General features: G+C 72.2%; 43 protein-coding genes. 23 read left to right on the plus strand and 20 right to left on the minus strand.

The genetic code is table 11. The annotated features are described in order from the left end of the window. A partial coding sequence (locus ACIQ7D_RS14920) for a polymorphic toxin-type HINT domain-containing protein (RefSeq protein ID WP_403937493.1) occupies nt 1-6,505 on the minus strand: 6,505 nt, incomplete at its 3' end. A gap of 3 nt (nt 6,506-6,508) precedes the next feature. Here ACIQ7D_RS14920 and ACIQ7D_RS14925 point away from each other — a divergent pair. The 6 genes from ACIQ7D_RS14925 (at nt 6,509) to ACIQ7D_RS14950 (ending at nt 12,349) form a co-directional block, all read left to right on the plus strand. After that, nucleotides 6,509-6,673, plus strand: a complete 165-nt coding sequence (locus ACIQ7D_RS14925) for a hypothetical protein (RefSeq protein WP_403937495.1) — start codon at nt 6,509-6,511, stop codon at nt 6,671-6,673. Between the two features lie 142 nt (nt 6,674-6,815). Continuing rightward, on the plus strand, nt 6,816-7,271 hold the full coding sequence (locus tag ACIQ7D_RS14930; RefSeq protein ID WP_403937497.1) for an RlpA-like double-psi beta-barrel domain-containing protein: 456 nt from the start codon (nt 6,816-6,818) through the stop codon (nt 7,269-7,271). 111 nt (nt 7,272-7,382) lie between these two features. Further along, nucleotides 7,383-8,120: a class I SAM-dependent methyltransferase gene (locus ACIQ7D_RS14935; RefSeq protein WP_403937500.1), complete on the plus strand. Its 738-nt coding sequence runs from the start codon at nt 7,383-7,385 to the stop codon at nt 8,118-8,120. After that, complete coding sequence (locus ACIQ7D_RS14940) at nt 8,117-8,611, plus strand: GNAT family N-acetyltransferase (RefSeq protein ID WP_403937502.1); 495 nt, start codon at nt 8,117-8,119, stop codon at nt 8,609-8,611. Before ACIQ7D_RS14935 ends, ACIQ7D_RS14940 begins: the two co-directional genes overlap by 4 nt. A 191-nt stretch (nt 8,612-8,802) precedes the next feature. After that, nucleotides 8,803-9,960, plus strand: coding sequence for a DegT/DnrJ/EryC1/StrS family aminotransferase (locus ACIQ7D_RS14945; RefSeq protein WP_403937871.1), 1,158 nt, complete (start codon nt 8,803-8,805; stop codon nt 9,958-9,960). Further along, a complete protein-coding gene (locus tag ACIQ7D_RS14950; protein ID WP_403937504.1) occupies nt 9,953-12,349 on the plus strand; it encodes a lipopolysaccharide biosynthesis protein in 2,397 nt (798 codons plus the stop codon). The genes ACIQ7D_RS14945 and ACIQ7D_RS14950 overlap by 8 nt, the downstream gene beginning before the upstream one ends. Here ACIQ7D_RS14950 and ACIQ7D_RS14955 read toward each other — a convergent pair. The 6 genes from ACIQ7D_RS14955 to ACIQ7D_RS14980 form a co-directional block, all read right to left on the minus strand. After that, a complete protein-coding gene (locus ACIQ7D_RS14955; RefSeq protein ID WP_403937506.1) occupies nt 12,319-13,437 on the minus strand; it encodes a glycoside hydrolase family 26 protein in 1,119 nt (372 codons plus the stop codon). The two genes, ACIQ7D_RS14950 and ACIQ7D_RS14955, sit on opposite strands and share 31 nt — an antisense overlap. Further along, nucleotides 13,434-13,895: a hypothetical protein gene (locus tag ACIQ7D_RS14960; RefSeq protein WP_403937508.1), complete on the minus strand. Its 462-nt coding sequence runs from the start codon at nt 13,893-13,895 to the stop codon at nt 13,434-13,436. The genes ACIQ7D_RS14955 and ACIQ7D_RS14960 overlap by 4 nt, the downstream gene beginning before the upstream one ends. 20 nt (nt 13,896-13,915) lie before the next feature. Continuing rightward, nucleotides 13,916-15,973, minus strand: coding sequence for a hypothetical protein (locus ACIQ7D_RS14965; RefSeq protein ID WP_403937510.1), 2,058 nt, complete (start codon nt 15,971-15,973; stop codon nt 13,916-13,918). Between the two features lie 62 nt (nt 15,974-16,035). Further along, the gene (locus ACIQ7D_RS14970; RefSeq protein ID WP_403937873.1) at nt 16,036-16,806 is read right to left on the minus strand and encodes a polysaccharide deacetylase family protein; all 771 of its coding nucleotides are present in this window, start codon (nt 16,804-16,806) and stop codon (nt 16,036-16,038) included. A gap of 80 nt (nt 16,807-16,886) precedes the next feature. Then, nucleotides 16,887-18,233 carry a glycosyltransferase family 2 protein gene (locus ACIQ7D_RS14975; RefSeq protein WP_403937875.1) on the minus strand — a complete coding sequence of 449 codons (1,347 nt, stop codon included), beginning with the start codon at nt 18,231-18,233 and terminating at the stop codon, nt 16,887-16,889. 172 nt (nt 18,234-18,405) lie between these two features. After that, nucleotides 18,406-19,563: a GNAT family N-acetyltransferase gene (locus ACIQ7D_RS14980; RefSeq protein WP_403937512.1), complete on the minus strand. Its 1,158-nt coding sequence runs from the start codon at nt 19,561-19,563 to the stop codon at nt 18,406-18,408. A gap of 352 nt (nt 19,564-19,915) precedes the next feature. Here ACIQ7D_RS14980 and ACIQ7D_RS14985 point away from each other — a divergent pair, with 352 nt between their 5' ends. Then, on the plus strand, nt 19,916-21,133 hold the full coding sequence (locus tag ACIQ7D_RS14985) for a cytochrome P450 (protein ID WP_403937877.1): 1,218 nt from the start codon (nt 19,916-19,918) through the stop codon (nt 21,131-21,133). Between the two features lie 188 nt (nt 21,134-21,321). Here the strand turns inward: ACIQ7D_RS14985 and ACIQ7D_RS14990 are convergent, their stop codons facing one another. Further along, a complete protein-coding gene (locus ACIQ7D_RS14990; RefSeq protein ID WP_403937514.1) occupies nt 21,322-21,768 on the minus strand; it encodes a DUF6415 family natural product biosynthesis protein in 447 nt (148 codons plus the stop codon). A gap of 138 nt (nt 21,769-21,906) precedes the next feature. On the opposite strand from ACIQ7D_RS14990, the gene ACIQ7D_RS14995 reads away from it, so the two are divergent. Continuing rightward, complete coding sequence (locus ACIQ7D_RS14995; protein WP_403937516.1) at nt 21,907-23,409, plus strand: hypothetical protein; 1,503 nt, start codon at nt 21,907-21,909, stop codon at nt 23,407-23,409. 50 nt (nt 23,410-23,459) lie between these two features. Here the strand turns inward: ACIQ7D_RS14995 and hutI are convergent, their stop codons facing one another. The 4 genes from hutI to hutU all read right to left on the minus strand — a co-directional run bounded on the left by hutI (nt 23,460) and on the right by hutU (nt 29,288). Then, a complete protein-coding gene (gene hutI / locus ACIQ7D_RS15000; protein ID WP_403937518.1) occupies nt 23,460-24,638 on the minus strand; it encodes an imidazolonepropionase in 1,179 nt (392 codons plus the stop codon). Nucleotides 24,639-24,736: 98 nt separating this feature from the next. Then, the gene (locus ACIQ7D_RS15005) at nt 24,737-26,089 is read right to left on the minus strand and encodes a formimidoylglutamate deiminase (protein ID WP_403937879.1); all 1,353 of its coding nucleotides are present in this window, start codon (nt 26,087-26,089) and stop codon (nt 24,737-24,739) included. 107 nt (nt 26,090-26,196) lie between these two features. Further along, entirely contained in the window at nt 26,197-27,552 is a 1,356-nt protein-coding gene (locus tag ACIQ7D_RS15010; protein WP_403937520.1) for an allantoate amidohydrolase, read from the minus strand. Next, nucleotides 27,549-29,288, minus strand: a complete 1,740-nt coding sequence (gene hutU / locus ACIQ7D_RS15015) for a urocanate hydratase (protein WP_403937522.1) — start codon at nt 29,286-29,288, stop codon at nt 27,549-27,551. The genes ACIQ7D_RS15010 and hutU overlap by 4 nt, the downstream gene beginning before the upstream one ends. 173 nt (nt 29,289-29,461) lie before the next feature. Between hutU and ACIQ7D_RS15020 the strand changes: the two genes are divergently transcribed. The 4 genes from ACIQ7D_RS15020 (at nt 29,462) to ACIQ7D_RS15035 (ending at nt 32,934) form a co-directional block, all read left to right on the plus strand. Then, on the plus strand, nt 29,462-30,856 hold the full coding sequence (locus ACIQ7D_RS15020) for a diaminopimelate decarboxylase (protein WP_403937524.1): 1,395 nt from the start codon (nt 29,462-29,464) through the stop codon (nt 30,854-30,856). Nucleotides 30,857-31,047: 191 nt separating this feature from the next. Beyond that, entirely contained in the window at nt 31,048-31,575 is a 528-nt protein-coding gene (locus ACIQ7D_RS15025) for a hypothetical protein (protein WP_403937526.1), read from the plus strand. A 92-nt stretch (nt 31,576-31,667) separates the two neighbouring features. Further along, complete coding sequence (locus ACIQ7D_RS15030) at nt 31,668-32,411, plus strand: transcriptional regulator (RefSeq protein WP_403937881.1); 744 nt, start codon at nt 31,668-31,670, stop codon at nt 32,409-32,411. 88 nt (nt 32,412-32,499) lie between these two features. Further along, the gene (locus ACIQ7D_RS15035) at nt 32,500-32,934 is read left to right on the plus strand and encodes a roadblock/LC7 domain-containing protein (protein WP_403937528.1); all 435 of its coding nucleotides are present in this window, start codon (nt 32,500-32,502) and stop codon (nt 32,932-32,934) included. Nucleotides 32,935-32,954: 20 nt separating this feature from the next. On the opposite strand, the gene ACIQ7D_RS15040 is transcribed toward ACIQ7D_RS15035, so the two are convergent. Further along, nucleotides 32,955-33,107, minus strand: a complete 153-nt coding sequence (locus tag ACIQ7D_RS15040; protein WP_403937530.1) for a hypothetical protein — start codon at nt 33,105-33,107, stop codon at nt 32,955-32,957. Between ACIQ7D_RS15040 and ACIQ7D_RS15045 the strand changes: the two genes are divergently transcribed. Further along, nucleotides 33,106-33,480 (plus strand): hypothetical protein, encoded by a 375-nt coding sequence (locus tag ACIQ7D_RS15045; protein WP_403937532.1) that lies wholly within the window; start codon nt 33,106-33,108, stop codon nt 33,478-33,480. The genes ACIQ7D_RS15040 and ACIQ7D_RS15045 overlap by 2 nt on opposite strands. Before the next feature lie 102 nt (nt 33,481-33,582). Here the strand turns inward: ACIQ7D_RS15045 and ACIQ7D_RS15050 are convergent, their stop codons facing one another. The 3 genes from ACIQ7D_RS15050 to ACIQ7D_RS15060 all read right to left on the minus strand — a co-directional run bounded on the left by ACIQ7D_RS15050 (nt 33,583) and on the right by ACIQ7D_RS15060 (nt 36,823). Continuing rightward, nucleotides 33,583-34,149: a hypothetical protein gene (locus ACIQ7D_RS15050; protein ID WP_403937534.1), complete on the minus strand. Its 567-nt coding sequence runs from the start codon at nt 34,147-34,149 to the stop codon at nt 33,583-33,585. A gap of 119 nt (nt 34,150-34,268) precedes the next feature. After that, nucleotides 34,269-35,105 (minus strand): MurR/RpiR family transcriptional regulator, encoded by an 837-nt coding sequence (locus ACIQ7D_RS15055; RefSeq protein WP_403937536.1) that lies wholly within the window; start codon nt 35,103-35,105, stop codon nt 34,269-34,271. Between the two features lie 11 nt (nt 35,106-35,116). Beyond that, nucleotides 35,117-36,823 (minus strand): aromatic amino acid ammonia-lyase, encoded by a 1,707-nt coding sequence (locus ACIQ7D_RS15060; RefSeq protein WP_403937883.1) that lies wholly within the window; start codon nt 36,821-36,823, stop codon nt 35,117-35,119. A 174-nt stretch (nt 36,824-36,997) separates the two neighbouring features. Between ACIQ7D_RS15060 and ACIQ7D_RS15065 the strand changes: the two genes are divergently transcribed. The 4 genes from ACIQ7D_RS15065 (at nt 36,998) to ACIQ7D_RS15080 (ending at nt 40,562) form a co-directional block, all read left to right on the plus strand. Further along, the gene (locus tag ACIQ7D_RS15065) at nt 36,998-38,206 is read left to right on the plus strand and encodes an ABC transporter ATP-binding protein (protein WP_403937539.1); all 1,209 of its coding nucleotides are present in this window, start codon (nt 36,998-37,000) and stop codon (nt 38,204-38,206) included. Beyond that, nucleotides 38,203-38,868 carry an ABC transporter permease gene (locus ACIQ7D_RS15070; protein ID WP_403937541.1) on the plus strand — a complete coding sequence of 222 codons (666 nt, stop codon included), beginning with the start codon at nt 38,203-38,205 and terminating at the stop codon, nt 38,866-38,868. The genes ACIQ7D_RS15065 and ACIQ7D_RS15070 overlap by 4 nt, the downstream gene beginning before the upstream one ends. Nucleotides 38,869-38,875: 7 nt before the next feature. Further along, a complete protein-coding gene (locus tag ACIQ7D_RS15075) occupies nt 38,876-39,541 on the plus strand; it encodes an ABC transporter permease (protein WP_403937543.1) in 666 nt (221 codons plus the stop codon). A gap of 79 nt (nt 39,542-39,620) precedes the next feature. Continuing rightward, entirely contained in the window at nt 39,621-40,562 is a 942-nt protein-coding gene (locus ACIQ7D_RS15080) for an ABC transporter substrate-binding protein (protein WP_403937885.1), read from the plus strand. 49 nt (nt 40,563-40,611) lie between these two features. Here the strand turns inward: ACIQ7D_RS15080 and ACIQ7D_RS15085 are convergent, their stop codons facing one another. Then, nucleotides 40,612-42,180 carry an AbgT family transporter gene (locus ACIQ7D_RS15085; protein ID WP_403937545.1) on the minus strand — a complete coding sequence of 523 codons (1,569 nt, stop codon included), beginning with the start codon at nt 42,178-42,180 and terminating at the stop codon, nt 40,612-40,614. Beyond that, complete coding sequence (locus ACIQ7D_RS15090) at nt 42,180-43,502, minus strand: amidohydrolase family protein (protein WP_403937547.1); 1,323 nt, start codon at nt 43,500-43,502, stop codon at nt 42,180-42,182. The genes ACIQ7D_RS15085 and ACIQ7D_RS15090 overlap by 1 nt, the downstream gene beginning before the upstream one ends. An 89-nt stretch (nt 43,503-43,591) precedes the next feature. Here ACIQ7D_RS15090 and ACIQ7D_RS15095 point away from each other — a divergent pair, with 89 nt between their 5' ends. Then, nucleotides 43,592-44,758: an Lrp/AsnC family transcriptional regulator gene (locus ACIQ7D_RS15095; protein WP_403937549.1), complete on the plus strand. Its 1,167-nt coding sequence runs from the start codon at nt 43,592-43,594 to the stop codon at nt 44,756-44,758. A 119-nt stretch (nt 44,759-44,877) separates the two neighbouring features. Continuing rightward, on the plus strand, nt 44,878-45,288 hold the full coding sequence (locus ACIQ7D_RS15100) for a hypothetical protein (protein ID WP_403937551.1): 411 nt from the start codon (nt 44,878-44,880) through the stop codon (nt 45,286-45,288). A 304-nt stretch (nt 45,289-45,592) separates the two neighbouring features. On the opposite strand, the gene ACIQ7D_RS15105 is transcribed toward ACIQ7D_RS15100, so the two are convergent. After that, entirely contained in the window at nt 45,593-47,017 is a 1,425-nt protein-coding gene (locus ACIQ7D_RS15105) for a cystathionine beta-synthase (RefSeq protein WP_403937553.1), read from the minus strand. A 144-nt stretch (nt 47,018-47,161) separates the two neighbouring features. Here ACIQ7D_RS15105 and ACIQ7D_RS15110 point away from each other — a divergent pair, with 144 nt between their 5' ends. The 3 genes from ACIQ7D_RS15110 (at nt 47,162) to ACIQ7D_RS15120 (ending at nt 51,071) form a co-directional block, all read left to right on the plus strand. After that, nucleotides 47,162-48,253 (plus strand): SGNH/GDSL hydrolase family protein, encoded by a 1,092-nt coding sequence (locus tag ACIQ7D_RS15110; protein ID WP_403937887.1) that lies wholly within the window; start codon nt 47,162-47,164, stop codon nt 48,251-48,253. A 169-nt stretch (nt 48,254-48,422) separates the two neighbouring features. Beyond that, nucleotides 48,423-49,643: an acetyl-CoA C-acetyltransferase gene (locus tag ACIQ7D_RS15115; protein ID WP_403937555.1), complete on the plus strand. Its 1,221-nt coding sequence runs from the start codon at nt 48,423-48,425 to the stop codon at nt 49,641-49,643. 474 nt (nt 49,644-50,117) lie between these two features. After that, on the plus strand, nt 50,118-51,071 hold the full coding sequence (locus ACIQ7D_RS15120; protein ID WP_403937889.1) for a hypothetical protein: 954 nt from the start codon (nt 50,118-50,120) through the stop codon (nt 51,069-51,071). A 12-nt stretch (nt 51,072-51,083) separates the two neighbouring features. On the opposite strand, the gene ACIQ7D_RS15125 is transcribed toward ACIQ7D_RS15120, so the two are convergent. Next, a complete protein-coding gene (locus ACIQ7D_RS15125) occupies nt 51,084-51,404 on the minus strand; it encodes a hypothetical protein (protein ID WP_403937558.1) in 321 nt (106 codons plus the stop codon). 162 nt (nt 51,405-51,566) lie between these two features. Here ACIQ7D_RS15125 and ACIQ7D_RS15130 point away from each other — a divergent pair, with 162 nt between their 5' ends. Continuing rightward, on the plus strand, nt 51,567-51,797 hold the full coding sequence (locus ACIQ7D_RS15130) for a DUF4287 domain-containing protein (RefSeq protein WP_329823452.1): 231 nt from the start codon (nt 51,567-51,569) through the stop codon (nt 51,795-51,797). The last annotated feature ends 168 nt before the right edge of the window (nt 51,798-51,965 follow it).

The raw sequence follows: 51,965 nt of genomic DNA on the forward strand, positions 1-51,965 counted from the left end.
CCCCAGCACGACGCCTCGTACGACTAGGTTCACTGGCGAGGAAGGCGAAACGACTGGGTTCGCTGTCAAACGCCCCGATTGGATGACAGCGGACACCGGCGCGCTGGGCCCGGTAGACCGTAACGTTGCAATTGTGCACGAGGACCGGAGTCGCGCCCGCCAGTACATAGTACGTGTGGATATCGGCGACGGTGAGGTTGTGGACCGTGGCCCGTTGGGTCCAGGTTTTGATGGCGGTGATCTGGATGTGGGTGCCGCTGCTGGTGCGGAGCCACTGGCCCGGGTGGAGGTCCCTGGCGTTGATCCACTCGTCCAGTTCCGGGACCCAGAAGGGGTGTTTGCCCGTTGCCGTGACGGAGGCGGTTTTGTCGCCCTTCTTTCCGTCCAGGTCGATGGTGACCCTGACCAGGTTCTTGGTGCCCTTGCCGATGATTTCCGCCGTCACCGGCTTCGCGACCGTCTCGCCCGTCTTCGGGTCCGTCGCCAGAACCCGGTCGCCGACCCTTACATCGGCGATCTTCTTACGGGTGCCGTCCGCCAGCAGGACCTCCGTCCTCGGGAGGAAGCTGTTCGGCGTCTTGCAGCTGCTGCCGCCGCCGCTCTTCGCGCCGCCCCCGCCGCTGCCCTTCGGGCTGCCGGCTCCGCTTCCCCGTTTGACGACCTTGGAGGCGACCGCCTTGACGCCCTTGGCGATGGCCTTGCCTAGCACTGCGCCTGCGGCTCCGGTGACGCCTCCGACCACAGCTCCCTTGCCGACCGCTTTCGCGAAGCCGCCCAGGCTCTTGTCCGCCTCGGAGTCCAGCGCGTTGCCGACCGCTCCCGCGACCCCGCCCGCGATAGCTCCGCAGGACGCTCCCACCGCCACGGCGCCGACGCCGCCCGTCACCACACCCGCGCCGACCGCTACCGAGCCGCAAGCCGCGCCCACCACGACCTCGGTGGTGATGGTGATGATCTCGGTCTTGTACTTCTTCCAGAAGCCCTTGGCCTTGCAGCGCCAGTCGCAGGGGGCGGGCTTGGTCACCGTGACCGTTTTGGTGATCGTGTACGTGATCGTCTTCGTGGTACCCGAACTGACGCTCCCTGAGCCGGCATTGCCACCACCGCCTCCGCCACCGCCACCGCTCTTCTCCGGCGGGCCGCCGCCGTAGTGCGGGGACGGATTCTGCTTCCCGTGGCCGCAGACGTCCGCCGGGCACAGCCCCGTAGGGTCGCTGGAGCTGACCGGGCTGTTGCCCGCGTACGCGTAGCCGTTCATCTGGAGCGGCTCGGTGACGTCGATGACCGGGTCCGCCGAGAGGAAGCGGCCCGCCGCCTGGTCGTACTCGCGGGCGCCGAGGTGGGTCAGGCCCGTGGCCGTGTCGTCGATGCCGGTGCCCAGGTAGCCGCGTTTGTTCGGCCAGACCGTCGGCTTCGGGCCGCGGGCCTCGCCGTACGGCTTGAAGGCGCGGCGGGTGACCGTCTGGGACGCGCCCAGTTCGACCGTGGTGTTGGCCGTGCCGAGGTGGTCGCTGATCAGGGCGTTGAGGGTGTGGCCCGTGCTCGAACCGTTGGTCGTGGTGCGGACGACCGTCGGGGCGCCCGGCTGGGAGTACGCGCGGGAGGCCCGGGTGATCTTGCCGGTGGCGTCCGTGGTCAGCTCGGTCTCGCCGAGGTAGAGCGTGGAGCCGGTGGGTGAGTTCTCCAGGATGCGGTTGCCCGCCGCGTCGTACACGTACCGCGTCTTGACCCCGTCGTCGGTGATCGTGTCGAGCTTGTTCTCCGCCGTCCAGGTGAGGTTCTGGGTGGTGGCGGGGAGGTCGCGGACGGTGGTGTTGCCGACGTCGTCGTAGGTGTACGCGCTGCCCTTGCCGCCCGCCGTCGCGGACACCGAGGTGAGGGTGTGCGGCTGGACCAGGCCCTTGCCGGAGACCTGGCGGCCGTATCGGGAGGTGTTCGTGACGCTCGATGCCGTGTCGGCCGGGTCGTGGTCCGTGAGCGTGGCCCGGTTGCCCAGCCAGTCGTAGGTGAAGGACTGGCGGTAGGCCGTGGTACCCGTCGAGACCGTGGTCGACGCGGGCGCCGCCGCGGCCAGTGAGGTGGTCAGGCCCGCGCTCGGGGTCGTGGTGTCGGTCGCCAGGGTCGGGGCGTCGGCGACCGGGCCGCCGGAGGGCTCGCCGTCCGCGCGATAGCCCCAGTTGGCGCCGCCGGACGAGCGGCAGCCGGTGCCCGAGGTGCCGGGGGTGAGGCTCGACGTCCAGGCGTGGACCAGTTCACCGAGCGCGTCGTACGTGTAGCACTGGTTGTCCCAGGTGGAGCCGGACGCGTCGGTGAGCTTGCGGGCGTTGGAGGTGATCGTGCCCGAGGCGTCGTACGAGTAGTAGCTGTCAGCAACCCGATGGGTGCCCGCGGTCTCCCGGTCGGTGACCGTGCGCTGGAGGCCTCCGGTGTGCTGGTCCACGAAGTTGGTGGTCCAGACCCTCGACGGCTGCGACCCGCTGACCGAACGCAGCGGCTCACCGTACGGGGAGTAGGTGACGTCGGAGGTGTACCAGGAGATGCCCGAGGTGGATTCCGGCAGACCGTCGTCGTCGTACCGCGTGACGAGCTTCTCGGCTGCCAGCCCGCCCTTCGCCGGGAGCGTGACCGACAGCGGTTTTCCGGTGGGGGTGTAGGCGTAGGAGTAGGCGTACGTGCCGGACAGTCCGGCGGTCGTCGCGTGGGTCGGGACGACCGTCTCGCGGCCGGTGGGCTGGTAGTCCGTGTCGTAGCCGGTGACCCGGTCGATGTAGTCGCCGGTGGTGTCGTGCCGGATCGAGGCGACGGGCAGCCCGGTCGCGCCGGGCAGGGTGTCGTACGTGAACTCCTTGACCGGGGCGGAGGTCGCCGAGCCCTCGCGGACGGCGACCACGCGGTCCAGTTCGTCGTACTGGGTGTGGACGCTCTTGCCGAGCACGTCGGTGGCCCGTGTCCGGCGGTCCGCGTCGTCGTACGCGAACGTGGAGGTGCCGGTGTCGGGGTCGGTGGAGCTGGTCAGGCGCCCGCGGACGTCGTAGGTGTACTCCCAGGCGTTGCCGGCCGGGTCGGTGACCTTGGCGTGGTTGCCCCGCGCGTCGTACGCGTATGTCGTCGTCCGCTTGGTGCTCGTGGAGCCGGCGGTCGTGTGGTGCTGGACCGAGGTGACCCGGCCCTGCGCGTCGGTGAAGCTCTGGGTGGTCGGGGCGGTCTGGCCGGGCGGGTCGACGTAGACGTAGTCGTCGCCGTAGGTGGTGTAGGTCGCGTACTTGAAGTCGGCGCCGTGGTAGACGGAGGAACGCACCGGGCGTTCGAGGCCGTCGTAGCGCGTCTTGGTCTTGTTGGGTACGAGGGATTCCGAGACGCGAGCGAAGAGCTTGGTCTCGGGCTCGCCGCGGGCGAGGTAGCCGCCGGTCTGCTCTCCGACCAGGCCGTGGTCGTTGTACTTGGTGTCGGTGATGATCCGGCCGGCGCCGTGGGCTTCGCCCTGTGTCTGCACCGGGCGGCCCAGGCCGTCGTAGAGCGTGACCTCGCTCGCGTAACTTCCGTCGTCCTTGAGGGACTTGACGGTGACGGCGGCCGGACGTGTCTCGTCGGGCGTCGCGACGGCGCCGCGGTACGAGATCTGGGTGTCCGGTGACTTTCCGCCCGCGGAGCGCCCCGCGGACCAGCCCTTGACCAAGCGGCCGAGCGCGTCGTACTCGGTTCTGGTGACCCGGCCGTTCGGGTCGGTGACGGTCAGGGCCAGGGCGCGCCCGGGGTCATAGGCCGTGGTGGAGGCGTGCCCCTTGGCGTTGATGGTCTTCACGGCGGTGACGGGGCCGCCGCCGTCGCCCGGGGTGTAGACCGTCTCCGACGTGCCGGTCAGCGGCGTGCTGACCTTTCTGACGCGGCCGAGCGGGTCGTACGACGTGGTGGTGGTCACCGAGTGCGCCGAGCCCGCGCCGTTGAGCTCCGCGATCGATGTCTCCAGGCCCTTGGTCGGGGCGGCTCCCCATGCCTGGCCGTCGAAGGAGGTACGCGCCGAACTCAGCAGCTCCGTAGCGGGGTTGGCGGTCTCGAAGCCGGAGCAGGGCGTAGCGGTGGAGCGGGTCTCCTTGGCTTTGCCGATGATCCAGTCGGCCGTGTTGTGGACGTAGGAGGTCCGCAGGCAGACCTGGTCGCTGAGGGTCTCGCCGGTGCCGTTCGGCTTGACGACGGACATCTCCAGTTGGGTGGGCAGCCCGTAGGCGTCGTCGACGGTCGTCTCGGTCCGTACCGCCCGCCAGCTCGTGCGGACCGTCTGGATCGCGTCGGTGCGTGCCACCCAGGTGCGGTGGGCGAGCAGCGGGTCGAGATCGGTGCCGTCCTCGGCCTGGCGGGTCCGGGAGGCAGTCTCCTTCGACTTGGGGAAGGTCAGGGCACGGGTGAGGACGCGGCCTTCGGAGTGGTCGTACGTCAGCGTCTCGGCGGTCATTCCGGCGAACTGCGGTGCGTCGTCGGCGACCAGGACGACGGCGTCCTCGGAGTCCTTCAGCTGGCCGCCCGTGCCCTGGAAGAAGCGCGTGACGGTGTACGACTGCGACTGCGGATCGCCCTGCTGGGAGCTGGACTTGCTGCCCTTGGTGACGGCGACCTGCCGGTAGCCGCGCCACACGCTGTAGGTGCGCAGCGCGGGTCTGAGGAATTCGTTGTCGGCCTTCTGCCAGGCGGGAGAGGTGTACTTGTACGCGGTCACGACGGGCTTGCCGTGCGTGGTGACCCGGTCGGTCTCGGTGACGGAGGCGACGACGTACTTGTTGAACCACGCCTTGGCCGGGGTCTTCTCCTCGCCGTCCGGCGACCAGCGCACGGGGTAGCAGGTGGTGTTGGCCTTGCCCTTGTCGGTGGCGGGATCCGCGGCACAGCCGCCGGTGTACTCGACCTGGATGTCGCCGCCGTTCTCGGTGGCGACCGTTCCGATACGGGGTCGGGTGAAGCCGGGGCGCTGGTCCCCGGGCCCGGACGGCACGAGGTTGGGGAGCTGCCGGTCACGGAGGCGGGCGCGCAGCGGGGAGGAGGAGCCCACCCGGTATTCGCCGAAGCTGACGCCGTCCTTGGACTGGAGGGTGCCGATGGTGTCGCCGGGGGCATGTCCCCTGCGGGTGATCGAGTTGAGCCAGAGCCCGGGGGACGTGTCGTACCAGTCGGAGGGGAAGGACTGGCGGAGCGTGTACGTGTCGACCTTGCCGAGTCCGGTCCGGATGCCGTTCTGGTCGGCCCGGACGGCCTTCGTCGTCACCGTGTCCAGCCGGAGCTGGGTCCAGAAGGACGGGAAGGCCGGGCAGAGTTTGGACGTCGACTTGCAGTTCAGATTGCCGGGCGTGTCCCACCAGGGCCGGTAGGCGCCGGGATCGTCGGTCTTGGCGAAGTTCGCCGGGTCGCACGCGGCGGCCGACTTCAGGCAGCGCTGCTGGACACCGAACTCGACGGTGGCCGACGGCTTGGTCAGGTCGGCGGTGCGCATCCCGTACTCGATGGAGACGGGATAGGCGGCCCGGTCGTACTTCTCCGGGGACTTGAACTTCTTGTTGACCGAGTAGTGGTTGGTCTCCTGCTTCCAGTTGACGACCATCGCGTTGCCGTGGACGTCGACGACCTTGTCCATGCCCCACTGCCAGGCTTGCTGTACGCCCACTCCGCAGCGGGAGTTCGCGAAGGCGGCGGCGTAGCAGGGCTCGTCGGGATGGTTGCCGTACACGGGCACGGTGGAGACGGAGTTGGTGGTGGCGTGGCCGCCGCCGACGGTGTTCAGCCCGTAGTGGTACGTCGTGCCGTCCGGGGTGGTGACCACCCAGTACTCGCCTTTGTAGGCGCCGTTGGCGGCGCCGGTCTTCAGTTCGACACGCGTGCCGTCGTCGTTCTGCGGACTGTACGTGTTGGTGTCACCCTCCCTGACCAGCTCGGTGGTGCGGCCGTTCAGCGACATCACCGCGTTGTGCGACACCCAGCACAGGTCCGAGGTCTGGTCCTTCTTGGCCGAGTTGTTGGGCGTGCCGGTTTTGAGCTTCTTGGTGTCGTCCTTGCAGGAGCGGTAGCGCCGCTCGATATGGCCGGGTTCGTACTCCCAGCCTTCACCGATCCAGGAGGTCTGCGGCGAGGAGACGGCCGTCTTGCCGTCGACCTCCTGCGAGTCGTACGTGAGGGAGATGTTGGGCGAGGGGCCGGCCGGGGTCGGCGGCACGGTCAGCGGGTACGACCAGGAGAAGGAGCCGGAGGAACCCCCGGCCGCCCATGTTCCGCTGGAGGCGAGCGGTGTCGCCTTGAAGGAACCGCCCGCGCCCGCACCGGAGTCGGTGACGCCGAGTACGGGGACGGCGTCACGGACCTCGTTTATCGTTCCGACGCGAGCGGCCGACTGCTGCTCCGTACGGGTGTCAAGTCGGCGTCCGGCGGCGTCGACCTCAACTCGCTCGCCGCAGCCGCGAGTTCGGGGGCGGGCAAGGACACCGAGTACGCCGCGTCCGGCTGGTCGAGCACCGCTGTCCCCCATCTCATGGGCACCCTGGACGTCACGGGCGACGGCATCCCCGACATCTGGGCTGTCCACTCCAACGGCTCCGTACGCCTCCACACCGGCGGCAGGGCGGCACTCAGCGGCACGGGGACCGACGTCATCGTGCCCTCCTCCTGGTGGAAGACCCGCCAGAGGGTCGGCTGAGCGGAGCGAGTCGCCGGGCGGGGCGGGCGAGGTGGGTTGGCCGGAAGGTGTAGCAGGTGAGCCGGAAAGGCTCTGGGAAAGCGGTGCACTGCCGAGGAATCTTGGTCTAGACCAAGTTGCCTACGTTCGAAGGGTTGATCGCATGTCCCCCACCACAGCCACGACCCGGAACAACGCCCCCGCCCGCCCCCGTACCGCCCGCACCGCCGCGGCGCTGACCGCGGCCTCGTCCCTGCTCGCGCTCGGTGTGGTCGGCGCCACGGCCGCCCCGGCCGCCGCCGCGCCCAGTGGTGCTCAGGCCACCGGCCAGGCCACCTGGTACAACACCGGGCTGGGCGCGTGTGGTTGGTACAACAACGACAGTGAGCTGGTCGTCGCGATCTCGGTCGCGCAGTACGGCAACTACCCCAACCCCAACAACTCGCCCCAGTGCGGACGGCAGATCCGGGTCAACGGTCCGCTCGGCTCCGTCGTCGTGAGAGTCGTGGACAAGTGCATGGGCTGTGCCACCAACGACGTGGACCTCAGCCCCACCGCGTTCTCCCGGATCGGCGACCTCAACGCCGGACGGATCAATGTGAGCTGGGACTGGGTCTGACCGCGGGCGCGACGCGCGACGGGGCCGGGGTGTGCGCGCCCCGGTCCCTCCGTCGGGCGGCGGAGGGAAAATCGGTGGACACCGGGCCCGGCGGCGGCGACCGTGTGCCGCATGGGTCAGCAGGAGATCTGGGACACCGAGACCGCCCGACGCTACGACACACCCGGGACGGGCATGTTCGCGCCCGATGTCGTGACGCCCACCGTGGACCGGCTCGCCGCGCTCGCGGGTGACGGGGCCGCGCTCGAATTCGCCATCGGAACGGGCCGGGTGGCGGTTCCGCTGGCCGCGCGCGGGGTGCCCGTCACCGGCATCGAGCTGTCGCCCCCGATGGTCGAACGGCTGCGTACCAAGGCCGACGAGGCGGCGATCCCCGTGGTGGTCGGTGATATGGCGACCGCCACGGCCCCCGGCGCGTACACGCTCGTCTATCTCGTCTTCAACACCATCTCCAACCTGCTCACCCAGGCCGAGCAGGTCGCGTGCTTCCGTAACGCCGCCCGCCATCTCGCGCCCGGCGGCCGGTTCGTGATCGAGCTGTGGGTCCCCGAGCTGCGCAAGCTGCCGCCGGGCCAGGAGGCCACCGTCTGGCATGCGGAGCCCGGTTACATCGGGCTGGACACGTACGACACCCTGCGCCAGCACGTCGTCTCACACCACTTCCGCTTCGGGGAGAGCAAGGAAGCCGAGCTGTTCCGCAGCCCGCACCGTTACATCTGGCCGGCCGAACTCGACCTGATGGCCCAGCTCGCCGGGTTCGAGCGCGAGAGCAGGCACGCGGACTGGTCAGGGGCCGAGTTCACCGCCGATGCGCGTTCCCACGTGTCCGTCTACCGCCTCGCGCCATGAGGCCCGTGCTCAGGGTCGAGCGTCTGCGTGCCGGTCATGCCTCCGCCCTGCTCGCGTTCGAGCGGGAGAACCGGGCCTACTTCGCGGCGTCCGTTCCCGACCGGGGCGACGCCTACTTCGCCCGGTTCGAGGAGCGGCACCGTGCGCTGCTCGCCGAGCAGGAGGCCGGGGCGTGCCGGTTCCATCTGCTGGTGGCCGGGGACGGCGCGGTGTGGGGGCGGGTCAATCTGGTGGATGTCGCCGACGGGGCCGCCGAGCTGGGGTTCCGGGTCGCCGAGCGGGCGGCCGGGCGCGGGGTGGCGAACGCGGGGGTGCGGCGGGTGTGCGCGCTGGCCGGTTCGGAGTACGGGCTCGCCTCGCTGCGGGCCTCGGCGGCCGTGGACAACGCCGGTTCGCGTGCCGTGCTCACCCGTACCGGGTTCACGCAGGTCGGCGAGGTGGAGCTGAGCGGGCGGCCCGGACTGCGGTTCGTACGCGATCTGACGGGGTGACGGACCCGCCCCTCCCAGGATCCATCGCCTTATTGACGGGGCGTCCGGTATGGGACACATTGAGCCGGGGGCAGGGGGGATACGGAATGGCTCGTGGGGAGGGCCCGGCGCGTCCGGTGGGCTCGGCTGAATCGGTGGACCCGGCGTACGCGGTGCCGTTGGCGGGCCCGTACGCGGCGCTGGAGTCGCTGATGCGCCGGCGCCTCGGCAGGGAGTGTCTGTACATGCCGTCGTGCCGGCTCGCGCTGTATGTGGCGCTGCGCCACTGGTGTCCGCCCGGCGGGCGGGTGCTGATGTCGCCCGTCAACGACGATGTGATCTTCTTCGTGGTGCTCGCCGCCGGACTGCGCCCCGTCCAGGCGCCGTTGGACCCGCGTGACGGGTCCCTCGACGTCGCCGCCGTACCGGAGTCCGTCTGGCGGGGGCTCTCCGCCGTACTCACCACCAATCTGTACGGGAATCCCGACCCCGCACCCGAACTCCGCGCCCGCTGCGACGCGTTGGGCATTCCGCTGATCGAGGACGGCGCACACGCCATCGGCAGCGCGATCGGGGGCCGACCGGTCGGCGGGTTCGGGGACGCTGCCGTGTTCAGCCTCTCCAAGCATGTGGGGGCCAAGACCGGCGGCTTCCTCGCGGTCGCGGACCCCGGGTCGCGTACGGAGCTGGTGCGGGCCCGCGACGCGCTGCTCGGGCCCGCCCGGCTCATCGCCGAACTGGCCTACGCCGTACGCCCGTACGCCGAGGCCGGGGTGCGCGGGCTGCGGCTGGTGGGGGCCGCGCGGGCCGCGCTGCGGCTGCTCGGGCAGGAGGAACGGGAGGCGATCCGGATGCCCCTGCGGGCCGCGGAGTTACGCAAGGCCCTCGGTACGGCGCCGGGGCTCGACGGATTTCACTCCTGGGTCCGGGTCGACCTGCACGACTACCGGCTCCGCCCCGGCCGCCCGCGCCTCGGGCGCACCGAACGGCTGTTGCGCGGGCTCGACGGAACGCTGGCCGCGCACCGCGACGGTACGCGGCGGCTGCTGGCCAGTCCCTGGGCCGCGCCGGGCGCCGCCGAGGGTCCCGTACAGCCGCTCTTCCGGGTGCCGCTGCTCGTCGCGGACCGGGACGCGGCCATCGCCGCCCTCGCCCGGCACCGCCTCACCACCGGCTACCTCTACGATCCGCCGCTCGACGCGTACGCGGGCGGGGAGTTCACCGATCCGTCGCCCGCACCGGCCCCGGCGGCCTGGTTCGCCCGGCACGCTCTGCCTGTCGATCCGCGCCACGCCGACCGGGCGATCGCCATCCTCACCGCACTGGGCGCCCGCCCGGTGGAGTGGGAGGAGACCGGCAGCGGTGGCTGACACCGCCCGGCTGCCGGGGCCGCACCTGGGGGACGAAAGCCTCGTGGACGGCGGCTCCGGGACCGGTGACCTCCTCTCCCCCGCGCCGGCGCCTGCTTCCGGCGAAGGAACGGGCGGCCAGGAGGGCGGGCGGGACCGCGACTCCATGTTCCGCAACGCCTACGCGCTCATGCTCTCCACCGGCGTCTCCGCCGCGCTCGGCCTCGGCTTCTGGCTCGTCGCCGCCCGCTACTACACCGAGGAGGCCGTCGGCCAGGGCTCCGCCGCGATCGCCGCCATGCGGCTGCTCGCCTCGATCACCGCGACGACCATGATCGGCGCGGTGGTCCGCTACGTCCCCCGGGCCGGGCGGGCCACCGGGCCGCTCGTGTGGCGCGCGTACGCCGTCAGTTCGCTGGTGGTGTGCGCCGCCTGCGCGCTGTTCCTGGTCACGCTCGACCTGTGGGGCCCGTCCTACGCGCCGCTCCGCGGCCTGACCGCCGGGCTCGTCTTCACAGCATCCTGCGTGGCCTGGGCGCTGCTCACCCTCCAGGACGGGGTCCTCACCGGGCTGCGAAAAGCCTTCTGGGTGCCCGTCGGCAACGCCGTCTTCTCCGTCGGCAAGCTGCTCATGCTCGCCGCGTTCGCCACCGCCCTGCCGGTCCTCGGCGTCTTCGTCTCCTGGGCGGCGGCCATCGCCCTCTCCGTACTGCCGCTGGGCTGGCTGATCTTCCGCAGGCTCATCCCGCGCCAGGCCGCCGCCGACCACGACCGCGAACCGCCCCGGCTCCGGGAGATCGGGCGGTTCCTCGCCGGTGACTCGGTCGGGGCGCTCTTCAGCCTGGCCATGATCAATCTGCTGCCGGTGATGGTCGCGGTCCGCTTCGACTCCGCGCACAACGCCTTCTTCTACACCGCCTACACCGTCGGCGGCACGATGGAGTTCATGGCCATCAACATGGCCTCCTCCCTCACCGCGCACGCCTCGCACAGCCCCGACCGGCTGGCGGAGGGGGTACGCGGGGCGCTGCGCCGGATGACGCTGCTGCTGGTGCCCGTGGTGCTGGTGCTGGTCGTCTTCGCGCCGCGGATCCTCACACCGTTCGGCGCCGACTACGCCGCGCACGGCACCACCGTGCTCCGGCTGCTCGCCGCCGCCGCGCTGCCCCGCGTCGTCGTCGAGCTGTACATCGGCGTGCTGCGCGTGCAGGGCCGTACGGGCATGCTCGCGGCGCTCCAGGGCGCCATGTGTGTCCTGGTCCTGGGCAGCGCTCTGGTGCTGCTCGGGCCCGCCGGGATCTCCGGCGCCGGGCTGGCGATGCTGCTGTCCATGACGCTGGTCGCCCTGGTCGCGGCGCCCGGGCTGCGCGCGGCGCTGCGCTACCGCCACCGTACGAAGGACGGCGCCGACTGGACCGGCGGCCGTCGTGCGGGGGCGGCTCGGGACGGCGCGGACGCGTACTACGGGACCACCTGGGCCCGCAGGGCCGCCCAGCTGGCCCAGGTGGCGCCCGGGGGGCGCGGGGACGGCGGGGCGGACGACGCGCGGGCCGAGGAGGACGCGGCGTACGGCACGACCTGGGCCGGGCGCACCGCCTATCTGCGCGGCGCCCATGACGCGCCGACGCCCGCCTTCGGCATGCCCGTACCCGTTCCCGTACGGGGATCCGGGAGCGCGCCCGCGTATCCGCCGGGCCACGCCGACCGGATCGACGAGAGCCGGACCGTCACCGTGCTGTGGCTGCTGCTCGGGCTCTCCGCCGGGCTGTTCTGGACGCCGCTGGCCCGGCTCGGCGACATCGGCCGCGATCAGCTCACCGGCGCCCAACTTCTGGACGTGCTGCCTCCTCTCACGCTCGTCGCGGGCATGCTGCTGATCGTCGTCCAGTGCGCCGCCGTCTCGCTGGAACGGCCGGGGCCCGTTCTGCTCACCCTGGGGCCGCTGATCATTTTCGGTGCGCTGCACTCGGCGCCGCCGCTGCTGGGTGTACGGCCCGACCGGGCGTCGGGGCTCTGGCACCGGCAGGTCGCGGACGTGCTGGCGGAGGTGACGGGGCCGGCCGGACGTGACGGTGTGCTGCGCGCGCTGCCCGTCGCCCTGCAACTCCTCTGTCTGGCACTGGTCGCCCTGACCCTGTGGGCGCTGCGGGCGGACGGGCGGGTCGTGTCGGGGGTGGTGTGGGTGCTGGCGGTGGCCGGATGGTCGGCGCAGGACCCGTTCGCGGCGGTGGCCCTGCCGGTCTTCCTGGGGCTGCTCACGGTGGCGGCCGTGGTCCTCCTCGTCCGCCGGGCGCGGAGCGCACGGGGAGGAGCGGGGGTACGGGGAGGAGCGGGCGCGGGGCGCGTACGCGGCGCACCGGGCGCACCCGGCGTACGGCGTCAGCGGGACGGGACCGGCTGGCGGAAGTAGTCGTCGCGGCCCGCCTCCCGGTAGCCCTCCAGCGCCGGGCCCTGGTCGGCGGTCAGGTCGCAGTGCGGTCCCGGCACCGGCCGGTTCCACTGGACCAGCGCCTTCACCCGCGGCAGCGTCCGCGCCACCTCCGGCACCTGCTGGTACCAGCCGCGCTGCCGGTCCGGGTCGTCCGGGTCCGGGGCCGTGCTGAACTCGGAGAGCATGATGGGCTTGCGGTCCGATATGTTCGCGCGCAGCCAGTCGTAGGTGGGCCGCTGGCTGTCGTCGAAGTCCAGCCAGCGCGCGTTGCGCTGGCAGCGGTAGTAGTTGTACTGGTCCATGCCGATCCAGTCGACGTACTCGTCGCCCGGGTAGAGCGACTTCATCAGCGCCGCGTTGCCCAGGTAGCCGGAGACCGTCCACACCCACACCACGTTGTCCACGCCGAGCTTCTCGAACCGGTCGTGGAGATGGCGGTAGGCGGCGACGAACTCCTCGGGCGTGCCCGCGTCCGGTGTGCGGAAGTCCGTCTCCTGGTCGAAGGAGAAGAAGATCCGCTTGCCGTACGCCTTCAGCCGTCTGGCCTGTGGATCGATGATCTCCTCGTCGTACTTCCCGGCCGCGACCTCGGCCCAGCCGAGCTGGGTCTCCGTCCAGTTCTCGTGGTGCGGCTCGGTCCATACGGTGGACTCCCAGGCCAGCATCAGCATCCGGTCCCGGCCCAGCTCCTGCTCCTCGGGGGTGAGCAGCACTCCGTCGCGCTGGGTGTTGGACATGTCGTGGTAGTTGTAGACGAGATCCAGCTTGCGTCCGATCTTCTTCTCGAAGCCGTGGACGGCGTCCGTGAGCGAGCCGTTCGCCGCGTACGGGACGTACGCGCCCCACCAGGCCCCGCACGGCGGCTCCAGCCGCTCGTCCGGCGCGCACCGCCCGTGCGGCAGGGCGCCGGAGGCGGCGCTCCCCGGCAGCGCCCAGCCCGCGTCCTCGCCGCCCTTGTCGGCCCGGTCGACCCAGACCCCGAGCCCGGCCAGCAGGGCGCCGACGGCCGCCAGGATCAGCGTCAGATACGTACCGCGACCCGCACCGTGTAAGCGTCGTGCCGTCATATAGGGCCCTCCGGAACGGGTTTGGTGCGCTCGGCCGCGCCTCGGGTCGCGGCGGGCAGGGGTACGGCGGGCAGCGGCGCCACGACCGTGCAGAAGACCGCGAGCGAGCCGAGGAACAGCGGGGCCGAGAAGCCCGCCACGAGGAAGAGCGCGGTGGCGGTGAGCGTCGCGAGGGAGAGACTGAGCGGCGCGGCCAGCGCCAGGGCCTCCAGCCGGGCGGCGGGGCGCAGACTGCCGGGCAGCGGGAGGAGCAGGGCGCACCCGGGGCCGAGGGTGACGAAGAGCACGATCGGGATCCAGCGCAGCGGCTCCCCGTCGGGGAGCGCCGTCGCCGCGAGCGCCGGCCACCCGGAGAGCGCGAGCCCGGCTCTGAGCCAGGGCCGCGGCCGGGGCTGGGGCTGGGGGTGGGGGTGGGGCTGGGTCTGGAGGGGGGTCTGGGGGGCCGTGTGCTGGTCCATGACGGCTGCCTCCGCGTTCGTCATCGGGCAGAAGCGGTGGGGGTGATGGGAGTGATGGGAGTCGTGGGTGCGGGGGCGGGGGGCCGTCCCGGGGTCTCCACGTGTTCCAGCAGGAGGCCGTGGCGGCTCTCCTCCAGGACCCTGAAGTGCGGTGACCTCTTCAGCGCCGCGCTCATCCGGGCGAAGCTCCCGGCCGGCAGATATCCCTCGCCGATCGTGGCCTTCTCCTGGGACGGGGTGAGGATCACGTACGCCGGACGCCCCTCCGGTATGCCCGCGTCGAGATAGCGGGCGGGGTCCTTGAGCATGACCAGGTTCTCCGGGACTTCCTGTTCGGTGAAGAACCAGCGCTCGTAGTGGTCGTAGCGGTAGTACGCGCCCGGGAAGGAACCGGTGGTGGCGAGGATCAGCGAACCGTCCGGCGCCCGGTCGTAGGCCCGCTCCACGAACGCGTTCTCCGCGGGGGGCGCGTACTGCATGCCCTCCTTGCCGTAGTACGAGGGCAGGAAGCCCACCAGCAGGGCGGCCAGCGCCACCGGGAGCACCAGGGCCGTGGTCCTGCGGGCGATACGCCGGGCCTTGTCCCGCCCCGCGGCGGACGGTACGAGCGCGGCGGCGGCGAAGAACGCCGTGCCCGGCAGCCCGAACAGATAGACGCGGAAGAGCATTTCGCCGCCGTAGTCGTTCACGGCGAAGAGCGGTACAGGTGCGGCGGCGGCCAGCAGCAGCGGCAGCGCGCTCCCCGCCAGCCTGCGCCGCAGCAGCACGGCGGCCACGGCGAGCCCGCCGAGGACGAGCACCATCAGGATGTTGGCCGTGCCCACCAGCTCCGGTCCCGGGCCGGTCGGTTCGCCGGCGAATCCGGGGCGGGAGTTCTTCAGCAGGTCGCCCGCCGAGTCCCGCAGGGTGGCCAGCGTGTCCAGGAAGAGGACGCGGCCCATCGTCAGGTCCCAGACGAGCATGATGAGGCCGGTGACCACGAGCAGCCCGATGTTGCGGTAACGACGCGTCAGGCAGAGAGCCATCAGCGTCATGCAGAGCATCACGGGCGTGAGTTGGTGCGAGGCATTGATGGCACCGATCAGCGGGGCGAGGATCGCCACGCAGACCGCCCGCTGTCTCAGGGTGGTGGGCGGCGGGACGGACGTCGCGGACGGATCGAGCCGGGACCGCTCACGCAGCCGCCCGGCCGACCCGGGCCGTACGAAGTGCCGTACGACCACGGCGAACACGGTCAGAAAGAGCAGATAGGCGAAGGCCTGCGGCGCGAGGTAGTCCTGGCCCACCCAGTTGGCGAGCTGGAAGATCCATACGGCGGTCCAGACGAGACGCCAGTCGTCGGTGAAGGTGCGGTAGATCAGTACCAGCACCGGGAGCATCAGCAGCCCGAAGAGAACAGGCGCCCAGTTGGTGTACGAAGCGGCCCCATGCACCCCGAAGGCCTTGATCAGGGCCGCGTTGAGCGAGAAGAAGCCCGGCCACTGGTCGTACGCGGACATCCCGCCGGAGAGTTGCGCCTGCGGGTGGAACGTCCCTTCGGCGAGCAGCCGCGCTATCACGGCGTCGTGCTTGGACGCCCAGGCGTAGCGCACGGAGTCGTAGAGGATTCCGGGAGGGGCCTTGAGCGCGACGAGCATCGCGACGCAGTAGGTCAGCGGCCACCACGGGGCGGTCCCGGCCCGGCGCAGGCTGATGAGGAAGCCGGCGGAGAGGACGGCGAGCGAGGCGTAGAACGCGACCGGGAACCGGTCGAGGAGCCCGAACTCCCCGATGTCACGGAACCCGATCCGGGGTAACGACCAGGTCCACAGCACCGCGGCGATCAGCAGCGGCGGCCAGGTGAGGAAGCGCTGGAAGCGGATCAGGAACGACGGCCCCGGGCCCCGGCGCGGCGGAAGGGGCGGCCCGGGCGCCCGGGGCGCCCCGGGCCCCTCGCTCTCCGCGGACACAGCGGACACAGCGGACACAGCAGGCGCCGTGGACGCCGTGGACACATCCGTGCCCCGTCCGGGCGCGGCGCCGGAGCCGTTCCCCGGGCCGTCGCCGGAGCCGGGCCTGGTGTCGGTACGCGTGGTCATGAGATACCTTCCCCCCTCGTCACACTCCGTCACTACCCACCACCCCCCATGACTATCCGTGACTACCCGGCGAATTCCGGCCCCTTCACCCGGGCCCGCGCGCCCCGGTACAGCCGCCAGCCCACCGTGGCCGGTGAATCCCGGTACGGCGCGACCCGCACCCGCTCCCCCGCCGCCGCCCCGCCCGCCATCCACGACGCGACGTCCGCCGCCGTGTGCGTGCGGCGCACGATGAGCCGGGCGATGCGGTACGCCTCGTCGCGCCCCGAGCTGAGGGCGTGCCGTACGGCGACGGCCGAGGCGTAACCCGCCCCCTCGGCGGCCCGGCGCACGGCGCGGCTGTTGTAACCGTGCGGATAGGCGAGGTGCGCGACCTCGTGGCCCAGCGCGTCCTCCAGCACGTCCTTGGATTCGCGCAGTTCGCGCCGGAGAGCGGGCCCCCGCAGGGTGTCGAGCTGGGCGTGGGTGACCGTGTGCGCCCCCGCCTCCAGGCCGTACGACGCCAGGCCGCCCACCTGCGCCAGCGTCATCATCGGCGCGGGCGGCAGCAGGCTGGTGCGCCCCGGGGTGATCGCCCCGGTGGTCAGATAGGCGGTGGCGGGCAGGGCGCGGGCGGCGAGCGCGTCGGCGGTCGGGCCCGGCAGATCGGCGAAGCCGTCGTCGAAGGTGAGGACGACGGGCCGGGGCGGCAGCGGCGCACGCCGCGTGAGATGCCCGACCAGGGTGCTGACGGGAACGGGCGTACGACCGCAGGCGACGACCGTGTCGAGATGGGCGGCGAAATCCCCCGGCGTGACGGTGAATTCGGCGATCCAGGCGGGCGGATCGTCCATCACCGCGTGGTAGAGGAGGACGGGGATCCGGTCCGGCGCCGCCCGCTCCGCCGCGTCCCGTTCCGCCGCGTTCCGCTCCGTCACGGCGTGCCTCCGGCCGCACCCCTGCGCGCGCGGATCCGCGCCCTGGCATAACCGAGCGGTCCGTACAGCATCCCCCGGCGCTCCAGGCGCGAGAGGGAGCGCGGCCAGGGGTACGCCTGCGCGCCGTGCGCCGTGATCGCGCGGGCGTGCGCCAGGCCGCGCGGCACCCTCGCGAGCAGCGCGGGCAGCAGGGCGGGTTGGCGTACGAGGATCGCGGTGAGGTACGCGGTCAGACCCGCGCCGTATCCGTACGCCTGGTTCCGCAGGTCCTGCCAGGTCTCGCGGTGGTGGTGCCAGACCAGTGCCTCGGGCGTGTAGCGCAGCCGGTGCCCGGCGGCCAGGACACGGACGAAGGCGTAGAGGTCGTCGCCGCCCCTGGCGGGCGTGCCGGTGCCGGTGGCCGGGTCGAAACCGCCGACGGCTCGCAGTACATCGGCGCGGAACGCCATATTGGCGCCGGAACCGAAGCTTCCGGCCGCGAACGGGAAGAGCGGTTCGTCGGCGGGCGGCGCCGCCGGGTCGTACAGCCGGGGCGCCAAGCCCTTGGCGAAGCCTCCGTGGCTCTCCAGCAGGATCTGCGCGGGGGTGGTGAGCCGGGCGGGGAGGATGAGGCCTGTGGTGCAGCCGATCCTCGGGTCGGCCGCGAAGGGCGCGGTCAGCGCGGAGAGCCAGTGCGGGTCGGCGATCACGTCGTCGTCGGTGAAGGCGAGAACCGGGGCCGCACGGTCCGCCGCCGCGACGCCCCGGTTGTGGGCGACGGCCAGACCGGGGCGCGGCTCGTGCGCGTAGTCCACGCGGCCCGCGTAGCGCGACGCGACGAGGTCGCGGGTGGCGGTGGTGGCGGGCGCGTTGTCGACGACCAGGACGCGGAAGTCGGGGTGGTCCTGGGCGAGGAGCGAATCGAGGGCGCGGGCGAGCCGGCCGGCGCGCTCGCGAGTGGCCACGACGACGGTAGTAGGGAGAACGCTGCTACGGGACAGAGAAGGGGACGCGGAAGGAAGGGACGCGGAAGGAAGGGGCTGGGAAGGAGAAGGAAAGGACGTGGACGGAAGGGGCTGGGAAGGAGAAGGAAGGGACGTGGAAGAGGGCGGGGGTGTCGGCGGGGGCTTCGGCATGGCCCGGTGCTGCGCGCGGAAGGCCGCCACCAGCGCCTCCGCGGGATCCTGGCCCGCCGCCACCCGGCCCGTCACCGTCGCGACGGGCCGGCCGTCGATCCGTACGAGCGCGAACGCGTCCCCCGCCCCGACCGGGGGACCCCCGGGCGCCGGGCGGAGGGACAGGACGGCGCCGTCGGCCGCGCGGAGATCGAGTTCGGCGACGGCGACGGCCCCGGGAATCGGCAGGCCCCGGGGCGCGGCGCGAAGCGGCCCGCCGCCCTCCGTTCCGCGCTTGTCCGCTCGTCCGGCCTCCCCCTTCATCTCTCTCCCGGTTCCTGTGCCGGTCGTGTGCGGTGTGTACGCCATCGGCTCCCCCTGCTCGATCGATGCGCTGCCCTGCGATGCCCCGCGCCGGCCGTCACCTGTCCCGCAGGCGGCCCACCCGGTTCAGCGCCGCCTTCGTGTACGCGGCCAGGCGGGGCCGCTCCCGTACGAAACCGTGCGCCCGGCGGACCGGCTCCCTGCCCAGGTGGTAGAGGGCGGCCCGCGCGCCCGGGCGGGTCACGGCGCCCTCGTGGACCCGTACTCCGCCCGTCTTGAGCGCGTCCTTGTACTCCGCCTGGCCGCGCCCCAGGTCGAGCACCCCGATCCCCGCCGCCGCGGCGGCCCGCGCCATCCGCAGATGCAGGATCAGGCCCGGCGAGAACCGGGCGAACCCCGGGTCGTACGCCGGGAACCAGCACGACAGCACCGTGCGCGAGCGCAGCCCGAAGTGCGCCGCCACCGGCCGGTCCGCCACGTACAGCACCGAGAGCACACCCGAGCAGCCCGGCGTACGGGTCGTGGCGAGCTGCCGCACGAGTGCGCTGATCCACTCCTTCGCGAAGCGGTCGCGACGGCCGGTCCTGCGGTACTGCGCGGACTTCCACGCCATGAGCGTGCGCAGCGCCGCCGGGTCGCGCTCGTCGAAGACGAAGCGGACCTCGCCCGCCTGACGGCCGAGCTTGCGCTCCTTCGCGGCCGTCGTACGGAAGAACTTGGGCGAGCGGGCGCGCAGGGCCGACTCGTACGCCTCGTACCCCTCCCCGACCTCGATCACCGGCGACTCGAAACCCGCCGGCTCACCGGCGCCGGGCGGGACGAACAGCCGCTGTCCCGCTTCGAGGTTGTCGAACTCCCAGGCCGCCAGCGAGCAGCCGCGGAGCAGTTCACGCGCCGTGAGCCGCAGTCCTGCGCGGAACACCCCGCCCTGGCAGTCGGAGACGCCGAGGCCGATGGCTCTGCCGCGCCCGAGCGGGCCGCGCTCGTACGGGAAGAAGCCGGCGGGCTCGCCCGTACCCGTAGCGGCGGCGCTGGTCGGCCCCGTCGCGGTGGGCGCCCCTGTCGTCTCCCGTACGACGGCGACGCGCGCCCCGGGCCGTACGCGGCCGACGGCCAGGGTGAACTCCGGCTCCATGAAAGGGTTGGCCGGAGCCCCCGACTTGGCGCGCAGCTCGCGCCAGGACTCGATTTCCGCCGCGTCCAGTTCCGCGGGCGCCACCACGCGCAGGCGCGCGGCACTCCGTACATCGTTCAACTCGACCCCCCGGTCGCATCCCCCCGCGAGCCCGTGTCCCCCGCGGGCCCGCACTCGACAGGACGGTACCGGCCCACATCCCTCCGGGACAGGGGCAGTCGCCCATCTCGTCATGGATCGGGGAATCGGGTGCAACGGGTGCAACCTGTGGTGCGGGAGGGGCGGGAACGGGCCGCGTGGCCGAACGACTCCCTTCCGTGACCTCGTACCTGCTCATAGGATCCGGGTGAGGAGGGTTCCCGTGACCCACGCCCAGCCGCAGTCGCCGTCCCAGCCCCCGTCCCAGCCGCAGTCGCCGTCCCCGTACCGGCTCGATCCGTCCGGCTCCTGTCCGCATGCCCTCAACGCCGAGATGCTCGCGCGCGGCGCCGTCGCCGAGGTCGTGCTGCCCGGCGGCGTACCGGCCATGGCGGTCGTCGGACACGAGGCGCTGAAGGAGTTCATGGGCCACCCGGATGTCGCGAAGAGCGCGGAGCACTTCGCGGCGCTCCAGGAGGGGCGGATCCCGGTCGGCTGGCCGCTGACGACCTTCGCGACCGTACGGGGCATGGTCACCGCGGACGGCGCCGAGCACCGGCGGCTGCGGTCGCTGGTCGGCAGGGCGTTCACGGCACGGCGCGTGGAGGAGCTGCGGCCCGGCGTCGAGCGGCTGGCGGCGGAGCTGCTGGACGGGGTGGCCGTGGCGGCGGCAGCGACGGATGACGGAGTGGTGGACCTGCGGGCGCTCTTCGCGCTCCCCCTTCCCATGAACGTGATCAGTGAACTGCTCGGGGTGGATGAGGAGTTCCGCGAGCGGCTGCACACGCTGTCGACACGGTTGGTGAGTACGGACATCGCCCCGGAGCAGGCGGTGGCGGCGAACCGGGAGATGGTGGCCGTGCTCGGCGCGGTGGCCGCGTCCCGCCTGGAGCATCCGGGAAACGACCTCACCAGCGCCCTCATCGCCGCGCGCGACGCCGGCGGGCCCGAAAGCCACGGCGCCGGCGCATCTCCGGAAAGCCGCGGCGACCGGCTCGGTCAGCACGAGCTCATCGGCACGATGCTGGTGATGATCGTCGCGGGCCATGAGACGACCCTCAACCTGATCACCAACGCGGTCCGCGCGCTGTGCGCCCATCCGGACCAGTTGGAGCTGATCCGGACCGACGGCGCGGACTGGGCCGACGCGGTCGAGGAGACCCTGCGCTGGGACAGTCCGGTCAGCTTCTTCCCGTTCCGCTATCCGACGCGCGACGTGACGGTGGACGGGACGGTGATCCCGCGCGGCACCCCCGTGCTGGCCGGGTTCTCGGCGGCGGGCCGCGACACCGCGGCGCACGGACCTGACGCGGACCGCTTCGATGTCACGCGGCACGCCGCGACGGGCCATCTCTCCCTGGGACATGGCGCTCACTACTGCCTGGGCGCCTCTCTCGCCAGGATGGAGACCACGATCGCCCTGCGGCAGTTGTTCACCCGTTTCCCGGACCTGAGGATCGCGGTCCCGGAGACGGAACTGGCCCGCCGGCACAGCTTCGTGGGCAACAGTGTGCGGGAACTTCCGGTGGTGCCGGGGCGCTCCGCACCCTGAACGGCGGTCGGCCCGCGTGGCCACCTCCCTCTTACGGACGCGGCCCCGCTTACGGACACAGCCCCACTTACAGACACGGTCCCCTTGCGGACGCGGCCCCTACAGACGCAGCCCCACGGCGAGTGCGATGGTCAGCCCCAGTGTGCAGACCGCGATCACGAACCAGGCCTGTTGTTTCCCTTCCGGGCTCATGGCCGGTACCGGCCTTCGCGATCGCGCTCCCGCAGGTAGTCCATGAACGTACGGCACATACGCGCCAGGGCCCGCATGTGCACCCAGTTGGCCATGGCTCCGGCGCCGGGTCCGCTGTCGGTCAGGTCGTACCAGTCCTTGAGCGCTCCTTTGGTCCGTACGGTGTGCTCGGTCCCGGGGATCCCCTCGACGAGGGAGACGAGCGTGGCACCGTGGCCGACGAGCCGGTTCGTGAGGTCCGCGATCTCGGCGGGCGGCGGCATCATGCGATGCGGTGCCAGCGCGCGATCGGCGTCGAGTCCAATGGCGTTGTGGTCCAGGACGTGCTTCAGGACGGCGCGCTGAGCGTGCGGAGTGCGTGAAGTGTGCGGAGTCTGCATGGAGTCGGCGGTGTAGGTGGTGTGCGCGTTTTCGGCAGTGCCACCTGTTCTGTTGTCTGTCACTGTGGTCACCTTGGCCCCCGTCTTCGTGTGCTGTGCTGCTTGGCCCTGTTGAACAGAAAACAGCCTGAAGACCCTCCACGAGTACCGTGGAGAACAGTCTGATGATGAAAGCCATGAACGCTTGGGGGAGTTGGACACATGGCGAGTAATTCCCGCACACCCAACACCGGCCTGGCCGGTTTGCTGGCGCAGGCGAAGTGGTCCCGCGCCCAGTTCGCACTGATCATCAACCGCATCGGCGCCGAGGCCGGGCTCGAACTCCACTACGACCAGTCGGCGGTCTCCCACTGGGTCGCGGGCACCATGCCCAAGGACCAGGTCAGGCCGCTGATCGTGGAGGCTTTCGCACGGAAACTCGGACGTCCGGTCACTCACTCGGAGGCCGGTCTTCCCGTCGTACGGTCCGCTCGTTTCACCCCGCCGGCCGGGGAACTGGCAGGCCGTCAGGGCCCTTCCGGCCCTGCGGGCACCGGCGTCGCGGGCTCCTCGGACGGCGTCCGTTCCACCGGCTCCTCCGGCATCTCCGGTCTCTACGGCGGCTCCGGCATCTCCGGCATCTCCGGCATCCCCGGTGTCAACACGCTCGAAGAACTGGTCGACATGGGGAGAGCAGACATGGATCCGTCACGCCGCGGCCTCATCGCGGCGGGTCTGTTCTCCGCCGCCGTCGTCGTTCCGCTCTTCCCCGATCTGGCCCACGCGGCGACCCCTTCGACCCCCGCTCCGGGAAAGCGGACCGTACGTATAGGCGCGCCGCAGGTACAGGCCGTACGCACAATGACGGACCGGATAGCGGACATTCTGGATGAACTCGGGGGCGGTCACGCGCGCCCGATGGCCGCCGCCTTTCTGGTGAACACGGTCATGCCGTGGCTGAAGGCGGAAGCCGCCGAGTCCGTACGCAACGACATGCTGGCCGCCGCCTCCGACCTGGTCTACCTGACCGGCTGGATGGCGATGTACGAGCGGGCGCACGGACTGGGCCAGCAGTACTACCTCAGGGCGCTGGAGCTGGCCGGTTCCGCCGGGGACCACGTCACGTACTGCCGCACGCTGCGCGGCATGTCGCTCCAGGCGTCGAACCTCGGATACGGCAAACGGGCGCTGGAGCTGGCCGACTCGGCCGCCGAGGCGTCACCGAAGGCCGAGCCGCGGCTCCAGGCGTTCCTGTCCGGGCAGCAGGCGCACGCGGCGGCGATGGTCGGGGACAAGCGGCAGGCGTTCGGCCGGCTGCGTCAGACGGAGGCCGCCCTGACCAAGGCGGACAACCGGCGCGAGTCCATCGGGGGGTACGACAGGACCGCGTATCTCTTCCATGTGTCGCATGTGCTGTACGAGTTCAAGGATCTGCCGGGCTCGATCACCGCGCTCCAGCAGTCCTTGCAGGTACAGCAGAAACACGAGCGGCAGGGCCGCGTCCACTTCCTCGCCGTACTGGCGCAGCGCCAGCTGGAGCTGGGGCATCTGGAGGCGGCGTGTGGGAGCTGGTGGCAGTTCCTGGACGACTACGAGCACGTCTCGTCGGCCCGGGGTGACGAGCACTTCGAGACGATGCGGCGCAGGCTGCGGCCGTACGCGAAGACCCTGGCCGTACGGAAACTGCGGCCGAGGATCGACGAGGTCGCCGCCCTGAAGGGGTGAGGGGGCGAAGGGGGGCCGCGCGCCACCCCTGAGGGTGAGGTGGAGCGGTGTCAGTGGACGCGGACGCCGCTCCTCCAGACCGAGGAGACCAGCGGGACCCCGGGCCGGTAGGCGAGATGGACATGGCTCGGGGCGTCGAGGAGGGCCAGGTCGGCGCGGGCGCCGGGGGTGAGGCGGCCGATGTCCGTCCGGCGCAGGGCCGCCGCGCCGCCCGCCGTGGCGGACCAGACCGCCTCGTCCGGGGTCATGCCCATGTCGCGTACGGCGAGGGCGATGCAGAACGGCATCGAGGAGGTGAAGGACGAGCCGGGGTTGCAGTCGGTGGAGAGCGCGACGGTCGCGCCCGCGTCGAGCAGACGCCGGGCGTCCGGCCAGGCGGCCCGGGTGGAGAACTCGGCACCGGGCAGCAGCGTGGCCACGGTGGCGCCGTGCGCGAGGGCGTCGACGTCCGCGTCCGTGAGGTGTGTGCAGTGGTCGGCGGAGGCGGCGTCGAGTTCGACGGCGAGCTGGACGCCGGGGCCGTACGAGAGCTGGTTGGCGTGGACGCGGGGGTGCAGGCCCTTGGCGCGGCCCGCGGTGAGAATCGCGCGGGCCTGGTCGCCGTCGAAGGCCCCCCGCTCGCAGAAGACATCGATCCAGCGGGCGTACGGGGCGCACGCGTCCAGCATCTCGCCGGTGACGAGGGCGACGTACGCGGCCGGGTCGGCGGCGTGGTCGGGCGGGACGATGTGCGCGCCGAGGTAGGTGACCTCGTCGGTCTGGCCGCGGGCGATACGCAGGGCACGGGCCTCGTCGGCGACGGTCAGGCCGTAACCGGACTTGGTCTCCTGCGTGGTGGTGCCCTGGCGCAGCGCCTCGGCGAGGTAGCGCGCGACGTTGGCGGACAGCTCGGCGTCGGTCGCGGCGCGGGTGGCGGCGACGGTGGTGCGGATGCCGCCGGCGGAGTAGGCGCGGCCGGACATACGGGCGTTGAACTCCTGGGTCCGGTCGCCCGCGAAGACCAGGTGGGAGTGGGAGTCGACGAAGCCGGGGAGGGCGGCCCGGCCACCGGCGTCGACGGCGTTGTCAGTGGCGGGTGCTTTGCTTGATTCACCGACCCAGGCGATGCGGTCGCCGTCGATGACGACGGCCGCGTCCTGGATCAGACCGATGGGGGTTCCGTCACCGAGAGAGGGGTCGTTGGTGACCAGACTGGCGATGTTGGTGATGACGGTCGTGGTCGTCGTCATGGGAAGAATGATCTCCTTGGGCCGCGGCGGCCGCGCTGCCGGGGACGCGGACCGTGTGGTCGGCGGCCCGGGCGGTGCCGGGGGCGTGGGCCGTGGTGTCAGCCGCGCAGTGCGGCGATGGACCGGTCGAGGGCTGCCGGGACGTCGGGGATCAGGGCATGGGTTCCGTCGCGTACGACATGACGGCCGCCCACGACCGTATGGCGTACATCAGCGGCGGAGGCGGCGAATACCGCGGTCTCCGCTCCGAGCCGTGGCAGCGAGCCCGCTGTTCTGACGGAGTCCAGCGCGATCGTCACCAGGTCGGCGAGCGCGCCGCGTTCGATACGGCCCGCGTCGGGCCGGCCGAGGGCGGCGTGGCCGTCGGCGGTGGCCGCGCGCAGCAGCGCCACCGCCGTCCAGTGACCGCGGCGGCGGGAGCGCAGCCGTTCGTTCAGCTCCATCGCGCGGGCCTCCTCGAAGAGATCGATGACGGCGTGGCTGTCGCTGCCGAGGGAGAGCGGCGAGCCCGCGCGCTGGAGGCGTTCGGCGGGGCCGATGCCGTCGGCGAGGTCGCGCTCCGTGGTGGGACACATGCAGGTGCCGGTGGTGGCCGCGCCCAGCAGGGCGATGTCCTCGTCGGTGAGGTGCGTGTTGTGGACGCCGGTGGTCCGGGCGCTCAGGACGCCGTGGTCCGCGAGGAGCCGGGTGGGGGTGCGGCCGTGGACGGCGAGGCATGCCTCGTTCTCCGCGGTCTGCTCGGAGAGATGGACGTGCAGCGGCGCCCGGTGCTCCTCGGCCCAGGCGGCGACGGTGGCGAGCTGCTCGGCGGGGACGGCGCGTACGGAGTGGACGGCCGCGCCGATCAGCGCCTGGTCGCCGTCCTTGACGGCGGAGGCGAGGGCGGAGGCGCGCTCGGCCCAGGCGGTCGCGTCGCCGTCGGAGAAGCGGAGCTGATGCTGCTCGGGAGGCTCGCCGCCGCGCCGTTTCGCGATGCCGGAGGAGAGATAGGCGGTGTCGAGGAGCGTGATCCGGATCCCGGCCTCGGCCGCCGCGGCGATCAGGGCCTCGCCCATGGCGTTGGGATGGGCGTAGGGCGTGCCGCCGGGCGCGTGGTGGAGGTAGTGGAACTCACCGACGGAGGTGATGCCGGCCAGCGCCATCTCGGCGTAGACGGCGCGGGCGAGGGTGAAGTACGAGTCGGGGGTGAGCTTGGCGGCGATCCCGTACATGATCTCGCGCCAGGTCCAGAAGGTGCCGGAGCCGACCTGGACGGTGGAGCGCAGGGCGCGGTGGAAGGCGTGGGAGTGGGCGTTGGCCAGGCCCGGGAGGGTCAGACCGCGCAGGACGGTGGCGCCGGGCGGCGGCGTCATGACCTGGGTGCGTACATCGGTGATCCGGCCGTCCGTGACGCCGACCGCCACGCCGGGCTCGACGTGGGGCCGGCCGTCGGTGAGCCAGGCGTGCTCCAGCCAGTAGGTGCGGGCCGGTTCGGGCGGGGCGTCGGGTCCGGTGGCCCCGGTGAACGCCTCGGGCCGGGTGGTGACCCTGGTCCTGCCGGGGGCCGCGGTCGGCTGCGTCACGCGCACGCGAGTCCTTCCAGTACGTCGGCGAGGGCCAGCACTCCGGCCGCGCAGTCGTCCTCGGTCGCGGATTCGGCCGGGGAGTGGGAGACACCCGTGGGGTTCCGTACGAACAGCATGGCGGTCGGGACGGAGCCGGACAGGATACCCGCGTCGTGTCCGGCGCCGGTGCCGAGCACGGGGACCCCACGTCGCCCGGTCCCGGCTCCACCACCGGTACCGGTATCGGCTCCGGCCGGGCTGCCGGCTTCGGGTGGGCTGCCGGCTGCGGGTGGGCTGCCGACTGCGGTGCCGAGGATACGGGCGAGTTCGTCCCGCAGGGCGTGCTCGAACTCCACCACAGGGGTGAAGGACTCCCGTACGACCCGTACGTCGATGCCCGTGCGGTCCGCGGCCTCGTGGGCGGCGGCCTCGATCGCGGCCACGACGGTGTCCAGGGCGGACTGGTCGGCGGCGCGGGAGTCCAGCCAGCCGCGTACGAGGGAGGGGATGGCGTTGACGCCGTTGGGCTCGACGGAGATCTTGCCGAAGGTGGCGAGAGCGCCGGCGAGTTCCGCCTCGCGGCGGGCGGCGAGAACGGTCTCGGCGTACGTCAGCATCGGGTCGCGGCGGTCGGCGAGACGGGTGGTGCCCGCGTGGTTGGCCTCGCCGTGGAAGTCGAAGCGCCAGCGGCCGTGCGGCCAGATCGCGGACGCGATACCGACGGGGTCGCCGGAGAGGTCGAGGGCGCGTCCCTGCTCGACGTGGAGTTCGACGAACGCGCCGATCCTGGCCAGGCGTTCGGGGTCGGGCCCGAGGGTGGCCGGGTCGTACCCGGCGGCCTCCATCGCCTTCGGCAGCGGGACACCGTCGCCGTCGCGCAGCTCATGGGCCTGGGCGACGGTGAGCCGCCCCGCGGTGAGCCGGGAGCCGACGCAGGCGAGACCGAAGCGGGCGCCCTCCTCGTCGCCGAAGTTGGAGATGGCCAGGGGCTTGGTGAGCCGCGCTCCCCTGCGCCGGAGTTCGTCCAGCGCCGCGAAGGAGGAGACGACACCGAGCGGTCCGTCGAAGGCGCCCCCGTCGGGTACGGAGTCGAGATGCGAACCGGTGACGACGGCGTCCCCGGCGAGGGGGTCGCCGAGCCAGGCCCACTGGTTGCCATTGCGGTCGACCTCGTAGGCGAGGCCCCGGTCCTCGGCCTGCGCGCGGAACCAGGCGCGGCAGTCGACGTCGGCGGCGGTCCAGGCGTAGCGGCGGTAGCCGCCGCTGCCGGGGTCGCGGCCGAGGGGGGCGAGGTCACGCCACATCTCCTGGAAGGAGGCGGGGGCACGGCGACCGGCGGGGGCCTGGGGGCGCGGTTCGGGGGAGGTCATGCCGTGGCGCCCTCGGCCGGCGCGGCGGCGGGCCCGTCCTCCCGGGCGCCCCCGCGCCCGTCCGCCTGTCCGTCCTCCCGGGCGTCCTCCCGCATGGGGATACGGACGCCACGCTCGTCGGCGACCGTCTCCGCGAGGTCGTAGCCGGCGTCGACATGGCGGATGACGCCCATGCCGGGGTCGTTGGTGAGGACGCGGCGGAGCTTCTCGCCCGCGAGCTTCGTGCCGTCCGCGACCGAGACCTGGCCCGCGTGGATCGAGCGGCCCATGCCGACACCGCCGCCGTGGTGGATGGAGACCCAGGCGGCGCCGGATGCGACGTTGACCATGGCGTTGAGCAGGGGCCAGTCCGCGATGGCGTCGGAGCCGTCGAGCATGGCCTCGGTCTCGCGGTACGGGGAGGCGACCGAGCCGGAGTCGAGGTGGTCGCGGCCGATGACGAGGGGCGCGGCGAGTTCGCCGGAGGCGACCATGTCGTTGAAGCGCTCGCCCGCCTTGTCGCGCTCGCCGTAGCCGAGCCAGCAGATCCGGGCCGGCAGGCCCTGGAAGTGGACGCGCTCGCCCGCCATCCTGATCCAGCGGTGCAGGGACTCGTTCTCGGGGAAGAGGTCGAGGATCGCCCGGTCGGTCTTGTGGATGTCCGACGCCTCGCCGGAGAGCGCCGCCCAGCGGAACGGGCCCTTCCCCTCGCAGAAGAGCGGACGGATGTAGGCGGGCACGAAGCCGGGGAAGGCGAAGGCACGGTCGTATCCGGCCAGTTGGGCCTCGCCCCGGATGGAGTTGCCGTAGTCGAAGACCTCGGCGCCCGCGTCCATGAAGCCGACCATCGCCTCGACGTGCCGGGCCATCGACTCACGGGCGCGCTGGGTGAAGTCGGCGGGCTTCTCGGCGGCGTACGAGGCCATGTCGTCGAAGTCGACGCCGAGCGGCAGATACGCGAGCGGGTCGTGCGCGGAGGTCTGGTCCGTGACGATGTCGACGGGCGCACCCTCGGCGAGCATGCGCGGCAGCAGCTCCGCCGCGTTGCCCAGAAGTCCGATGGAGAGCGGACGGCGGGCGTCGCGCGCCTCGGTGGCGAGCTGGAGCGCGTGGTCCAGGCTGTCGGCCCGTACGTCGAGGTAGCGGTGCTCGATCCGGCGGTCGATGGCGCGCGGGTCGCAGTCGATACAGATCGCGACCCCGTCGTTCATGGTCACGGCGAGCGGCTGCGCGCCACCCATGCCGCCCAGACCGGCGGTGAGGGTGATCGTCCCGGCGAGCGTGCCGCCGAACCGCTTCGCGGCGACGGCCGCGAAGGTCTCGTACGTGCCCTGGAGGATGCCCTGAGTGCCGATGTAGATCCACGACCCGGCCGTCATCTGGCCGTACATGGTGAGCCCGAGGGATTCGAGCCGCCGGAACTCCTCCCAGTTGGCCCAGTCGCCGACGAGGTTGGAGTTGGCGAGCAGCACGCGCGGCGCCCACTCGTGGGTCTGCATGACGCCCACCGGCCGGCCGGACTGGACGAGCATCGTCTCGTCCTGCTTGAGCGTGCGCAGCGTACGGACCATGGCGTCGAAGGAGCGCCAGTCGCGGGCGGCCTTGCCGGTGCCGCCGTAGACGACGAGCTTGTCGGGGTGTTCGGCGACCTCGGGGTCCAGATTGTTCTGGAGCATGCGGAGGGCCGCTTCCTGCTGCCATCCCAGGGCGCTCAGTTCCGTACCGCGCGGTGCCCGTACCGGCCGGGGTCCTGACATGGCGGGTGCCTCCTCCGTGACGCTCCTGTTGGACAATCTATTCACATCCTGGCCGGATGAATAGAAGTAGTCAACCACTGCACCGCGGGCCCCCGGATGATTGGCTGGCGTCCATGCCTTCAGACATGCCTCCAGGCCCGCCTTCGGACCCGGCTTCAGCCCCGCCTCCAGACATGCCTTCGGAGACGCCCCCACACCCTCCGCGCCCCCCGCACTCCCCCGCCGCCCGCCGTGACCGGGCCGTACGGGCCGCGGTGGAGCAGGGGCTGATCAGCGACGCGACCCCGCTCGTGGCCCTGCTCGACGTGGCCGGAATCCGTGCCTCGGCCACCGCGCTCCGTACCGCCTTCGCCGAGGTCACCGCCCCCGGCACGCCCGTGCTGCACGCCTTCGCCGTCAAGGCCGCGCCCCTCGTGCCCGTGCTGCGGCTGCTGGCCGCGGAGGGCATCGGCGCCGAGGTCGCGAGCCCGGGAGAGCTGGCGCTCGCACGGGCCGCGGGGGTCCGGACCGACCGCACCGTCCTCGACTCCCCCGCCAAGACCGTGACGGAGCTGCGCGAGGCGTTCGCGCTCGGCATCGCCGTCAACGCGGACAATCCGCAGGAGCTGGCCCGTATCGACGCCCTGGTCGGCTCGGCCCCCACCGGCCCCTCCCGCACCGCCGCGCCCGCCTCGCCCTGCGGGCTGCGGGTCAATCCGCAGCTCGGCGCCGGGTCGATCGGCGCACTGTCCACCGCGACCGCGACCTCCAAGTTCGGTGTCGCGCTGCGCGACGAGGGCGCCCGCGCCTGGGTGGTGCGGGCCTATCTGGACCGCCCGTGGCTCACCCGGCTGCACACCCATTCCGGTTCGCAGGGCATCCCGCTCGACCTGATGGCCCACGGCGTACGGACCCTGTACGAGCTGGCCGAGGAGATCAACGCGGCGGCCGGCCGCCGGCAGGTCGACACCCTCGACATCGGCGGCGGCCTTCCGGTCAACTTCGCCTCCGACGAGGAGACGCCCACCTACGCCGCGTACGCCCGGCTCCTCAGGGAGACCGTGCCAGGGATGCTGGACGGGCGGTACGGACTGGTGACGGAGTTCGGCCGTTCGCTGCTCGCCAAGCACGGCACGGTTCTCTCACGCGTCGAATACGCCAAGTCCGCCGGGGGCCGGCCCATCGCGGTGACCCACGCGGGCGCGCAGGTCGCCACCCGTACCGTCTACGCCCCGGCCTCCTGGCCCGTACGTATCGCCGCCTACGACGCCGAGGGGCGGCCCAGGCCGGGCCCCGCCGTGGCGCAGGACATCGCGGGACCTGCCTGCTTCGCGGGCGACCTGCTCGCCGAGAACCGTCCGCTGCCGCTGCTGGAGCAGGGTGATCTGGTCGCCGCGCTCGACACGGGCGCGTACTTCTTCACCGCCCACTACTCCTACAACAGCCTTGCCAGGCCGGGGATTCACGGCTTTGTCGTGAAAGCGGGTACCGGTGCCGAGGTGCGCTTCGCTACCGTACGGGAACAGCAGTCGACCGACGAGATCGTGGCCGAGTCGGGCGGCGCGTACGGCGACGCGCTGCTGGACTGAGGAGCGGAAGTACGGGCGCCACCGGGCCGGACCCATCACATCCGGCCTTCCACCTGTCACCTGCCTCTGAATCGCGCGCATGTTCCGATGGAAAATGCCAGAACGCCCACCCCTCGCACGGACGTTGCGTAATCTCGCGGTTACTGCCGTACGGCAGTGCGCCCGCACGCCCGGCTGGGAGGGGAGTCCGCGTGCCCGGAATCGATGCGTGCCTGGAAGAGGCCATGAGCCTGCCGGGAGCGCGCGGCGCGGCGATCGTCGACTGGACGAGCGGGCTCGCGCTCGGCACGGCGGGACAGTCACCCAACGGCGACCATGAGGCCACGGCCGCCGAGACGGCCGAACTGGCGCGCGCCGCCGCCGAGTACACGGCCTTCGCACCCGAGCCACCCGAGCCGTCCGAGTCACCCGAGCCGTCCGAGTCACCCGAGCCGTCCGAGTCACCTCAGCAGGGCGAGGGCGAGGGGCGGGGAGAGGGTCAGGGGGAGGACAAGGGGGCGGACAAGGGAGAGGGCAGGGTCCGGGGAAAGGGCCGCAAAGGGCCGCCCGTCCAGGACCTCATCGTCACCACCCGCACCGGTTACCACATCCTCACCTTCGTCGAGACGACCTTCGACAGCAGCGTCTTCCTGCACCTCTGGCTGGACCGCGACACCGGCAACCTCGCCCTCGCCCGATTACGCCTCGGCCGCCTCGCGGAACGGCTGGTGCTGGGATGACCTCGGCGAGACCCCCGCTCCCCTCCGGCAATTCCGGCAGCTCCAGCAACTTCGGCGACCCCGGCAACTCCGGCGACTCCGCCCTCTCCCCGATGCTCGTGCGGCTCGCCGGGGAACGCGCCACCGGTGCCCTCCTCCGCGACCACGGCACGCTCTACCTCACCGACGGCCGTGTCGTGCACGCCGAGAGCCCCGCCGCCCCCGGCATCGACGTCCTTCTCACCGCCGGCGGCCGGCTGCCCCGGGCGGGCTGGGAGGAGGCCGTGGACCAGGCGGGCACCCGCCGCGAGGTCGGCAGATTCCTCGTCGACAGCGGCCGGCTCCACAACGGCGAGCTGGAGATAGCCCATACAGGCGCGCTCTTCGACGCCGCCTTCTTCGCCCTCGCCCCCGCCGGCGGCCCCACCCGCTTCCGCTACGGAGTGGCCCACTGGATCGGCTCCGTACGACCCGTCACCGCGACGGCCGTGGAGCGCGAGACCCTGCGGCGGCGCGAACTCCTCGACCAGGTCTGGCCGTACGCCGCCGTCGACACCGCCCCCGTGGTCGCCCGAAGACCGGCGCCCGGCCAGGCGGTCACCCGCCGGCAGCGCGCGCTGCTGGAGCTGGCGGACGGCGTACGGACCCCGGTGGGCATCGCCTGGACGCTGGGCAGGCCCGCGTTCCACACTCTTCTCGACATCCGCAGGCTGGCCGCCGCCGGCCTGGTCGAGACGCCCGACGACCCGTCGTCGGCCCCCCACGCGACGGTTCCCTCCTGGGTCGCGACGGTCTCCGCGGCCCCGGACATCGCCCTGTTACGCCGGCTCCGCGACGCACTGGAGGCAACCCTGTGACCTTCCGCCCCATCCACCGAGACTCCGAGGGTCCACGGCCGGGAACGGGCCCGTGCGGCCCCGTCCGGGCAGGCCGCGCCACGGCGTCATGAGGCGTGCACTGCGGGCGCGCGCCGAGAGGAGACAGCTCATGACAGCGGAGGCCGACGTACTCGGCGAACTCAGGCGCCTTCGGGCCCGCCTCCCGCAGCTCACCGGGTCCCTGGCGGCCAGTACGGACGGTCTGGTGCTGGCCCAGGACACCGCGGACGTGGAAGCCGAGGGGGTCGCCGCGCTCACCGCCGCCGCGCTGGGCGTCGCCATGCGGCTCACGGACGCCACCGGGCAGGGCGCCTTCAAGGAGCTCCTGATCCGGGGCGAGCTGGGGTACGTCGCGACGTACGCGGCGGGATCCTCGGCGGTTCTGACACTTCTGGCTGAACCCAGGACCAATGTGGGCAGACTCCATCTGGAGGCCCGCCGGTCGAGCGCCCGGATCGGCGAACTGGTCGACGGCGCCCTCGAACGGCTGGAGAACGCCTGACCCATGGCCTCCTCCAGCCCTCAGTGCCCCTCGTCCCCCTCCAGTTCTCCCGGCAGTTCCTCCAGCGGTTCCGCCGGCTCCTCCAGCCCCTCCCCCTCACGCAGAACACGCGCCCCCCGGACGTCCGGAACACCCCGGGCCTCCGTACGACGGAAAGGAAGTGCGACGTTCATGGCCAACACCGAAGCCGCCCTCAAAGAGGCGGTCACCACCATCGAAGGGGCCCTCGGGGCCGCCCTCGTCGACTACTCCAGCGGCATGGCCCTCGGTACGGTCGGCGGCAGCAAGGATCTCGACCTGACCGTCGCGGCGGCCGGCAACACCGATGTGGTCCGGTCGAAGGTCCGCACCATGGAACTGCTCGGCCTCAAGGACGAGATCGAGGACATCCTGATCACCCTCGGCAGCCAGTACCACCTCATCCGGCTGCTCAAGGGCCGTGGCAACAGCGGGCTCTTCCTCTACCTGGCGCTGGACAAGTCGCGGGCGAATCTGGCGATGGCCCGCCACCAGCTCGGCAGGATCGAGTCCAGCCTGGAGGTATGACCCGGCCCGGAGGCCGGGCTCAGGAAGTCCGGCTTCCCGAGGCCCGGCCCGGTCCGGCCCGGAGGCCGGGCTTCCGGAAGCCCGGCCCGGTTCCGCCCCCGTTCAGCGACGACGCCGTGCCCCGCCGGGCACGGCGTCACCCGCGCCCAGCCCCGTCGTCCGGTAGCCCTTCACCCTCGCGCCGACGGGCCGCCCGTCACCGGCCCAGTCCGTACGGACCCACAGCAGCGCCTCGTCCCGCTCCTCGCGCCGCCCCAGCCAGCCCGCCTTGAGCCACAGCCCCGCGCCCGCGCCGGCGAGGGTCAGCCCTCCGGCGATCGGCACCGCGAACGAGCACGCCACCGCCGCGAGGAACGCCCCGAGCAGCCACCACCGGTGGACGCGCCGCCAGTTCCGTACCGTCACCGCCCGGTCCTGGAGGAAGTCGAACTTCCCGGCGCGCGTCGCGGCGTCCGCCCACCCGGTGTACCGGCGCCTTCGGACGAGGACGACGGCCGCGGCGCACACCAGGAAGAGCGCGGCGCCCGCGTATCCGCCGACGCGGCGCCCGGTCAGCCCGGGGATCAGGAACCCGATCCCGGCCGCCAGCACCCCCAGCCACCACAGAGGGGCCGCCCCGGCCCGTACGACGACCGCCACCCGTACCAGAGACTGTCCTGCGCGCCCCACGGCCTGCCGCCTCCTCAAGCGTGCTGCCAACTGTGTGGCGGCAGGTTAATGACCGACTCTGAGCGTTTCCTGAGAGCCAGCAGAACCAGCAGAACCAACGGAGCCGGCGGAACGCCCGCTCACTCCACGAAGAGCCCCCGGGCCGCCGCCCGCGCGTCGAACTCCTCCAGGCGCGCCTGCGCGTCCGGCAGCCCGTCGCACATCGCCTCCAGCAGCACCCGGCCCAGCAGCATCGGCGCGCACGCCGTGTCGAAGGCGAGGCCCGTGCCGACCGCCGCCGGGATCAGCAGGTCGCTGTGGGCGGCGACCGGGGCGAAGGCCGAGTCCGCGACCGTCACCACCGTCAGCCCCGCCGAGCGCGCGTACGCCAGCGCGTCCACGACCTCCTTGGGATGGCGGGGCAGCGCGAAGCAGAGCAGCGCGCTGGCGCCCGCGCCCCGCGCCGTGTCGATCCGGTCGGGGAGCATCGTGCCGCCCTCGTCCAGCAGCCGTACGTCCGGGTGGACCTTGGCCGCGAAGTAGGCGAAGCCGCGTGCCTGCGAGGAGGCCGCGCGCAGACCGAGCACCGGCAGCGGGCGGGAGCCCGCGAGGAGCTTGCCCGCACGCTCCACGGGCGCGGGGTCGGCGAGGAGTTCGGCGAGCCGGCGCAGATTCTCGATCTCGCCGCGCACGGCCTGCTGGTACTCGTTGTACGGGGTCTCCCCCTCGGCCCGTCCGCCCGGCGCGACCTCCCGCAGGTGCCGGCGCAGCGCGGGGTAGCCGTCGAACCCGAGCGCGACCGCGAAGCGGGTGACGGAGGGCTGGCTGACCCCGGCCAGCTCCGCCAGCTCGACGCTGGACAGGAACGGCGCGTCCACCGCCTGGCGCACCATGCTGTGCGCGATGCGCCGCTGGGTGGGCGTGAGGCGGTGGCCCTCGAAGAGCTGCTGGAGCCGGGCGGCGGGGCTGTCGCTCATGCGAGATTCCCTCAATTCCCTTCGTGGGGCCGGTCGTGGCGGGCCGGCGGGTGGGCGGTCAGGTCCTTGGCCAGCTCCGTGAACCGGTCGAGCAGCGTGGCCGCCGCCGTCACATCATCGGTCAACGGCCGGTCCGCCACCTCCTCGTCGAGTACGGACTCGGCCAGCGCGAACGCCCTGCCGACCGGCAGCTCCGGCTCGGGACGCAACCCACGCTGGCGCAACGCCCGTACTGCGGCGACGAGTTCGCAGCCGACGACCAGGCGGTACGGGTCGGCGAGCCGCAGCGTCTGCCGGGCGGCCAGGGAGGCGAAGCTGGCCTGTTCCTCCACGCCCCGGGAGAGCACCGCGTGGCCGAGCGAGGCGGGCGCGGAGAACGCCCGCAGATCGCCGAGGGCCGCGCCCGCCGCGTACTCCAGGATCATCACGCCGGAGCTGGCGGGCTCGGCGTCGGCGAGGAAGGGCCGCAGCCGGGTGAAGCCGGGCTCGTTGAGCGCGGAGAGCCGGGAGGTGGAGAGGCGCGCGGTCTGGACGAGCGCGAGCCTGAAGTGGTCCAGGGCCAGGGCGATCTGCGCCAGGTAGAAGCCGCCGTGGTGGTACGCGGCGGGCCACGGGTACGCGTCGGTGCCGGGGCGGATCAGCGGGTTCTCGGCGGCGGCGTTGATCTCGACGGCGAGCGCGCGCTCCAGCGCGTCGGCGGCGTCGCGCGCCGGGCCGTGTATCTGCGGGACGCAGCGGAAACCGTACGGGTCCTGGATCCGGCCGAGCGGCGGCCCCGGGCGTTCCGGGGCGCCGAGGATCGCGCGCAGATCGGCGGCGACGGCGTAGGAGCCGGGGTGCGGGCGCGCGGCGTGCACGGGCTCCGCGTACGCCTCGTACGAGCCGTCGACGGCCAGCAGGGAGAGCGCGGCGACGAGTTCGGTGGCGGCGACGAGGCGGCGCAGTTCGTCCAGGGCGAGCGCGGCCTGGCCGAGGGTCAGGGCGTTGCTGCTGATCAGGGCGAGGGCGTCGTTGTTGTCGAGGGGCTGCGCGGCGGGCGGCGGCCCGCCCCGCCCGGAGTACGCGCCCCGCCCGCCGGTGGACCGCCCACCGGTGGATTGCCCGCCGATCGGCCTTCCCTCGATCGGCCTTCCCTCGATCGACCGCCCCTCGTCCTCCTCGTCGGCGAGCCGCCAGGGGTGCTCCCCGGCGAGGGCGAGGCCCATCTGCGCGAGGGCGGCGATGTCGCCCGTGCCGACCGAGCCGAACGCGTGCACCAGCGGGTACGCGCCGGACTCCAGGGCGTCGCAGAGCGCGGTGACGACGGTGGGCCGCAGCCCGGCCCCGCCCGCCAGGAGCTGGTTGGCGCGTACGGCGAGCATGGCACGGACCTCGCGGGCGGGCAGCGGATCCCCGATGGCCCCGGCGTGGCTGCGCAGCAGGCGCAGCCCGTGGTCGGCGGCGGCCTCGGTGGGCACCGCCTCGGAGCGGTTGGCGCCGACGCCGGTGGAGCGCCCGTACACCCGCCCCGAGGCGGCCAGCTCGCGGGCGACGTGCCAGCTCTGCTCGACGCGCTTGATGGCCTCGGTCCCGGGGACCGGTCGGGCGGCGCCGTCGGCGAGCCGGACGATGTCGGCCACCGGGAGGCTCTGTCCGTCGAGCACGACAATGGATGGAATAGTCGTAGTGGCCGGACTCGTACCCCCACCACCCTCTGGGTCCGTCATGCGGGACGACATCATGCTCAAACGCCTCTTTTCGAACCTCGCGTCTCGCCCTGCGGTCATCCGTAACCTGTGATTTACGCGCAGGCATTGACAATCTATTCAGAGAACAAGAACTCTGCATGACTATATGCAGCGAGGCAAGAGACGCGGGTACGGGACGCGGGCAGGCGACTCAAGGGACTACTGATGATCACATTCGACGCGGTGAACAAACGCTTCCCCAACGGCACCACAGCGGTCCACGACCTGACGCTGGAGATGCCCGAGGGGGGCATCACCGTGCTGGTCGGCTCCTCCGGGTGCGGCAAGACCACCACGCTCCGCATGATCAACCGGATGGTCGACCCGACCTCCGGCACGATCCGGCTGGGCGGCAAGGACATCCTCGACCAGGACGCCGCCGAGCTGCGGCGCGGCATCGGCTACGTCATCCAGCAGTCGGGGCTCTTTCCGCACCGGACCGTCCTGGACAACATCGCGACGGTGCCCCTGCTGCTCGGCTGGGGCCGCAGGAAGGCCCGGGCGCGGGCGGCGGAGCTGCTGGAGACGGTGGGGCTGACGGCGGACGCCGGCAAGCGCTACCCGCACCAGCTCTCCGGCGGCCAGCAGCAGCGTGTCGGCGTGGCCAGGGCGCTCGCCGCCGACCCGCCGGTGCTGCTGATGGACGAACCGTTCGGCGCGGTCGACCCGGTCGTACGAACCCAGCTCCAGGACGAGCTGCTCCGCCTCCAGCAGGAGCTGAACAAGACCATCGCGTTCGTCACGCACGACATCGACGAGGCGGTACGGCTCGGCGACCGCATCGCGGTCTTCCGTACGGGCGGCCATCTCGTCCAGTGCGCCGCCCCCGCCGAGCTGCTGGCCCGCCCGGCGGACCCGTTCGTCGCCGACTTCCTCGGCGCCGAGCGCGAGCTGAAGCTGCTGTCGCTGACGACGCTCGCACGGGTGCCGGTCCAGCGGGCGACGACGGTACGGGAGGACGCGCCGGCGCCCGCGCGCGGCAGCGGCCCGCATCTGGTCGTCTCCGCGAAGGGCGAGCCCCTGGGCTGGCTGGACCCCGACAGAGGCGCGGGCTCCGGCGCGGGCACGGCGCGCGAGGGAACCGTCACCCCCGTACGGCCGCTGCGCGACACGGACTCGCTGCTCGCGGCGCTGAACGAGTCGATCGCCTCGCCCACGGGGCTGATAGCCCGGGTCGACACGGACGGCGTGCTGACGGGGGTCACCTCGCGCGAGGTGATCCACGAGCACGCGGGACGCAGCCACCGCGAGGCGGCGGAGGCGGTGTCGGCCGTACCAGCGGCGTCGGCGGCCGAGACGCCGGAGACGGCGAAGACACCCGAGACACCGGAGCCGGTGTCGAAGGACGCGTCCGCCGAGGACGCGGCCGTATGACCATCCAATGGTCGTGGATATCCGACCACGCCGGCGATCTCGCCACCCTCACCGTCTCGCACCTCCAGGCCGCCCTCACCGCCGTACTCCTCGGCCTGCTGATCTCCCTCCCCCTCGCCGTCCTCGCCCACCGGGTGCGCCCGCTGCGCGGGTTCCTGCTCGGACTCTCGAACGTCCTGTTCACGATCCCGTCCATCGCGGTCTTCGTGCTCCTCCTCCCGGTCTCCGGGCTGACCAGGACCACCACCGTCATCGGACTGACGATCTACACGCTGGTCGTCCTCCTGCGGAACACGGTCGAAGGGCTCGACTCCGTACCGGCCAAGGCCCGTGAGGCCGCCGTGGCGATGGGCACGCGCCCGCTCCGTACGCTCCTCACCGTCGAACTGCCGCTCGCCCTCCCCGTGATCATGGCGGGCGTACGGATCGCCACGGTCATGTCGATCTCCCTCGTCAGCGTCGCCACGTACATCGGTGACGGCGGCCTCGGCCAGCTCTTCACCGACGGATTCCAGCGCAACTTCCCCACCCCCGTGGTGGCCGGTGTCGTACTGACCCTGCTGCTCGCGCTGGTCGCGGACGCAGCTCTGGTCGGCGTCCAGTACGCACTCACCCCCTGGACGAGACGGCCCAGGCGCTCCAGGACGAGCGGGAAGGTCTGACCCCGGCATGTACGAACTCTTCAAGAATCTCGGCTCCTGGCTGACCGCGAGCGAGCAGTGGGCGGGGTCCGACGGCATCGGCCACCGGCTCGCCGAGCACCTCCAGTACTCGCTGCTCGCGACCCTGATCGCCGCCGTGATCGCGCTGCCCGTCGGGCTGCTGATCGGGCACACGGGGCGCGGCGCGTTCCTCGCGATCAACCTGTCCTCCTTCGGCCGCGCGCTGCCGACGGTCGGGCTGGTCGTGCTGGTCTTCCTGGCCAGCGGGCTCTCCATGACGCCGGTGTACGTGGCGCTGGTCGCGCTCGCGGTCCCGTCGATCGTGACCAACACGTACGCGGGGATGAGCGCGATCGACCCGGAGGTGAAGGACGCGGCGCGGGGCCAGGGCATGCGCGGCCATCAGGTGCTGTTCCAGGTCGAGATCCCGCTCGCGCTGCCGCTGATCATGACCGGGCTGCGGCTCGCGCTGATCCAGGTGGTGGCGACGGCGACGATCGCCGCGTACGTCAGCTTCGGCGGCCTGGGCCGGTACGTCTTCGACGGCCTGGCCCAGCGCGATCTCGTCCAGGTGCTGGGCGGCGCGGTGCTGGTCGCGGTGGTCGCCGTCGTCCTGGACCTGGCGCTCTCCGGGCTCCAGCGCGTCCTGTTCCGCCACCGTACGCCCGCGTGACCCGCCCCCGACCCTCCTCGTACCTCCTCCGTACCGCCTCCCGGGAGACCCACCCATGAACGCACCGATGAACGCACCGATGAACCGGCGCACCCTTCTCGGCGGCCTGTTCGCCGCGGCCTCCGTCCCCGTGCTCGCCGCGTGCGGCGGCGGCATCACCTCCCTCGACGGGCAGAGCGCGGCCGGCGGGAGCGGGGGCGGCGGCTCCAGCGCGGACGGGCTCACCATCGGCACCGCCAACTTCACCGAGAACCAGATACTCGGCTACCTCTACGCGTCCGTCCTCGGCGCCGCCGGGGTGAAGACGAACGTCCGCCCCAACCTCGGCACCCGCGAGATCCTCATCCCCGCGCTCAAGGGCGGCGACATCGACCTGCTCCCCGAGTACCAGGGCGCACTGCTGCACTACCTCTCCCCCAAGGCCACCGCCACGGAGGAGGGCGACATGCAGAACGCCCTGGCCGTCGCCCTCCCGGCGGGGCTCCAGGTCCTCCCGTACGGGAAGGCCGAGGACTCCGACGCCTTCGCCGTCACGCGCGCGACCGCCGAGAAGTACGGCCTCACGACGCTGGCGGACCTGAAGAAGGAGAACGGGAAGCTGATCATCGGGGCCGCTCCCGAGGTGAAGAAGCGGGTGGTGGGGGTCGTGGGGCTCAAGGAGGTCTACGGCGTGGAGTTCAAGGAGTTCAAGTCGCTGGACTCCTCGGGACCGCTGGTCAAGGGTGCGCTGAAGAAGGGCGACGTGGACGTCGCCAACCTGTTCACCACGGACACCGATATCGCCGCCGAGGGCTGGGTGGTGCTCACCGACCCGAAGAACCTGGTCCCCGGCCAGCACATCGTGCCCCTGATCGCCGACCGCAAGGCCGACTCGGCGGTGCGCAAGGCGCTGGCCCGGCTGGGCAACGCGCTGTCGACGGAGGATCTGACGGAGCTGAACCGCAAGGTCGACAAGGACAAGAAGGACCCGGAGGACGTGGCGAGGGAGTGGACCGCCGAGCGGGGCCTGACGAAGAAGTAACCGTGACGGGTACGGCGGTGCGGGCGCCGTTCCGTCAGTCGGGCTGATCTCAGCGGGCGTTCGCGTCCAGGCCGGTCTCCGCACCCGGGCCGAGCGGCAGCCCGAACCCGTAGAAGATCCCCAGGATCGCCAGCCACACCGCCAGAAACGGTACGACGAAGACGGCGAGCCGGGAGATGAGGGTGCCGAGGCGGGCGTCGGGTTCGTAGCGGCGGAGCATGGCGAGCAGCAGGAAGAGATAGGGGTTCATCGGCGTGATGATGCCGGTGGCCGAGTCGCCGATACGGAACGCGGCCTGGCTGAGCGCCGGGCTCATGCCGAGGAGCATGAACGCGGGTACGAAGACCGGGCCGACCAGCGACCAGAGCGCCGATCCCGACACGATGAAGAGGTTGAGGACGGCGACGAGCAGGACGAACGCGATGACGGCCCAGAACCCCGTCAGCCCAATGGAGTTGAGCAGCGCGGCGGCCTTCACGGCGAGCAGGACACCGACGTTGGACCAGTTGAAGACGGCGATGACCTGGGCGGCGACGAACATCAGGACGACGTAGCCCGCCATGTTCCTGACGGAGTCGGACATGGCGGTGACCACGTCCTCCGTGCCGGTCAGCGCCTTGACCATGACCCCGTACGTGAGCCCGGCCAGCAGGAACGCGCCGAACAGGACCGGGACGATGCCGCTCAGCACCGGCGAGGGCACGAACGCCCCGCCCTCGCCGCGCAGCGGGGCCCCGGAGGGCAGCCACAGGACGAGGACGGCCACCGCGTACCCGGCGAGGACGAGCCCGGTCCACAGCAGACCCCGGCGCTGGGCGGGGGTGAGGGTCAGGTCCTCCTGCGCGGGTTCGTCGCCGGCCGGGACGTACGGGCCGAGGCGCGGCTCCAGTACCCGGCTGATGAGGAAGCCGCCGAGCGCGCCGAGCACCAGGCTGCTGGAAGCGGTGAAGAAGTAGTTGACGAGCAGGTGGATGTGGAGCGACTCGGCACCGGGGAGCACCGCCGCCGCCTGCTGGGTGATGCCGACGTACAGGGCGTCGAGCGAGCCGATGGTGAACCCGGCGGCATACCCGGCGCCCACGCAGGCGAAACCGCCTATCAGGCCCGCGACGGGGTGGCGTCCCGCGCTCTTGAAGACCATGGCCGCGAGCGGCGGTATGACGATATTGGCGACGTCGCTCATGAGATGCGCCTGACAGGCGATCAGGGCCACGGCGTATGGCAGTGCGGAACGGGGAGCACGGGCCAGGGTGGCCCGCATCACCGTCTCCAGAAGGCCGGTCTTCTCCGCGAGACCGACCGCCATGATCATGACCAGAACGGCCGCGATGGGCGGGAAGGTCGCGAAGTTGGGGACCAGGTTCTCCAGCAACCATGCCAGGCCCGCGCCGCTGAGCAGCCCGTTGACGCTCTTGGTCTCGTCCGTGCCGGGCACCGTGACGGCGACGCCGGCGAGGGAGAGGGCGGTGGAGACGACCGCCAGGAGTACGAAGAGCGACGCGAAGAGGGCGATGGGGTTCGGGAGGGCGTTGCCCGCGCGCTCGACAGCGGCGAGCACGCGGTCGAGTCCGCTACGGGAGTCCCGCTCCGGGGCGGGCGCGCCGGTCAGTGTCCTCATCATGGCTCCCGTCGGGCCGGACCGGCCGAAGAGGCCACGGCCACGGCCGGGAGGGTGTCCTTGGCGACGCGCCCGTCCTGGACGACGCAGACGATGTTCGCGGGGTCACCCAGCACTCCGATGTCCGCGAGCGGATCGCCCTCGGTGATGACGAGGTCGGCGGTGCGCCCGGCGGTCAGCGCGCCCAGCCGGTCGGCCAGGCCGAGGAGTTCGGCGGAGGTGCGGGTGCCGGCGACGATGGCGTCCATGGGGCTCATGCCCAGGTCCACCAGGTAGCTCAGTTCCATCAGGTTCTGGCCGTGCGGGCCGACGGCGGCGTCGGTGCCCAGCGCGATCCGGGAGCCGCGTTCGATGGCGCGGGCGATGTTCTCCTTGGTCAGGCCCGACCAGCGGACCTTCTTCTCGTAGTGGTACGGCGCCATCGTGGCCTTGTTGATGCCCGCGTACACGGTGGAGAGCGTCGGGACGACGAAGATGTCCCGCTCGCCCGCCATCTCGATGGCCCGGTCGTCCATGCCGTAACCGTGCTCGATGCTGGTGACGCCGCCGCGGATCGCGTTGAGGATGCCCGCGTTGCCCTGGGCGTGCGCGGCGACGGGCTTCCCGCCGTGGCGCCTGGCCTCGTCGACGACCGCCCGGATCTCCTCCTCCAGCAGTCCCTCGTCCTCGGGCTGGTCGTACGGGCTGCCCATGCCGCCGGTGGCGCAGACCTTCACCAGGTCGGCGCCCTCCCGCAGCACGCGCCGTACGGCGAGGCGCGACTCGTCCACGGTGTCGGCCAGTTCGGACATGCCGGCGCTGAGGTCGGTGCCGTCGGGCAGGCGTACGTCGGCGTGGCCCCCGGTGTGGCTGATGACCCGTACGGCGGTGTGCAGCCGTGGGCCGGTGATCCGGCCGGTCTCGACGGCGGTACGGAAGCCCGCGGAGAGGCCGCCCAGATCACGGGCGGTGGTGATGCCGGCGTCGAGGGTCTGGCGCAGCCGGGCCGCCGTGTCGAGGGTGACGAGGACCGGGTCGAGTTCGCCACGGCGGCCGGGGTGGCAGCCGTGCGCGAACCCAAAGTGAACATGACAGTCGAAGAAGCCGGGCAGCACGGTGCGCCCGCCCGCGTCGACGACGGTGACGGCCGCACCGGAGGTGCCTCCGGCCACGGGTGGCGCGGGGGGCGCCGTCGCGGCGGGACCGGCGTAGGTGATCGTTCCTTCGGCGTCCGCGATGACGACGGCGTCGGCGACGGGGGCGGCACCGGTGCCGTCGACGAGGGTGGCGTTCTCGACGCGCAGCGCGGTCCTGGGGGCTTCGGGGTTCAGGGGATACTTCATGCAAGGAGCGTCGGAAGATCGCGTGAATGCCGTGTTAATGTGCAGCCTTCCTCCGTCCCAGGCACTCTGATCGCAGGAAAAGGCCACTCATGGGAATGCAGGTTTCCGCCGCACGAGACCCGGGATCCGCCGGGCCCCGGCCGCTGGACGAACTGGACCGGTCGATCGTCCAGGCGCTCCAGATCCATCCGCGCGCCCCCTGGACGCTGGTGGGCGAGGTGCTCGGGGTGAACCCGGTGACGGCCGCCCGGCGCTGGCAGCGGCTGGAGCGGGCCGGGCTGGCGTGGGTGACCGCCTATGCCCGGCTCTCCGACCCGCGGATCGTGGTGACCGGGGTCATCGAGATCGACACCGACCCCGGGTACGGCGAGGACGTCGCCGAGGCACTGGGCGGCCACCGCGAGGTGGTGAACGTCAAGCTCACGGCAGGCGGCCGGGACCTGGTCGTCAGCGTCCAGGCGGGCGCCCTGGAGGAGCTGGCCGGCTTCGTCAGCGGGCTGTTCCGCACGATGCCGGGGGTACGGGCGACCCGTACGCACGTGGCCACGGCCGTCCCCACCGAGGGCAGCCGCTGGCGGCTGCGCAGCCTGGACGCGACGCAGCGGGCGCTGCTGGAGCGGGCACTGTCGCGCACGGTCCCCACGCGGGGCACGGGGCACGGCAGCGGCTCGCACGGAACCGGCACGCACGACAGTGGCACGCACGACACCGGCTCTCCCGGCGGGGGCAGGCACGGCGCGGGCCCGCACAGCCGGGACGAGTTGGACACCCGGCTCGCCGAACTCCTCGGTGCCAACGGCCGGATGTCCGTCCCGGACCTCGCGGACGCCACCGGCGCGGGGCTCACCACCGTCCGCCGCAGGCTCCGGACACTGCTCGACTCCTCGCTCCGGCTCCGCTGCGACCTGGCCAGACCGCTCTCCGGCTGGCCGCAGTCCGTCGTGTACTTCGCGTCCGTACCCGCGCAGCATCTCGACGAGACGGTCCGGCTGCTCTCCGCCGTGCCGGAGGTACGGTCGTGCTCGATCACCGCGGGCCCGCACAACGTCGTGCTCGACGTCTGGCTGCGCACCCTGGCCGATGTGCACACCTTCGAGGCCCATCTCGCCCAGCGGCTGCCACGCCTGGCCATCAGCGACCGCTCGGTGGTGCTGCGCACCACGAAGCACATGGGCCGGCTGCTCGACCGGGACGGGGCGTGCGTGGGCGTCGTCCCGCTGCCCCACTACGCGGACACGCCGCCCCGTACCGCTTGATCCGTACGGAGACTTGATCCCCGCCGAGAGGGGCGGGAACCCGGCCCTCGGGTGTGCCACAGGCGAAGACGGGGGGTAGCCCCACTGACGGGGGCCCGACCGCTTCGTACCGTACCGGTATGGAAGCCCGCGACCCTGAGCTGAAGAAGGAACTCGACGCCACACTCCAGGCGCGCGAAGATCTGGGGGCGGAGTACGACTCCGCCCTCGTCGAGTCGTTCCTGGAGAAGGTGGAGCAGCGGCTGGACAGCACGGTCGACCGCCGTGTCCGGCGTCAGCTCGCCGAGAAACAGATGGTCGTCGCCCGTGGCAGCGCGCCGTCGTCGCCGACCGTGGAGGGGTTCGGGGAGCGCTTCGGCTTCGGCCTCGTCTCCCTGATCCTCGCCGTCCCGCTCACCGCGATCGCCGTGGTGAACGCCGGCCTCAAGGGCCTGGTGGTCTGCTGGATCGGCATCGTCGCGGTCAACGCGGTGCACGCCACGCGCGGCCGGCCCCGGCTGCGGCGTACGGAGTCCGACTGGGAGGACTGAGCAGGCCTGGACGGGGGCGAAGAGATAGTCGCGGGGACCGCCGCACCCCCGTTGCCGGGGGGCGGGACGACGGCGGTCCCCGCGAGGGACACGGTCCGGGTCAGGGCCGGTTGACGTGTCCGGGCGTCCAGGGAGGTCCGGGAGCCGCTCCGGAGGTCCTTGACGCCGACAACAACGACTATGCAGGGCGCGTGTTAAGCGAGTGCTGCGCGGACGTGTCGCGCTCGTACCACTTTCGCGAACCCGAGCTTCCGCATCGCCGCCGACCGCCTACGGGTGGCCGGATCCGGCCACCCACCAGCGATTACTTCGCGCCGGTGGCGCCGGCGGCGCCGCCGACCGCTCCGCCTGCCAGGTACGCCAGCAGGTCCTGCCTGCTCACGACGCCCGTCGGCTTCCCCTCGACCAGGACGATCGCCGCGTCCGCGCCGTCCGAACCGCTCAGCGCGGCCATCAGGTCGGCGACCGGCTCGCCCGAGCCGACCTGCGGCAGCGGGGACGACATGTGCTTCTCCAGCGGGTCGCCGAGCGAGGCGCGCTGGGTGAACAGCGCGTCCAGCAGCTCCCGCTCCACCACCGAGCCGATGACCTCCGCGGCCATCACGTCCGGGTGCCCGGCGCCCGGCTTCACGATCGGCATCTGGGAGACGCCGTACTCCCGCAGGACGTCGATGGCCTCGCCCACGGTCTCCTCGGGGTGCATGTGGACAAGGGTGGGGATCGGGCCCGCCTTGTGGCGCAGCACGTCCCCGACGCTCGCGGTGTCGCCCTCGTGGTCGAGGAAGCCGTAGTCGTTCATCCACTCGTCGTTGAAGATCTTGCTGAGGTAGCCGCGTCCGCTGTCCGGCAGCAGGACGACCACGACATCGTCCGGGCCGAGGCCCTCCGCGACCTTCAGCGCCGCGACGACCGCCATCCCGCAGGAGCCGCCGACGAGCAGCCCCTCCTCCTTGGCGAGTCGCCGCGTCATCTGGAAGGAGTCCTTGTCGGACACGGCGACGATCTCGTCCGTGACCGTACGGTCGTACGCCGTCGGCCAGAAGTCCTCACCGACCCCCTCGACCAGGTACGGCCGCCCGGAGCCGCCCGAGTAGACGGACCCTTCCGGGTCGGCGCCCACGATCCGTACGTGACCCCCGCTCTTCTCCTTCAGGTAGCGGCCGGTGCCGGTGATGGTGCCGCCGGTGCCGACGCCCGCGACGAAATGGGTGATCTTCCCGTCCGTCTGGTCCCACAGCTCGGGGCCGGTGGTCTCGTAGTGCGAGCGCGGGTTGTTCGGGTTGCTGTACTGGTCCGGCTTCCAGGCGCCCGGCGTCTCACGCACCAGCCGGTCGGAGACGTTGTAGTACGAGTCGGGGTGCTCGGGGTCGACCGCGGTGGGGCAGACGACGACCTCGGCACCGTACGCGCGCAGTACGTTGATCTTGTCGGTGGAGACCTTGTCGGGGCAGACGAAGACACACTTGTAGCCCTTCCGCTGGGCCACGATGGCGAGACCGACGCCCGTGTTGCCGCTCGTCGGTTCGACGATCGTGCCGCCGGGCCGCAGCTCGCCGCTCTCCTCGGCCGCCTCGATCATGCGCAGGGCGATCCGGTCCTTGACCGAGCCGCCGGGGTTGAAGTATTCGACCTTGGCCAGGACTGTCGCCTGAATACCTTCGGTCACGCTGGTCAGCTTCAGCAGCGGGGTGTTGCCGACCAGGCTGATCATCGAGTCGTGGAATTGCACCGTTGTCTCCGGGGTCTCCGTGATGGTCCGGCCAGCGTATGCGCCCGCGGGTGAGATTGGGCGACCGTGCCCACGGGGCAGTTAGCTGGTGTACGTACTCGTGCGTAAGACGACGAGGAGGCTCGCACTGTGTCGAGGGCGAGGGTGGCACGACGGATCGCGGCGGGCGCGGCCTACGGCGGCGGGTCCATCGGCCTGCTGGGGGCGGCGGGCATCGGGGTGGTACTGGCGGAGGTCCAGCTCGCGAAGCGGTCGGTGGGCGGCGGGACCGCCCCCGTACCGCCCAGTGGCGACGGCTGGTACGGACTGGCCTTCGGCCACACGGAGCCGCTGCGGATGGGCATTCTGGGTGACTCCACGGCGGCGGGGCAGGGCGTACGGCGGGCGGGGCAGACCCCGGGGGCGCTGCTCGCCTCGGGGCTCGCGGCGGTCGCCGAGCGCCCGGTCGACCTGCGGAACGTGGCGCTCCCCGGGGCCAGGTCCGACGATCTGGAGCGGCAGGTGAGCCAGCTCCTGTCGGAGCCGGGCCCCTGGGCGGAAACCGGCCCCGGTTCGGGCTCCGGTCCCGTTCCTGGTCCCGGCCCCGCCTCCGGTTCCACCGTGAAGCGCGTCCCGGACGTCTGCGTGATCATGATCGGTGCGAACGACGTGACGCACCGGATGCCGGCCACCGAGTCCGTACGGTGCCTGGCGGCGGCGGTACGGCGGCTGCGTACGGCCGGTGCGGAGGTGGTCGTCGGGACCTGCCCGGATCTCGGCACTATCGAGCCGGTGTACCAGCCGCTGCGCTGGCTGGCCCGGCGCGCCAGCCGCCAGCTCGCCGCCGCGCAGACGATCGTGGCGGTGGAGCAGGGCGGCCGTACGGTCTCGCTGGGCGACCTGCTGGGCCCGGAGTTCGCGGCGAACCCGCGCGAGCTGTTCGGCCCGGACAACTACCACCCCTCGGCGGAGGGGTACGCGACGGCCGCCATGGCGGTCCTGCCCACCCTCTGCGCGGTGCTCGGCCTGTGGCCGGAGACGGACCACCTCGACGCCGCTCGCGACGAGGACATGCTGCCGGTCGCGAAGGCGGCCTCGGCGGCGGCGGCCCGGGCCGGTACGGAGGTCACGGGTGTCCGGGCGCCGTGGGCCCTGCTCAAGCACCGGCGCCGGCGCCACCCGCTGCCGTCCCCGGCGGAGGCCACCCCGGAGGACCCGAGCACGGCGAAGGCGCACGGGGTGGGCCACGAGGCGTGAGAAGGCGGGAGACGGCATGAGCATCCACCGACATCCACCGAACGGCATGAGCAAGCGCTTAGAAAAGAGGCCCGCGTCACACGCCGGGCCAGGTGACCCACGGGCTACGTACGGGTAACTTCCCAGTGAGCCCTGCCCTTGTATCCACTCCCGCACCCCTGGAGCCGTGATGCCCGAAGCCGTGATCGTCTCTGCCGCCCGCTCCCCGATCGGCCGGGCCTTCAAGGGCTCGCTCAAGGAGCTGCGGCCCGACGACCTGACCGCCACGATCATCCGTGCCGCGCTCGACAGGATCCCCGAGCTGGACCCCCGCGACATCGACGACCTGATGCTCGGCTGCGGCCTGCCGGGCGGCGAACAGGGCCACAACCTGGGCCGTATCGTCGCCGTACAGCTCGGCATGGACCACCTTCCCGGCTGCACGATCACCCGCTACTGCTCCTCGTCGCTCCAGACCTCCCGGATGGCCCTGCACGCCATCAGGGCGGGCGAGGGCGACGTCTTCATCTCGGCGGGCGTCGAGATGGTCTCCCGCTCCGTCAACGGCTCGTCGGACGGCATGCCCGGCACACACAACCCGCTCTTCGCGGACGCCGAGGAGAGGACCGCCGCCGTCGCGGGGAGCGAGGGAGCCGAGTGGCACGACCCACGCGCCGACGGCCTGGTGCCCGACGCGTACATCGCGATGGGGCAGACGGCCGAGAACCTGGCCCGCCTCAAGGGCGTCACGCGCGAGGAGATGGACGAGTTCGGCGTACGGTCGCAGAACCTCGCCGAGGAAGCCCTCAAGAACGGCTTCTGGGAGCGCGAGATCACCCCGGTGACCACGCCGGACGGCACGGTCGTCACGGCGGACGACGGGCCGCGCGCGGGCGTCACCCTGGAGGGCGTGCGCGGCCTCAAGCCCGTCTTCCGCCCCGACGGACGGGTCACGGCCGGCAACTGCTGTCCGCTCAACGACGGCGCCGCCGCGCTCGTGATCATGTCGGACACCAAGGCGCGCGAGCTGGGCCTCACCCCGCTGGCCCGGATCGTCTCCACCGGCGTCACCGGCCTGTCGCCGGAGATCATGGGGTACGGCCCGGTCGAGGCGTCCCGGCAGGCGCTCTCCCGCGCCGGACTGACCGTCGGGGACATCGACCTGGTCGAGATCAACGAGGCGTTCGCGGCCCAGGTCATCCCGTCCTACCGGGACCTGGGCATCCCGCTGGAGAAGCTGAACGTCAACGGCGGCGCGATCGCCGTGGGCCACCCCTTCGGCATGACCGGCGCGCGGATCACCGGCACGCTGATCAACAGCCTCCAGTTCCACGACAAGCAGTTCGGCCTGGAGACGATGTGCGTGGGCGGCGGACAGGGCATGGCGATGGTGATCGAGCGGCTGAGCTGAGCCGCAGCGGAGGGTAGGGGGTGCCCGAGGTACGAGGGCGGCACCTGCCCGCAGCGCAGGCGATGCTCAGCGCGACCAGCAGCACGAGCGGCTGAGCTGAGCCGCAGCGGAGGGTAGGGGGTGCCCGAGGTACGAGGGCGGCACCTGCCCGCAGCGCAGGCGATGCTCAGCGCGACCAGCAGCACGAGCGGCTGAGCCGATTCCGGGGACACGGTCACCCAGCGTGTCCGAGCGGTCCGGAAAAGCGACCCCGGCCTCCCCCGATCCCCAGTCGTGACTGAATCTCCCCCAGGATGTGACCTATGCCCGGGGGAGATTCGTTTGCCCTGGTCAGGGCGGTGAACCAGCGATACGTAAGGCCGAAAGACCTGTCCATTTCATGACGTAATGCACTGCCGCGCGGTCCCCGCCCCCGACAAGCTGAGGTAGGAAGTCGGGGGTATCGATCGGAATCGGGAGTAGTCAGTGAGCACCATGTCTCTTGCCCTGCTGCTGACCACGGCCACCGCCACGGCCGTGGGCGTCGCCGCCCTGCACGCCGCCCACTCGCTGCGTCGGCAGGTCAGCGCCCTGCGCGGTGAACTGGCCGCGGTGCACCCCGCCGGCCTCGCCGCCACCGTTCCGCAGGCCAGAAGCGCCGCCGACGCCGCCCAGACCGACGCCATACGTACCGCTGTCGCCGAGGCCCTGGCCGAGGAGCGGGAGCGCGAGCTGGCCGAGGCGCGGGCCTTCTGGGCCGCGCAGGAGGCGCGCGACGCCACCGACTCCCCGTCGATGCTGGGCGGGCTGTCCGGCCTCGGCGCGGAGGACACGCCCTTCTACGTGCCGCGCCAGATGGACTTCGTCGGCCTGGAGTCGCTGGAGGCCCTGGAAGCGCTCGACCTGGACGCCGCCGAGGCGTTCGACGACTTCTCAGGACACCCGGACCACTCCGCGTCCGGTGAGCTGACGGAGCCGGTCGGGACGACGCTCGGCACGGGCGGCATGACCGGTATGAGCGAGGCCGTCGAGTTCGCGGAGGACTCCCCCGAACTGGCCGCCGCCCGCCGCCGGCACCCCTCGCACCCGGACTTCGTCCCCGTGCGGACCCCGGTCGTCACCGACCACGAGCGCACCGTCGCCCGGCTCGAAGAGCTGGCACAGGCGCGTACGGCGCTGGCCGACGTCCGCCCCGGCCCGCTGGGCACGCTCGACGTCTATGTCTTCGCGGACGGTACGACGCTGTGCATGACCCCGGGCCACCGCGAGACCGCCGAGCGGCTCTCCGACGCGCTGAGCGAGGGCGAGGCCCCGTTCCTGCTGGGCGGGTCCGGCGTCTCGGGCGCGTACACCCTGACGTTCTCCTGTGGCGGCGACGGGTACCGCCACGGCGACACCGGCGCCGAGCACATCTACATCCTGGCGGACCGCGTCATAGCGTCGCTCTGACGGACCGGGGCGTCAGAGCGACGCCTCGGCGACCGCCTTCCCCACCGACCGCACGGCCTCGTCCAGTTCCGCCTCGGACGGGGCCGTCCGCAGTGCCTCCGCCAGGTCCCCGGCCGCGACCGTGAGCTGGTCGGCGACGGCGAAGACCCCGGCGTCCGGCATGATCCGAACCGGCGTCCCCGGGCTCTCCAGGCGCTGCGCCCTGACGGACAACTCCCGGGCCAGCTCCAGCGCGCGGGCCGCGGCGCCGCGCTGGAGCCGGCTCTGCGGGGCGGTCCTGAGCCGGTCGGCGAAACGGTCCACGGCAGCCGTCAGAGGCGTTGTATCGAGCACCCGCCCGACCCTACGCGGCCGCCGGGACCCGCTGCCACCGTCTTGCCAACAGCCCTTGCCAACGGCTCCCGGCTCAGGCACGGTGGGCGTAAAGGACCGGAAGGACCGAAAGGATCCCGTCCAGCAGGACCAGCAAGCAGCGCAGAGCGTCCGGAGGCGCCGATGTCCCTTGTCTTCTCCGAAGAGACCCACCGCAACCTGCTCGCCCGTATCCCCCATTGCACCGGTCGTGAGATCTCCGACTGGCTCCGCACCGTCGAGGACGGCCCGTCCCTTTTCCGCTTCGAGGAGAAGGTGAGCTGGCTGCGGAGCGAGCACGACCTCGCGTACGGACACGCGAAAGCGATCGTCCACGAGTACGACCTGAGGCGCGCGGCACGCCGCCTCACCTAACTCAGGCACAACTCAGGCATACGCGACCGACGAGAGATCACACGACGGAGGGGTGGGGGGGGGGGGGGGCCCCCGCCCCCCCCCCCCGGCCCCCGCCCCCCCCCCCCCCCCGGCCCCCCCCCCCGCCCCCCCCGGCCCCCCCCCCGCCCCCCCCGCCCCTACCGAAAA

It is taken from the genome of Streptomyces sp. NPDC096310 (assembly GCF_044763125.1).
Lineage (GTDB): Bacteria > Actinomycetota > Actinomycetes > Streptomycetales > Streptomycetaceae > Streptomyces.

What these genes read in the sequence shown, in the direction of transcription:
- ACIQ7D_RS14925 (WP_403937495.1), top strand. Translation starts at nt 6,509, where the DNA reads ATGGGCACCCTGGACGTCACGGGCGACGGCATCCCCGACATCTGGGCT.
- ACIQ7D_RS14930 (WP_403937497.1), top strand. Translation starts at nt 6,816, where the DNA reads ATGTCCCCCACCACAGCCACGACCCGGAACAACGCCCCCGCCCGCCCC.
- ACIQ7D_RS14935 (WP_403937500.1), top strand. Translation starts at nt 7,383, where the DNA reads ATGGGTCAGCAGGAGATCTGGGACACCGAGACCGCCCGACGCTACGAC.
- ACIQ7D_RS14940 (WP_403937502.1), top strand. Translation starts at nt 8,117, where the DNA reads ATGAGGCCCGTGCTCAGGGTCGAGCGTCTGCGTGCCGGTCATGCCTCC.
- ACIQ7D_RS14945 (WP_403937871.1), top strand. Translation starts at nt 8,803, where the DNA reads ATGCGCCGGCGCCTCGGCAGGGAGTGTCTGTACATGCCGTCGTGCCGG.
- ACIQ7D_RS14955 (WP_403937506.1), bottom strand. Translation starts at nt 13,437, where the DNA reads ATGACGGCACGACGCTTACACGGTGCGGGTCGCGGTACGTATCTGACG.
- ACIQ7D_RS14960 (WP_403937508.1), bottom strand. Translation starts at nt 13,895, where the DNA reads ATGGACCAGCACACGGCCCCCCAGACCCCCCTCCAGACCCAGCCCCAC.
- ACIQ7D_RS14965 (WP_403937510.1), bottom strand. Translation starts at nt 15,973, where the DNA reads ATGACCACGCGTACCGACACCAGGCCCGGCTCCGGCGACGGCCCGGGG.
- ACIQ7D_RS14970 (WP_403937873.1), bottom strand. Translation starts at nt 16,806, where the DNA reads ATGGACGATCCGCCCGCCTGGATCGCCGAATTCACCGTCACGCCGGGG.
- ACIQ7D_RS14985 (WP_403937877.1), top strand. Translation starts at nt 19,916, where the DNA reads ATGCTCGCGCGCGGCGCCGTCGCCGAGGTCGTGCTGCCCGGCGGCGTA.
- ACIQ7D_RS14995 (WP_403937516.1), top strand. Translation starts at nt 21,907, where the DNA reads ATGGCGAGTAATTCCCGCACACCCAACACCGGCCTGGCCGGTTTGCTG.
- hutI (WP_403937518.1), bottom strand. Translation starts at nt 24,638, where the DNA reads ATGACGACGACCACGACCGTCATCACCAACATCGCCAGTCTGGTCACC.
- ACIQ7D_RS15010 (WP_403937520.1), bottom strand. Translation starts at nt 27,552, where the DNA reads ATGACCTCCCCCGAACCGCGCCCCCAGGCCCCCGCCGGTCGCCGTGCC.
- hutU (WP_403937522.1), bottom strand. Translation starts at nt 29,288, where the DNA reads ATGTCAGGACCCCGGCCGGTACGGGCACCGCGCGGTACGGAACTGAGC.
- ACIQ7D_RS15020 (WP_403937524.1), top strand. Translation starts at nt 29,462, where the DNA reads ATGCCTTCGGAGACGCCCCCACACCCTCCGCGCCCCCCGCACTCCCCC.
- ACIQ7D_RS15030 (WP_403937881.1), top strand. Translation starts at nt 31,668, where the DNA reads ATGCTCGTGCGGCTCGCCGGGGAACGCGCCACCGGTGCCCTCCTCCGC.
- ACIQ7D_RS15035 (WP_403937528.1), top strand. Translation starts at nt 32,500, where the DNA reads ATGAGGCGTGCACTGCGGGCGCGCGCCGAGAGGAGACAGCTCATGACA.
- ACIQ7D_RS15045 (WP_403937532.1), top strand. Translation starts at nt 33,106, where the DNA reads ATGGCCAACACCGAAGCCGCCCTCAAAGAGGCGGTCACCACCATCGAA.
- ACIQ7D_RS15040 (WP_403937530.1), bottom strand. Translation starts at nt 33,107, where the DNA reads ATGAACGTCGCACTTCCTTTCCGTCGTACGGAGGCCCGGGGTGTTCCG.
- ACIQ7D_RS15055 (WP_403937536.1), bottom strand. Translation starts at nt 35,105, where the DNA reads ATGAGCGACAGCCCCGCCGCCCGGCTCCAGCAGCTCTTCGAGGGCCAC.
- ACIQ7D_RS15060 (WP_403937883.1), bottom strand. Translation starts at nt 36,823, where the DNA reads ATGTCGTCCCGCATGACGGACCCAGAGGGTGGTGGGGGTACGAGTCCG.
- ACIQ7D_RS15065 (WP_403937539.1), top strand. Translation starts at nt 36,998, where the DNA reads ATGATCACATTCGACGCGGTGAACAAACGCTTCCCCAACGGCACCACA.
- ACIQ7D_RS15070 (WP_403937541.1), top strand. Translation starts at nt 38,203, where the DNA reads ATGACCATCCAATGGTCGTGGATATCCGACCACGCCGGCGATCTCGCC.
- ACIQ7D_RS15075 (WP_403937543.1), top strand. Translation starts at nt 38,876, where the DNA reads ATGTACGAACTCTTCAAGAATCTCGGCTCCTGGCTGACCGCGAGCGAG.
- ACIQ7D_RS15080 (WP_403937885.1), top strand. Translation starts at nt 39,621, where the DNA reads ATGAACCGGCGCACCCTTCTCGGCGGCCTGTTCGCCGCGGCCTCCGTC.
- ACIQ7D_RS15085 (WP_403937545.1), bottom strand. Translation starts at nt 42,180, where the DNA reads ATGAGGACACTGACCGGCGCGCCCGCCCCGGAGCGGGACTCCCGTAGC.
- ACIQ7D_RS15090 (WP_403937547.1), bottom strand. Translation starts at nt 43,502, where the DNA reads ATGAAGTATCCCCTGAACCCCGAAGCCCCCAGGACCGCGCTGCGCGTC.
- ACIQ7D_RS15095 (WP_403937549.1), top strand. Translation starts at nt 43,592, where the DNA reads ATGGGAATGCAGGTTTCCGCCGCACGAGACCCGGGATCCGCCGGGCCC.
- ACIQ7D_RS15100 (WP_403937551.1), top strand. Translation starts at nt 44,878, where the DNA reads ATGGAAGCCCGCGACCCTGAGCTGAAGAAGGAACTCGACGCCACACTC.
- ACIQ7D_RS15115 (WP_403937555.1), top strand. Translation starts at nt 48,423, where the DNA reads ATGCCCGAAGCCGTGATCGTCTCTGCCGCCCGCTCCCCGATCGGCCGG.
- ACIQ7D_RS15120 (WP_403937889.1), top strand. Translation starts at nt 50,118, where the DNA reads ATGTCTCTTGCCCTGCTGCTGACCACGGCCACCGCCACGGCCGTGGGC.
- ACIQ7D_RS15130 (WP_329823452.1), top strand. Translation starts at nt 51,567, where the DNA reads ATGTCCCTTGTCTTCTCCGAAGAGACCCACCGCAACCTGCTCGCCCGT.